The organism is Leisingera sp. SA215 (genome assembly GCF_055902035.1).
This window is the reverse complement of record NZ_JBVVXU010000013.1, coordinates 56,963-113,280: the sequence shown is the minus strand read 5'-3', so window position 1 is coordinate 113,280 and position 56,318 is coordinate 56,963. Positions and strand designations below refer to the sequence as shown.

General features: G+C 62.1%; 50 protein-coding genes, 1 tRNA gene and 5 pseudogenes (2 of these 56 running past the window's edge). 32 read left to right on the top strand and 24 right to left on the bottom strand.

Annotation, left to right across the window (positions count from 1 at the left end):
• The 4 genes from AC0KW6_RS15015 to AC0KW6_RS15000 form a co-directional block, all read right to left on the bottom strand.
• Positions 1-713: the 5' portion of a carbohydrate ABC transporter permease gene (locus AC0KW6_RS15015; RefSeq protein ID WP_323776957.1), read on the bottom strand. The gene continues 118 nt to the left of window position 1, outside the view; 713 of the gene's 831 nt are visible here — the first part of the coding sequence; the start codon lies at positions 711-713; its stop codon lies beyond the left edge, outside the window.
• Between the two features lie 245 nt (positions 714-958).
• Positions 959-2,260 carry an ABC transporter substrate-binding protein gene (locus tag AC0KW6_RS15010; RefSeq protein WP_474035303.1) on the bottom strand — a complete coding sequence of 434 codons (1,302 nt, stop codon included), beginning with the start codon at positions 2,258-2,260 and terminating at the stop codon, positions 959-961.
• 112 nt (positions 2,261-2,372) lie between these two features.
• Positions 2,373-3,404, bottom strand: coding sequence for a LacI family DNA-binding transcriptional regulator (locus AC0KW6_RS15005; RefSeq protein WP_474035302.1), 1,032 nt, complete (start codon positions 3,402-3,404; stop codon positions 2,373-2,375).
• A gap of 608 nt (positions 3,405-4,012) precedes the next feature.
• On the bottom strand, positions 4,013-4,696 hold the full coding sequence (locus AC0KW6_RS15000; RefSeq protein WP_474035301.1) for a GntR family transcriptional regulator: 684 nt from the start codon (positions 4,694-4,696) through the stop codon (positions 4,013-4,015).
• 454 nt (positions 4,697-5,150) lie between these two features.
• Here AC0KW6_RS15000 and rpsA point away from each other — a divergent pair, with 454 nt between their 5' ends.
• Entirely contained in the window at positions 5,151-6,830 is a 1,680-nt protein-coding gene (gene rpsA / locus AC0KW6_RS14995) for a 30S ribosomal protein S1 (RefSeq protein ID WP_323783599.1), read from the top strand.
• 185 nt (positions 6,831-7,015) lie between these two features.
• On the opposite strand, the gene AC0KW6_RS14990 is transcribed toward rpsA, so the two are convergent.
• The 3 genes from AC0KW6_RS14990 to AC0KW6_RS14980 form a co-directional block, all read right to left on the bottom strand.
• A complete protein-coding gene (locus AC0KW6_RS14990) occupies positions 7,016-7,849 on the bottom strand; it encodes a CE1 family esterase (protein ID WP_474035300.1) in 834 nt (277 codons plus the stop codon).
• Between the two features lie 204 nt (positions 7,850-8,053).
• Complete coding sequence (locus tag AC0KW6_RS14985) at positions 8,054-8,251, bottom strand: hypothetical protein (RefSeq protein ID WP_474035299.1); 198 nt, start codon at positions 8,249-8,251, stop codon at positions 8,054-8,056.
• Positions 8,252-8,365: 114 nt separating this feature from the next.
• A complete protein-coding gene (locus tag AC0KW6_RS14980; protein WP_323778053.1) occupies positions 8,366-9,727 on the bottom strand; it encodes an ammonium transporter family protein in 1,362 nt (453 codons plus the stop codon).
• Between the two features lie 636 nt (positions 9,728-10,363).
• On the opposite strand from AC0KW6_RS14980, the gene ihfB reads away from it, so the two are divergent.
• From ihfB to trpB, 4 genes are all read left to right on the top strand, one after another.
• Positions 10,364-10,648 (top strand): integration host factor subunit beta, encoded by a 285-nt coding sequence (ihfB, locus tag AC0KW6_RS14975; RefSeq protein ID WP_024091416.1) that lies wholly within the window; start codon positions 10,364-10,366, stop codon positions 10,646-10,648.
• Complete coding sequence (locus AC0KW6_RS14970; protein ID WP_323778049.1) at positions 10,648-10,998, top strand: LapA family protein; 351 nt, start codon at positions 10,648-10,650, stop codon at positions 10,996-10,998. Before ihfB ends, AC0KW6_RS14970 begins: the two co-directional genes overlap by 1 nt.
• Positions 10,999-11,005: 7 nt before the next feature.
• The gene (locus tag AC0KW6_RS14965; RefSeq protein ID WP_323778048.1) at positions 11,006-11,659 is read left to right on the top strand and encodes a phosphoribosylanthranilate isomerase; all 654 of its coding nucleotides are present in this window, start codon (positions 11,006-11,008) and stop codon (positions 11,657-11,659) included.
• A gap of 497 nt (positions 11,660-12,156) precedes the next feature.
• Positions 12,157-13,416, top strand: coding sequence for a tryptophan synthase subunit beta (trpB, locus tag AC0KW6_RS14960; RefSeq protein ID WP_323778046.1), 1,260 nt, complete (start codon positions 12,157-12,159; stop codon positions 13,414-13,416).
• A 77-nt stretch (positions 13,417-13,493) separates the two neighbouring features.
• On the opposite strand, the gene AC0KW6_RS14955 is transcribed toward trpB, so the two are convergent.
• Both AC0KW6_RS14955 and ychF read right to left on the bottom strand, forming a co-directional pair.
• The gene (locus AC0KW6_RS14955) at positions 13,494-13,871 is read right to left on the bottom strand and encodes a DUF2237 family protein (RefSeq protein WP_323778045.1); all 378 of its coding nucleotides are present in this window, start codon (positions 13,869-13,871) and stop codon (positions 13,494-13,496) included.
• Positions 13,872-14,045: 174 nt separating this feature from the next.
• Positions 14,046-15,143: a redox-regulated ATPase YchF gene (gene ychF, locus AC0KW6_RS14950; protein WP_323778044.1), complete on the bottom strand. Its 1,098-nt coding sequence runs from the start codon at positions 15,141-15,143 to the stop codon at positions 14,046-14,048.
• 205 nt (positions 15,144-15,348) lie between these two features.
• Between ychF and AC0KW6_RS14945 the strand changes: the two genes are divergently transcribed.
• The 7 genes from AC0KW6_RS14945 (at position 15,349) to AC0KW6_RS14915 (ending at position 21,948) form a co-directional block, all read left to right on the top strand.
• Complete coding sequence (locus AC0KW6_RS14945; RefSeq protein ID WP_323778042.1) at positions 15,349-15,846, top strand: acyloxyacyl hydrolase; 498 nt, start codon at positions 15,349-15,351, stop codon at positions 15,844-15,846.
• Positions 15,847-15,939: 93 nt separating this feature from the next.
• Positions 15,940-16,731 (top strand): tryptophan synthase subunit alpha, encoded by a 792-nt coding sequence (trpA, locus tag AC0KW6_RS14940; RefSeq protein ID WP_323778040.1) that lies wholly within the window; start codon positions 15,940-15,942, stop codon positions 16,729-16,731.
• A 216-nt stretch (positions 16,732-16,947) separates the two neighbouring features.
• Positions 16,948-18,114 (top strand): alpha-hydroxy acid oxidase, encoded by a 1,167-nt coding sequence (locus tag AC0KW6_RS14935; RefSeq protein ID WP_323778059.1) that lies wholly within the window; start codon positions 16,948-16,950, stop codon positions 18,112-18,114.
• A gap of 126 nt (positions 18,115-18,240) precedes the next feature.
• Positions 18,241-18,882 (top strand): 50S ribosomal protein L25/general stress protein Ctc, encoded by a 642-nt coding sequence (locus AC0KW6_RS14930; RefSeq protein WP_474035298.1) that lies wholly within the window; start codon positions 18,241-18,243, stop codon positions 18,880-18,882.
• Between the two features lie 134 nt (positions 18,883-19,016).
• Entirely contained in the window at positions 19,017-20,258 is a 1,242-nt protein-coding gene (locus tag AC0KW6_RS14925; RefSeq protein WP_474035297.1) for an NAD(P)/FAD-dependent oxidoreductase, read from the top strand.
• Between the two features lie 75 nt (positions 20,259-20,333).
• Positions 20,334-21,011: an aminoacyl-tRNA hydrolase gene (gene pth, locus AC0KW6_RS14920; RefSeq protein ID WP_323778035.1), complete on the top strand. Its 678-nt coding sequence runs from the start codon at positions 20,334-20,336 to the stop codon at positions 21,009-21,011.
• Between the two features lie 16 nt (positions 21,012-21,027).
• Complete coding sequence (locus tag AC0KW6_RS14915; protein ID WP_323778032.1) at positions 21,028-21,948, top strand: nucleoside hydrolase; 921 nt, start codon at positions 21,028-21,030, stop codon at positions 21,946-21,948.
• Between the two features lie 254 nt (positions 21,949-22,202).
• Here AC0KW6_RS14915 and AC0KW6_RS14910 read toward each other — a convergent pair whose 3' ends face one another.
• Positions 22,203-24,260 carry a putative bifunctional diguanylate cyclase/phosphodiesterase gene (locus AC0KW6_RS14910; RefSeq protein WP_474035296.1) on the bottom strand — a complete coding sequence of 686 codons (2,058 nt, stop codon included), beginning with the start codon at positions 24,258-24,260 and terminating at the stop codon, positions 22,203-22,205.
• 803 nt (positions 24,261-25,063) lie between these two features.
• Between AC0KW6_RS14910 and AC0KW6_RS14905 the strand changes: the two genes are divergently transcribed.
• Positions 25,064-25,153, top strand: a tRNA-Ser gene (locus tag AC0KW6_RS14905).
• Between the two features lie 216 nt (positions 25,154-25,369).
• Here the strand turns inward: AC0KW6_RS14905 and AC0KW6_RS14900 are convergent.
• From AC0KW6_RS14900 to AC0KW6_RS14885, 4 genes are read right to left on the bottom strand one after another with little or no spacing between them, the layout of a single operon-like run.
• On the bottom strand, positions 25,370-26,152 hold the full coding sequence (locus tag AC0KW6_RS14900; protein ID WP_323778028.1) for an arginine deiminase family protein: 783 nt from the start codon (positions 26,150-26,152) through the stop codon (positions 25,370-25,372).
• A gap of 4 nt (positions 26,153-26,156) precedes the next feature.
• Positions 26,157-27,761 (bottom strand): 5-guanidino-2-oxopentanoate decarboxylase, encoded by a 1,605-nt coding sequence (locus tag AC0KW6_RS14895; RefSeq protein WP_474035295.1) that lies wholly within the window; start codon positions 27,759-27,761, stop codon positions 26,157-26,159.
• The gene (locus tag AC0KW6_RS14890; protein ID WP_323778024.1) at positions 27,758-28,942 is read right to left on the bottom strand and encodes a pyridoxal phosphate-dependent aminotransferase; all 1,185 of its coding nucleotides are present in this window, start codon (positions 28,940-28,942) and stop codon (positions 27,758-27,760) included. Before AC0KW6_RS14890 ends, AC0KW6_RS14895 begins: the two co-directional genes overlap by 4 nt.
• Positions 28,939-29,586 (bottom strand): TetR/AcrR family transcriptional regulator, encoded by a 648-nt coding sequence (locus AC0KW6_RS14885; RefSeq protein ID WP_323778022.1) that lies wholly within the window; start codon positions 29,584-29,586, stop codon positions 28,939-28,941. The genes AC0KW6_RS14890 and AC0KW6_RS14885 overlap by 4 nt, the downstream gene beginning before the upstream one ends.
• Positions 29,587-29,682: 96 nt before the next feature.
• Between AC0KW6_RS14885 and AC0KW6_RS14880 the strand changes: the two genes are divergently transcribed.
• The 12 genes and pseudogenes from AC0KW6_RS14880 to AC0KW6_RS14825 all read left to right on the top strand — a co-directional run bounded on the left by AC0KW6_RS14880 (position 29,683) and on the right by AC0KW6_RS14825 (position 36,927).
• On the top strand, positions 29,683-30,480 hold the full coding sequence (locus AC0KW6_RS14880) for an ABC transporter ATP-binding protein (RefSeq protein WP_323778020.1): 798 nt from the start codon (positions 29,683-29,685) through the stop codon (positions 30,478-30,480).
• 38 nt (positions 30,481-30,518) lie between these two features.
• Positions 30,519-31,283, top strand: a complete 765-nt coding sequence (locus AC0KW6_RS14875; protein ID WP_474035294.1) for a transporter substrate-binding domain-containing protein — start codon at positions 30,519-30,521, stop codon at positions 31,281-31,283.
• A gap of 9 nt (positions 31,284-31,292) precedes the next feature.
• On the top strand, positions 31,293-32,039 hold the full coding sequence (locus AC0KW6_RS14870; protein WP_474035293.1) for an ABC transporter permease: 747 nt from the start codon (positions 31,293-31,295) through the stop codon (positions 32,037-32,039).
• Positions 32,036-32,797, top strand: coding sequence for an ABC transporter permease (locus AC0KW6_RS14865; protein ID WP_323782286.1), 762 nt, complete (start codon positions 32,036-32,038; stop codon positions 32,795-32,797). Before AC0KW6_RS14870 ends, AC0KW6_RS14865 begins: the two co-directional genes overlap by 4 nt.
• A 323-nt stretch (positions 32,798-33,120) precedes the next feature.
• Positions 33,121-33,321 (top strand): hypothetical protein, encoded by a 201-nt coding sequence (locus AC0KW6_RS14860; protein ID WP_416361562.1) that lies wholly within the window; start codon positions 33,121-33,123, stop codon positions 33,319-33,321.
• A gap of 41 nt (positions 33,322-33,362) precedes the next feature.
• Positions 33,363-34,016 (top strand): hypothetical protein, encoded by a 654-nt coding sequence (locus AC0KW6_RS14855; protein WP_474035292.1) that lies wholly within the window; start codon positions 33,363-33,365, stop codon positions 34,014-34,016.
• A complete protein-coding gene (locus tag AC0KW6_RS14850) occupies positions 33,980-34,261 on the top strand; it encodes a hypothetical protein (protein ID WP_416361564.1) in 282 nt (93 codons plus the stop codon). Before AC0KW6_RS14855 ends, AC0KW6_RS14850 begins: the two co-directional genes overlap by 37 nt.
• Positions 34,240-35,095: pseudogene (locus AC0KW6_RS14845) on the top strand (hypothetical protein); the annotation flags it as partial. The gene AC0KW6_RS14850 and the pseudogene AC0KW6_RS14845, both read left to right, overlap by 22 nt.
• 2 nt (positions 35,096-35,097) lie before the next feature.
• Positions 35,098-36,366: pseudogene (locus AC0KW6_RS14840) on the top strand (nitrous oxide reductase family maturation protein NosD).
• Positions 36,359-36,490 (top strand): annotated as a pseudogene (locus AC0KW6_RS14835) (ABC transporter ATP-binding protein); the annotation flags it as partial. The pseudogenes AC0KW6_RS14840 and AC0KW6_RS14835, both read left to right, overlap by 8 nt.
• A gap of 34 nt (positions 36,491-36,524) precedes the next feature.
• Positions 36,525-36,701, top strand: a pseudogene (locus tag AC0KW6_RS14830) (ABC transporter permease); the annotation flags it as partial.
• A gap of 10 nt (positions 36,702-36,711) precedes the next feature.
• On the top strand, positions 36,712-36,927 hold the full coding sequence (locus AC0KW6_RS14825; RefSeq protein ID WP_323782293.1) for a nitrous oxide reductase accessory protein NosL: 216 nt from the start codon (positions 36,712-36,714) through the stop codon (positions 36,925-36,927).
• A gap of 21 nt (positions 36,928-36,948) precedes the next feature.
• Here the strand turns inward: AC0KW6_RS14825 and hisD are convergent, their stop codons facing one another.
• Both hisD and AC0KW6_RS14815 read right to left on the bottom strand, forming a co-directional pair.
• Entirely contained in the window at positions 36,949-38,226 is a 1,278-nt protein-coding gene (hisD, locus tag AC0KW6_RS14820; RefSeq protein WP_474035291.1) for a histidinol dehydrogenase, read from the bottom strand.
• A gap of 153 nt (positions 38,227-38,379) precedes the next feature.
• Positions 38,380-39,351 carry a LysR family transcriptional regulator gene (locus AC0KW6_RS14815; RefSeq protein ID WP_323782298.1) on the bottom strand — a complete coding sequence of 324 codons (972 nt, stop codon included), beginning with the start codon at positions 39,349-39,351 and terminating at the stop codon, positions 38,380-38,382.
• Between the two features lie 207 nt (positions 39,352-39,558).
• On the opposite strand from AC0KW6_RS14815, the gene AC0KW6_RS14810 reads away from it, so the two are divergent.
• The 3 genes from AC0KW6_RS14810 (at position 39,559) to AC0KW6_RS14800 (ending at position 42,701) form a co-directional block, all read left to right on the top strand.
• Entirely contained in the window at positions 39,559-40,554 is a 996-nt protein-coding gene (locus AC0KW6_RS14810) for a taurine ABC transporter substrate-binding protein (RefSeq protein WP_323782301.1), read from the top strand.
• Positions 40,555-40,632: 78 nt separating this feature from the next.
• On the top strand, positions 40,633-41,439 hold the full coding sequence (locus tag AC0KW6_RS14805; RefSeq protein WP_474035290.1) for a taurine ABC transporter ATP-binding protein: 807 nt from the start codon (positions 40,633-40,635) through the stop codon (positions 41,437-41,439).
• A complete protein-coding gene (locus AC0KW6_RS14800; RefSeq protein ID WP_323783576.1) occupies positions 41,436-42,701 on the top strand; it encodes an ABC transporter permease subunit in 1,266 nt (421 codons plus the stop codon). The genes AC0KW6_RS14805 and AC0KW6_RS14800 overlap by 4 nt, the downstream gene beginning before the upstream one ends.
• Before the next feature lie 123 nt (positions 42,702-42,824).
• Here AC0KW6_RS14800 and AC0KW6_RS14795 read toward each other — a convergent pair.
• Positions 42,825-43,289 (bottom strand): annotated as a pseudogene (locus AC0KW6_RS14795) (FAD-dependent oxidoreductase); the annotation flags it as partial.
• Positions 43,265-43,552, bottom strand: a complete 288-nt coding sequence (locus AC0KW6_RS14790; RefSeq protein WP_474035317.1) for a LysR family transcriptional regulator — start codon at positions 43,550-43,552, stop codon at positions 43,265-43,267. The gene AC0KW6_RS14790 and the pseudogene AC0KW6_RS14795, both read right to left, overlap by 25 nt.
• Before the next feature lie 488 nt (positions 43,553-44,040).
• Here AC0KW6_RS14790 and AC0KW6_RS14785 point away from each other — a divergent pair, with 488 nt between their 5' ends.
• The 4 genes from AC0KW6_RS14785 to AC0KW6_RS14770 all read left to right on the top strand — a co-directional run bounded on the left by AC0KW6_RS14785 (position 44,041) and on the right by AC0KW6_RS14770 (position 48,672).
• Positions 44,041-45,165 carry an extracellular solute-binding protein gene (locus AC0KW6_RS14785; protein WP_323783574.1) on the top strand — a complete coding sequence of 375 codons (1,125 nt, stop codon included), beginning with the start codon at positions 44,041-44,043 and terminating at the stop codon, positions 45,163-45,165.
• Positions 45,166-45,333: 168 nt separating this feature from the next.
• The gene (locus tag AC0KW6_RS14780; protein ID WP_323783572.1) at positions 45,334-46,446 is read left to right on the top strand and encodes an ABC transporter ATP-binding protein; all 1,113 of its coding nucleotides are present in this window, start codon (positions 45,334-45,336) and stop codon (positions 46,444-46,446) included.
• A gap of 13 nt (positions 46,447-46,459) precedes the next feature.
• Complete coding sequence (locus AC0KW6_RS14775) at positions 46,460-47,380, top strand: ABC transporter permease (RefSeq protein WP_323783570.1); 921 nt, start codon at positions 46,460-46,462, stop codon at positions 47,378-47,380.
• On the top strand, positions 47,377-48,672 hold the full coding sequence (locus AC0KW6_RS14770; protein ID WP_474035289.1) for an ABC transporter permease: 1,296 nt from the start codon (positions 47,377-47,379) through the stop codon (positions 48,670-48,672). Before AC0KW6_RS14775 ends, AC0KW6_RS14770 begins: the two co-directional genes overlap by 4 nt.
• A 64-nt stretch (positions 48,673-48,736) precedes the next feature.
• Here the strand turns inward: AC0KW6_RS14770 and AC0KW6_RS14765 are convergent, their stop codons facing one another.
• The 6 genes from AC0KW6_RS14765 to lipA all read right to left on the bottom strand — a co-directional run.
• Positions 48,737-49,741, bottom strand: coding sequence for a helix-turn-helix domain-containing protein (locus tag AC0KW6_RS14765; protein ID WP_474035288.1), 1,005 nt, complete (start codon positions 49,739-49,741; stop codon positions 48,737-48,739).
• Positions 49,742-49,815: 74 nt separating this feature from the next.
• Entirely contained in the window at positions 49,816-52,674 is a 2,859-nt protein-coding gene (gene gcvP, locus AC0KW6_RS14760; protein ID WP_323777645.1) for an aminomethyl-transferring glycine dehydrogenase, read from the bottom strand.
• Positions 52,675-52,735: 61 nt separating this feature from the next.
• Positions 52,736-53,101: a glycine cleavage system protein GcvH gene (gcvH, locus tag AC0KW6_RS14755; protein WP_024091132.1), complete on the bottom strand. Its 366-nt coding sequence runs from the start codon at positions 53,099-53,101 to the stop codon at positions 52,736-52,738.
• Positions 53,102-53,122: 21 nt separating this feature from the next.
• Entirely contained in the window at positions 53,123-54,220 is a 1,098-nt protein-coding gene (gene gcvT / locus AC0KW6_RS14750; RefSeq protein ID WP_474035287.1) for a glycine cleavage system aminomethyltransferase GcvT, read from the bottom strand.
• Positions 54,221-54,289: 69 nt separating this feature from the next.
• Positions 54,290-55,660 carry an alanine/glycine:cation symporter family protein gene (locus tag AC0KW6_RS14745; protein WP_323777649.1) on the bottom strand — a complete coding sequence of 457 codons (1,371 nt, stop codon included), beginning with the start codon at positions 55,658-55,660 and terminating at the stop codon, positions 54,290-54,292.
• Between the two features lie 19 nt (positions 55,661-55,679).
• On the bottom strand, positions 55,680-56,318 hold the 3' portion of the coding sequence (gene lipA, locus AC0KW6_RS14740; protein ID WP_474035286.1) for a lipoyl synthase. The gene runs 312 nt beyond the window's last position; only the last 639 of its 951 coding nucleotides appear in the window; the start codon falls outside the window, past its right edge — the gene reads right to left on this strand; the stop codon is at positions 55,680-55,682.

The window sequence follows — 56,318 nt, the reverse complement described above, 5'->3', positions numbered from 1 at the left end:
CGCTGGAAGATCAGATAGGTCAGGGTCTTGGTGCCAAAAGCGCCCTGGGTGGTGACAAAGATTTCAGCAAATATCGACAGCAGGAAGATCGTTTGAATCAGCACCACCACGGTGATGGCCCGCGACAGATGCGGCAGGGTGATATAGGCAAAGCGTTTCACCGGCGGCGCGCCGTCCATTTCCGCGGCTTCCAGCTGTTCACGGTCCAAAGACTGGATGGCTGTCAGCAGGATCAGCGTCGCAAAAGGCAGCCATTGCCAACTGACAATCAGGATGATGGACTGGGTCGAGGCCTCGGTCAGCCAGACCAGAGGCTCGGCGCCAAAGGCCCGCCACACATGGGCCAGCAAGCCGTTCACAGGGTCCATGAACATGTTCTTCCAGACCAGCGCGGACACGGTGGGCATGACGAAGAAGGGCGCGATCACCAGGATGCGGACTATGCCCCGGCCCCACATTGGCTGGTTGAGCAGGATTGCGAGCATCACCCCCAGCACCACGGTGATCAGCAGGACGCCGCCAACAATCACCAATGTCGCCTGCACACTGGGCCAGAAGGCGCTGGAGGACACGAAACGGACATAGTTGTCGAAACCGGCCCAGCCCAGATCGCCGCCCCGCAGCGGCAGGAATTTTTTGAACGAGAAGTAGAGCGTCATCGTCAGCGGCACCAGCATCCAGCCCAGCAGCAGGATGACGGCGGGTGCCATCATCAGGCGGGCTGCGGTGCGGGCGTGTTTGGTGCCGCCCTGGTGCCCCTCTGCGGCTGGCTCGCCTGCCGAGGTGGGCGCGGCTTTGGCCATTGCCAGACGCTCCGCGGATTGGGGGTGTTGCGTTGCCATTCTGTGTACCTCCTCCGATGACGGCACGCGGGCCGCCTTGGACGATTATGCGCAGTGGGGGACCGCCGGGGTCAGTGGGCGGCAATCGGGCCGCCCTCTGAAGTTCGTACCGAAGATCAGTAGCCTGCGGCTTCCATCTCGTCAGTGGTCAGTGCCTGGGCCTTCTCCAGCGCTTCTTCGACGCTCTGCTGGCCGGCCAGCGCGGCGGCGAATTCCTGGCCGACCTGACCTGCAATTCCGGCAAATTCGGGGATTGCTGCAAATTGCACACCGACATAAGGCACCGGATCCACTGTGGGGTTTGTCGGATCAGCCGACTGGATGCTTTCCAGCGTCATCCGGGCAAAGGGAACCTCCTGGTAGTTGGGGTTCTCATAGAGCGAGGTACGCGCACCCGGCGGCACATTGGCCCAGCCATCTTTTTCGGCAACCAGTTCGATGTATTCCTTGGAGGTGGCCCATTGAATGAACTCCTTGGCGGCGTCTGCTTTCTGGGTGCCGGCGGGAATTCCCAGCGCCCAGGCCCAAAGCCAGTTGCCGCGCTTGCCCTTGCCGGTATCGGGTGCCAGCGCAAAGCCCACCTTGTCAGCCACGGTGGAATCGTCCGGGCTGGTCACGAAGGACGCCGCCACAGTGGCGTCGATCCACATGCCGCATTTGCCCTGCTGGAACAGCGACAGGTTCTCGTTGAAGCCATTGTTCGACGCGCCCGGAGGGCCGGCGTCGTTCATCAGGTTCACATAGAACTCCAGGGTCTCCTTCCACTCTGGCTGATCGAACTGCGGCTGCCAGTTTTCATCGAACCAGCGCGCGCCAAAGGCATTGGCTGTCGCGGTCAAAAAGGCCATGTTTTCGCCCCAGCCGGCCTTGCCGCGCAGGCAGATGCCATAGATGCCGGCGTCCTTGTCTGTCATGGCGCGGGCAGCTTCGGCGACAAAATCCCATGTCGGCGCATCGGGCATCTCAAGCCCCGCCTGCTCCATCAGGTCGGTCCGGTACATGATCATCGAGCTTTCGCCATAGAATGGCGCCGCATACAGCGTGCCATCCACGCTAAGACCGCCGCGCATGGCGGGCAGGATGTCATCGGCGTCATATTCGGGCGGCAGATCATCCAGCGGCACCAGCCAGCCGTTGCTGCCCCAAATCGGGGTTTCGTACATGCCGATGGTCATGATGTCGAACTGGCCGCCCTTGGTGGTGATGTCAGTTGTCACCCGCTGGCGCAGCACGTTTTCCTCCAGGGTCACCCATTCGACCTCATGGCCGGTCTTGGCGGTGAAATCGTCTGTCAGACCCTGCATGCGGATCATGTCGCCGTTGTTCACAGTTGCAATGGTGATGGTCTCGGCAGAAGCACTGCCCGCTGCGAGCAGTGAAATGGCTGTTGCCGTACCAATGGCGTACTTAGCAAACATCTTCTACCTCCCTGATTAGATGTCGCCTCCAAGATTAACGGCGCCGCCGCTGCGCTGTCAATTTTAACTTTACGCGCGTAAAGTTTGGGCGGTCTGCCGGAAAATCAGCAGGTTATGCGGACCCGCGCATGACCAGCCGGCCATCAAACAGAATCTCTTGCCGCGAATCAGGCGGGTTTTCCGCCTCGATAAGGTCCATCAGGGACGCTGCGCTTTGCCTGGCGATGGCCTCGTAATCCTGTGAAACCGTCGTCAAAGTCGGGCAGGTATAGCGGGAGAAGGGATGATCATCATGCCCGGCGACCCGCATCCCGCAGTCAGCACCCAGACCAATCCGAATCCCGGCCTCATAGGCGGCCGACATCAAGCCGATCGCCAGACGGTCATTGCTGCACAGGATCGTATTGGTCGGCAGGTTGCGGTCGCGCACCACCCGGGTGCCCTCCCGGAAGCCGATCTCCTCAAACTCCCAGCCTTCCCCTTCAGCTTGGATCAGATGCGGGTTGTGTCCTAGCCGCTCCATAGCCGCGAGATAAGCATTGCGCCGTTTATGGGCGTTCGGGTTTGCCGGATTCTTCATTTCGAAAAAGGCCGGAGGCTCCCCTGTCCGGCAAAGGTAGTCGGCAATAAGTCCGATGCTTTGATAGTTGTTTGAGCCAATGAACGCCTGTCCTGCAGCGCCGATGCTGGCATCAAACATCACCGTTGGAACCTCGTCGCAGAAGGCGGCGATGCGTGCCTGATGCGACGCCCGCCCCAAGGGGGCCAGCAGAACCCCGGCAGGTTTAAGCAGCCGCAGGTTTTCAAGGTTTTCGATCTCCTGATCAGGGTTGCCGTGGGAACCCAGCAGAACCGGGCGGTATCCGGTTCTCAGAATATGCTCTTCGATTTTGCGGGCAATTTCGGCAAAGAAAGGGTCGGCCAGATAGGGCACCACGATTCCGATATTCTTGGTCAGCCGGCGGTTCTGATTGATCGCATAGAGATTGGGCCGGTAGTCATAATGGTCCAGCACATCTTCGATCCGCTTCCGGGTTGATGCCCTGACGCTGGATGGGTCGTTGAAGTATTTCGACAGCGTCGGGCGTGAAAGGCCGCTGACTGCTGCGAATTCCTCCATGTTCCTGATCTTTTTGTCACCCATGAAGGTTCTCACTTTGTCTGCAGTGGTAGGACAAGGCCAATGTGACCGTGCCTGAAGGTTCCGGCCATAATAATTGACGCGCGAAAATTTTACACCCTGCTTAGTGCATCGCATCACCGGCATTCGGCACCGCTAACCTTGCAGCTTCCAGAACCGGTGCGGCTGCCGCTGACAACATGGAGGGCACCACCGGCGGCGGCACGATCGCAGCCGGCGATGGCACCACCGGCGCGGACACCCTGACCGGCGGCCCCGTCCCGGATCACAACCACCGACCAGAGCGTCCCTGCAGGCATCCCCTGTTTCACTCGGGGTGTTCTTCTCGCCACCAGGCGCTGCGCAGTGCCCGCGGGCCGGATCCGGTTCGGAGACATGCTGTAAACCGCCGGCAACGGGTTTCAGCCGGTGATTTGGGTTTCTAAACGCACTCTGGGCCCGGCAGAGCTGGCATTGCGCCCGCCCTGGCAGCCTGCTGTCTCCGAAGCGGCTGATGCTGCTGTCGCCCAAGCACCGCCTGTTGGCCGACCCTGCCTCAGCGCAATGTCATCGCCTGCCGGGCAGGGAAACCGCCGGCCCGGCGCCAGCATCGCGGCGAGCCAAGGCTCAACTCACAGATGCGTTGTCATTTTATAACCGGGAGCGAAAAACAGCTTTGCCAGCGTTACGGGCTTGTTGCGCAGCCAGGTAATCCGTTCCGCAGTGAACACCGGGTCGCCCAAAGGGGCGTCCAGAAACTCTGACACTGTCTGATCGGCCTTTGTCGCCATGAAGCTCAGTTCAAGATTTGTGAAGGGGACTTTTTGCACCAGCCAGTCATTCGGCCCGGATTCAGTGAAATCCGCGTCCAGAACCTCGGGTATGCTCTCAGTTACAACCCAGCGCACTTCGTATTGGAACGGCGAATTGTCGGCATAATGCATGCATCTGAGGTGCAGAACCTCCTGCTTGGGAAGGATGTCAAGCCGGGATGACAGCCACGCCGGGGCCAGCATGATACGGCTCTCAACCAAGGAATACCGGTAAGCGGCGCCGGTCTCGGCGATTTCATCCCGCACCAGGGGGATTGAAAACTGGGCTTTGCGAACTGGTGAATTCAAAACCCGTGTCCCGGCTTTCCGCTTGCGTTCCAGATAGCCTTCTTCAGCCAGTTCCCGCAGCGCCCGGTTCACGGTGGTGCGCGTGCTCGAGAATTCAACAGCCAGTTCAGTTTCACTGGGCAGCAGGCTGTCCGGTGCCCAGATCCGGTTCTGGATCCGGTCCAGAACGACCTGCTTGATATCCCTGTAGCTCATGTTCGCGCGGGGGGCTGGCATCCGGATTCCCAACTCAATTAAAGAATTTTAATGGCTATATATATACACATAATATCCGGGCGGGAAAGCGCTATAACCCGTGCAGCCGGTACGGCCGGATCCGCTGCCTCACGCCACAGGTCGGAGGCCAATGGGTCTTGAGCCTGGATCTTCCCGGCGGGCTGCCCGGTTTTGGCTGACGGCCTCATGCAGGCCGCCAAGCTCCGCAGGCCTTCCCCCTTGCACGTAACCGGGAATCCGCCTATACGCGCGCTGTCGGTACAAGGGCGGTCAACGTCCGGATGACACATCTGAGCAGGGCTGAGGCACACCTCGGCCCTTTGTGTTTGTTTGATCAGATGTGATCCGGGCCACGTCCAGTGCGGCTGAACCAAGACCGGCGGAGACAACCGCATGGCCAGAAAAACCATATGAAAAGGAAATCTGAGACCTCATGGCTCAAAACGTATCAATGGAGGACTTCGAAGCCCTCCTGAACGAAAGCTTCGAAATGGACACGCCGGACGAGGGTTCGGTTGTCAAAGGCAAAGTACTGGCAATCGAAGCCGGTCAGGCCATCATCGACGTCGGCTACAAAATGGAAGGCCGCGTTGATCTGAAAGAATTCGCAAATCCCGGCGAAGCTGCTGAAATCGCTGTCGGCGACGAAGTCGAAGTCTTCCTGCGCTCGGCTGAAAATGCCCGCGGCGAAGCCGTCATCTCGCGTGAGATGGCCCGCCGTGAAGAAGCCTGGGACCGCCTGGAAAAAGCATATGCCGACGACCAGCGCGTCGAAGGCGCTATCTTCGGCCGCGTCAAGGGCGGCTTCACCGTCGATCTGGGCGGCGCTGTTGCGTTCCTGCCCGGTTCGCAGGTTGACGTGCGCCCGGTGCGCGACGCCGGCCCGCTGATGGGTCTGAAGCAGCCGTTCCAGATCCTGAAAATGGACCGCCGCCGCGGCAACATCGTTGTCTCGCGCCGTGCCATCCTGGAAGAATCGCGTGCCGAACAGCGTGCCGAAGTCATCGGCAACCTGACCGAAGGCCAAGCGGTAGACGGTGTGGTCAAGAACATCACCGAATACGGTGCGTTTGTTGACCTCGGCGGCGTTGACGGCCTGCTGCACGTCACCGACATGGCATGGCGCCGTGTGAACCACCCCTCCGAGATCCTGTCGATCGGCGAAACCGTCAAGGTTCAGGTCATCAAGATCAACAAAGAGACCCACCGTATCTCCCTCGGCATGAAGCAGCTGCAGGAAGACCCGTGGGATCTGGTTGGCGCCAAGTACCCGCTGTCCTCGGTCCACAAGGGCCGCGTCACCAACATCACCGATTACGGTGCATTTGTTGAGCTGGAGCCGGGCGTCGAAGGTCTGGTCCACGTCTCCGAGATGTCCTGGACCAAGAAAAACGTCCACCCGGGCAAGATCGTCTCCACTTCGCAGGAAGTCGACGTCATGGTTCTGGAAATCGACGGTGCCAAGCGCCGCGTTTCCCTGGGCCTCAAGCAGACCATGCGCAACCCGTGGGAAGTCTTCTCCGAAGCCAACCCGGAAGGCACCGAGGTCGAAGGCGAAGTCAAGAACATCACCGAGTTCGGTCTGTTCATCGGCCTCGACGGCGACATCGATGGCATGGTTCACCTCTCCGACCTGTCCTGGGACGAGCGCGGCGAAGATGCGATCCAGAACTACCGCAAGGGCGACATGGTTTCGGCCGTTGTTTCCGAAGTGGACGTCGACAAAGAGCGTATCTCGCTGTCGATCAAAGCTCTGGGCGGCGACAAGTTCGCAGAAGCGGTTGGCGGCGTGAAGCGCGGCTCGATCGTGACCGTGAACGTGACTGCGATCGAAGACGGCGGCATCGAAGTGGAATACGAGGGCATGAAGTCCTTCATCCGCCGCTCCGACCTGGCCCGCGACCGTGCCGATCAGCGCCCCGAGCGTTTCTCGGTTGGCGACAAGGTCGACGTGCGCGTCACCAACGTCGACTCCAAGACCCGCCGTCTGGGCCTGTCGATCAAGGCACGCGAGATCGCGGAAGAAAAAGAAGCTGTGGAACAGTATGGCTCCTCGGACTCCGGCGCTTCGCTGGGCGACATCCTGGGTGCAGCGCTGAAGTCGGGCGACTAATCGTCTCCGGCCTCACGGCGAAAAAAATGGAAAGCCCCGCAGATTTCTGCGGGGCTTTTTTTGGGGGGGGAAGGACGGATCTTGACCCGCACCCGGCATTTCCCCCTCAAACCCGTTCTTGAATCTGCTCGCTTGTCTGCCGTAGAAAGCAGCCCTCCATTCGCGACAGCAAAACCGCGGTATGTTCAGTGGTTCAGGCCATCAAACCAGTCGAGAACAGTGGCCGTCCATCCCGGGGGCAATCCGTGCTTTCCCTTGTGCAGGATAAGTTCGAGAGCAGCCTTTTCGCATGCCCAGCGTTTACGCCAGAGACCGTCGGAGATTTCATGTTCTGCAGCGTTTCTTGGGCATTGGTTCTCTTGCCGCCAGAGTCTCAAGCCTTCCCAGATATCGGCTTGGTTGAGCGTAAATTGATACTCGTCATTGCGCCACGTCCGGCCTTCCATAGGCACCACCGGATCGGCAAATCCATGGATGTGCAGAATATTCGCGGGACCTCTGCATTCACTGGGCATCGGCTGCCAGAATCCACCTGCCGCCGGTGAATATGCAAGTGCAAAGTCAGGAGCATGGCAGGCCATGTCCCAAACCATCGAGCCGCCGCGGGAAAAACCGGTCAGCATCAAACGGTTTGGATCTACGCTCGCCCGTTCTGCGGCATCTTCCAGCACCTCTCTCAGAAATAGCGTATCGCGCCGGGGATATATCTGCCACCCGTCACGCACCGCCCAGTCGTTTGGTTTGCCCTCGCCCCAGGGCAATGCCGTGGGCGCAATCAAAGCGTATCCGCGTTCTGTGAAACCCTTCACGAAACCATCCCTGCCGATGATTTTGGCGCCGCTGCTGCCGTAACCGTGAAGATGCATGACTGCCGGTCCGCCTTGCCACCCATCAGGAACAGCAATGTGGTATTCTCCGGATTCTGTCCTGCAGGGCTGGCGCTTGCCGCCGCAGTCAAGAGCCAGCGCCTGACCGGCTGTCGAAAGCAGCGTGAAGATCAGTAAAAGCCGCGAAACCATCTTTTGCCCCCTTTGCAGTGCAAGCCTAGACGAGCGCATGCTGCGTTTTTCAGGATATCACAAAGCCGGGCATTTGGCTGATTTGGCCGAATAGTTCTACTTGTAGCCCAGGCGGAACCAGGTTCGAATACTGGTCCGCGCGGATGTCCGTCCCGCCCGCACAAAGGACTGGGGCAGCCACCGCTTCTGCCACCGAGGCCGCCCCTAGTGCGGCCGCACCGCCACCTGCACGACGCCTAGCTCCTTTTCCAGCTCTTGTAGTTTCTTCAGCTGGTCTTCGGGCAGGGCAGCGGTATTTGCCTCAACGCCGGCCAGCGCCACCACCGGGCTGCCGATGTCTTTTTCGAGGTTCTTGAGCGCCCTCAGTTTCTCAGCCTCAAGCGTGGCAAGCGGGTACAGCATGCTGGTCTCCGCTCTGTTGATGCGGCCGAGTATAGCAGATTCCGCCATCTTCAGGACCGCCAACGGAAAAGGCCCCGGCAGCTGCCGGGGCCCCTTCATGTAATTCAGGCGGGATCAGACGCGCTGCGCGCTGTCCGCGTGGGTGACGACATCCGGTTCCAGATCCCACAGCTTGCCGTCCAGCCCGTCGATCTGGTCGTCCTCTGAGACCCGCAGCCCCACAGTCCGCTCCAGAATGAAGGACAGCACCAGTGCGGTGACAACCCCTGTGCCGATGCAGACAGCCGTGCCCGCCAGTTGCATCACCAGCGAGATTTCCCCGTGCTGGAACGCATAGGCGCCGTCCTCAATCCCGAAATAGCCGCCGCGCGGGGTGCCGGCCTTGAACAGACCCAGCATGACCAGGCCGAGGATGCCGGAGCCCAGGAACAGCGGGAACAGCTTGTGCTCGTCGATGCCGCGCTTCAGCGTGAACTCATAGACCGCATAAGCGGCAAAGGGTGCCACCAGCCCGACGATAAAGGCCTGCCAGGGCAGGTAGACGTCAAAGCCAGATGCCCCGGCGACATAGCCGGCCAGCGGGCCAAGCAGGGTATAGGCGTATTTCCCTGTTGCATAGGCGATCAACAAGCCGGTGACCGCACCGCCTGCCCAGACCAGGGCGTAGTTGTTGATCGCGACGCCGACACTGGTATCGGCCATGGTGATGCTGACGGCCAGCGCTTCAGGGTCAAAGAAGAACAGGCAGGACAGGATCACCATCGGCAGACCTGCAAAGATCAGCAGCAGGCCGGGGGCGCACAGGCCGATGCTGGGGGCGAGATAGGCCGAGATCCGCGGATGCGGCGCCATCATGCCGGGGCGCGCACCCAGTTTCGGGGTGAACACCAGCGCCATGCCTGCGGGGAAAAGATAAACAAAGCCGACTCCGAAGAAGTCATGGAATCCGGCGTTGGTCAGCGGTCCGACCGACCCCCAGGTGGCCCAGCTCAAGGCCGAAGACACCACTGTCGCGACAATGCAGGTGATGAAATAGGCCGAGGCCTTCATCCGCTCCGACACCGCGAAATGCAGCAGGATGTTGATGATCCCGGCAAACACCGCCAGGAAGAAGATGAAGATCTGGAAGGTGTTCAGCCCCGGGAAGGTTCCTGGATCCGTATGATGCGCCATCGCATTGGTCAGGGCGCCGCCAAGCCACCAATCCTTGATGGAATCCATCATGGTTGCGCCTTCCATGATGTAATATTGCCCGGCCCACAGGCCAAATCCGATGATGTAGTAGGTGGCAAACCCCAGAAAGAACCCGAGCGTCTTTTCAATCGTCGAGTTGAAAAGATTTCTGCGCCGTGCAGTGCCTGCGTCGATCAGCAGCAGGCCCACAACGACCAGGATGGCGCCGACGACCCCGGAAGCGTACAGAATATTCTGTACCAGGGAATTCAGTGTAACTTGCTGTGCGTGTATCGTGCTCACGTCCAATAGCATTATTAGTTTTCTCCATGTTGGTTTGTCTTCCTGCCGGTTGTTTGCCACCAGCTTTGACAGGCCGGCTTTTGCTGCCGCCAAAGGGCAGAGCATGCCGGTTCGAATCGCACCAGACCGGCCGGTTTTTCGCTCGTGCCTGGTTCCAGGAAATGATGGCGGATACGAAGCGCTTTACAATAAAAAAATTTCACCTCGTGGAAATAAAGTTTCATATGCGGCATATGGGGCGGCCAGATGCCGCATCCCGCGTTGCCGGGCGGGTGAACGGCGTGGTTTCCTGTCGGCCTGGGGGGGTGGAATCGACCGGTCCCGGCAGGGGCCGCGGCGCAGGAAAGGCCGCACCGAAACGGCTTTCGCGCTGCTTGGTGCGGCCCGGCTGCCTGTGCGCTCCGGCGGCTGTCTACCGGCCCGAATCAAATTGGCGCGGCGCGACTGGCAGCGGACAATGCTGCGCCGCGGCGGCTGCCAGCTGCCCCGAAATGGCGGCCTCAAAGAGGAAATTCCGGTGAACTCCTGCCGATTTACCCGTCATGCGCGCGGCATTTTGTTCCCCCTTGCAAGAATTTTTCCTATACTCTCAGAATAATAGCCAGAACAGACCGGCAGCCTGGGAGGAAAAAGAACATGATCCGCTCTGAGTTGATTCAGATGATTGCAGACGAAAACCCGCACCTGTATCAGCGGGATGTGGAGAGGATCGTGAACACGGTGTTCGAGGAAGTGACCGATGCGATGTCGCGCGGCGACCGGGTTGAACTGCGCGGCTTCGGCGCCTTTTCGGTCAAAAAGCGGGATTCGCGGACCGGCCGCAATCCCCGCACCGGTGAAACGGTCCATGTCGAAGAAAAACATGTGCCGTTCTTCAAGACTGGCAAGCTCTTGAGGGACCGCCTGAACGGGAAAGCCTGATGCGTTACATTCGCTACGCGGTTCTGGGGGCTCTGGCCATCGTGCTGGTGTCGGTTGCCGTCGCAAACCGCTCTTTTGTCGAGCTGAAGCTGATGCCCGCGGCACTGGCTGAGCTTTTCGGGTTTAACTACACCATTGCGCTGCCGCTGTTTGCGGTGGTGCTGGGCGGGGTTGTCGCCGGGCTGGTGATCGGCTTCCTGTGGGAATGGCTGCGCGAGCACAAGCACCGCAGCGAAGCGGCGCAGAAGGCGCGCGAGGCGCGCAGGCTGAACCGCGAAGTGAGCAGGCTGAAAAAGCAGAAGAACGAAGGCAAAGACGAAGTCCTGGCGCTTCTGGAAGACGCAGGCTGACACCGCCATGACAGACATCCGGGTCAAGATCTGCGGGCTCAGCGCAGCGCAGGATATTGCTGCCGTGGCCGGGGCAGGGGCGGCTTATGCCGGTTTTGTGTTTTTTCCCAAGTCGCCGCGCAATGTCAGCATCGAACAGGCCGCAGCCCTGGCATTGGAGGCCCCGCCCGGCCTGTGCAAGGTGGCGCTGACCGTGAATGCTTCGGATGCCGAGCTTGATGCGGTCACAGCTGCGGTGCCGCTTGATATGCTGCAGCTCCACGGCAAGGAAAGCCCGCAACGGGTGGCAGAAGTGCGGGCGCGCTACGGTCTGCCGGTGATGAAGGCGGTTGGCATCGCCGATGCCGCCGACATTCCGCAGATTGCGCTTTATGAACAGGTGGCCGATCAGCTGCTGATCGACGCCAAGCCCCCCAGGGAGGCGGCGCTGCCGGGCGGCAATGGCCTGGCGTTTGACTGGCGCCTGCTGGCGGGGCGCAAATACTGGCAGAAACCCTGGATGCTGGCCGGCGGGCTCACCCCGGACAACGTCGCCGAAGCGATCCGCATGACCGGCGCCCGCCAGGTAGATGTCTCCTCCGGCGTCGAAACTGCGCCAGGGCAGAAAGACGCGGCGCTGATCGGCAGCTTCACCCGCGCCGCGCGCGCCGCCCGCGGCTGAGATCTGCGCGCCGCCGCCGCCGCCTGTGTGCCGGACGGCGGGATTTGAGTATTTTTGAAAAGATGAAGATGCACAGGCCTGCGCTTCATCTTTTCACAAGTACTCACTGCGCAGCGGTGGCCCCCGGATGCCTCATCAGGGGTGTTGCGCCGCTTGCGCACGCTGCCCTCATCCCATCTTAAACAGCCTCTGCCATAGTCTCCCCGATCGCGGTCACCGCCGGGCCTGACACCCCCGGCATCCAGGAACAGGGCCCCAATCCTTGGGGCGTGCAGAGACATTGTTTAGCACCCGGGCGGATGCGCCCGCCCGCCTCCGCCTATTGGCGGCGCCGCCAACTTTATCCTCCTGATGGTCAGGACCGGCAGCAAGCAGCAGCAATCAGAAATTCCGGCAGGGCAGCGGCCTTCGCCGGATGAACCTGCTTGCCAAAGTCCTCTTTACCCGGCCTGCGGCGCGCTATAGTCATTGCGGGCGCTGCGAGAGAGGGAAGAACCATGGCCGACGATCTTTTCAACAGCTTCATGAACGGTCCGGATGAACAGGGGCGTTTTGGCATCTTTGGCGGGCGTTTCGTCTCGGAGACCCTGATGCCGCTGATCCTGAGCCTGGAAGAGGAATACAACCGGGCCAAGGATGATCCGGCCTTCTGGGCAGAGATGAAGGATCTGTGGACGCATTACGTCGGCCGCCCCAGCCCGCTGTACCACGCCGAGCGCCTCAGCTGCGAGCTGGGCGGCGCCAAGATCTATATGAAGCGCGATGAGCTGAACCACACCGGCGCCCACAAGGTGAACAACGTGCTGGGCCAGATCCTGCTGGCGCGGCGCATGGGCAAGACCCGGATCATTGCCGAAACCGGCGCCGGTCAGCATGGCGTGGCCACCGCCACCGTCTGTGCCAAGTTCGGCCTCAAATGCATCGTCTACATGGGCGCCCATGACGTGAAGCGGCAGGCGCCGAACGTGTTCCGCATGCGTCTCTTGGGCGCTGAAGTGATCCCGGTCACCTCAGGCCGCGGCACCCTGAAGGATGCGATGAACGACGCGCTGCGCGACTGGGTGACCAATGTGCGCGACACCTTCTATTGCATCGGCACTGCCGCCGGCCCGCACCCGTACCCGGCGATGGTGCGCGATTTCCAGTCGATCATCGGCAAGGAGGTCCGCTGGCAGCTGGCCGAGCAGGAAGGCGAAGGCCGCCTGCCGGACACCGTGATCGCCGCGATCGGCGGCGGCTCCAACGCCATCGGCCTGTTTCACCCCTTCCTGGATGACCCCTCGGTGAACATCATCGGGGTCGAGGCCGGCGGCAAAGGTGTGGATGACCGGATCCAGCACTGCGCGTCGCTGACCGGCGGCCGTCCGGGCGTCCTGCACGGCAACCGCACCTATCTGCTGCAGGACGACGACGGCCAGATCCAGGAAGGCTATTCGATCTCCGCGGGCCTCGATTATCCCGGCATCGGCCCGGAGCATTCCTGGCTGCATGAATCGGGGCGCGCCGAATATGTCTCGATCACCGACAAGGAAGCGCTGGAGGCCTTCCAGGTCAGCTGCCGCACCGAGGGTATCATCCCGGCGCTGGAGCCGTCGCACGCGCTGGCCCATGTGATGAAGATCGCGCCCAAGCTGCCCAAAGACCACATCATCGTGATGAACATGTGCGGCCGCGGCGACAAGGATGTGTTCACCGTCGCCAAGCACCTTGGGTTCGATATGTCCGATACCGAAGAAGGCCGCAGCTTCGAGGAATAACGGCGGCATCCCCGAGATACGAAAGGCGCCCTGCGGGGCGCCTTTCTTGTTGGCGGCCTTCACCTTCAGCGCGCCGCTCAGGCCGGGTCGGCGGCGTAGCTTTGCAGAACGCTCAGCGGCACAATCTCCAGCGCCCGCTGATGGGTCGCTTCCAGATGCACCTTGGGGGCGCAGCCCTCATCGGCCGCCTGCAGGAACCGCGCCGCGCACAGGCACCAGCGGTCGCCGGGCTGCAGGCCGGCAAAGCCGAACTCGGCCCGCGGGGTGGAGAGGTCGTTGCCGACATATTTCGAGAACGCCAGAAACTCTGCGGTGGTCACAACGCACACCGTGTGGCTGCCGTGATCCTCGGTGCAGGTGTTGCAATGCCCATCACGGAAGAAGCCGGTCACCGGCGCGGTGGAGCAGGGCGCCAGCGGGCCGCCCAGAACATTGATGCTGTTATCTTTTTCCATGCTGCACCTTGTCCATATCGCATGCGGGTTAATGGTAGCGCGATTGCGCTGCCAGTCCCGGTAATTCCGGCGTGAAGTGTCCGGCGCGCACAGGATTGCCCCGGCAGGCCGCAAAATGCAATCCGCCCGCCAGATGACCTGACGGGCGGATGAAAATCAGGCTGGCAACCCGGCTCAGGTGTTGAACAGGAAGTGCAGCACGTCGCCGTCTTTGACGACATAGCTTTTGCCTTCGGCGCGCATCTTGCCGGCTTCCTTGGCGCCTTGTTCGCCGTTGCAGGCGATGAAGTCGTCATAAGCGATGGTTTCGGCGCGGATGAAACCCTTTTCGAAATCGCCATGGATCACCCCGGCCGCCTGCGGCGCCGCGGTGCCGGTGCGGATGGTCCAGGCGCGGGCCTCTTTCGGGCCGACGGTGAAATAGGTCTCCAGATGCAGCAGTTCATAACCGGCACGGATCAGCCGGTCCAAACCTGCCTCTGCCAGCCCCATCTCCTCCAGGAACATCTGGGCTTCTTCCGCTTCCAACTGGCTGATCTCTTCCTCGATCTGGGCCGAGATGATCACATGGGAATTGCCCTGCGCCGCGGCCATTTCGGCCACTTTGGCGGACTGCGCATTGCCTTCGACCGATTCGGATTCGCCCACGTTGCAGACATAAAGCACCGGCTTGGTGGTCAGCAGCTGCAGCATCTTCCAGGCCTTGGCGTCCTCGGCGTCCACCTCGACCAGGCGGGCGGGCTTGCCGTCCTCCAGCATCGCCTGGGCGGCGGCCAGCAGGCGGTCCTGCTGCTGGGCTTCCTTGTCGTTGCCCTTCAGCTTGCGCACCAGATTGGCGCGGCGTTTTTCGATGCTTTCCAGGTCCGACAGCATCAGCTCGGTCTCGATCACCTCGGCGTCCGCGACCGGGTCGACACGGCCGTCCACATGGGTCACGTCGCCATCTTCGAAACAGCGCAGCACATGGGCAATCGCGTCGGTTTCACGGATGTTGGCCAGGAATTGGTTGCCCAGGCCCTCGCCCTGCGACGCGCCTTTGACCAGGCCGGCGATGTCGACAAATGTCATCCGGGTCGGAATGATCTGTTTGGAGCCGGCAATTGCTGCCAGCTTGTCCAGACGCGCGTCCGGCACACCCACTTCGCCCACATTGGGCTCAATCGTGCAGAACGGAAAATTGGCCGCCTGCGCCGAGGCGGTTTTGGTGAGCGCATTGAACAGCGTCGATTTGCCAACATTCGGCAGGCCGACGATTCCCATCTTAAAGCCCATACCGGCCTCCTGATACCACTTGGGAGCCGCTTCTAGGCAGCATTGGGCTTGCGCGCAAGGCAAGGATGGCTGACAGAGGTGCCGCAATCGCCCTCTGTGCGCTGCCGCACAGGGAGCCTTCCAGTTGCTTTTTCGTGAGGTGGCTAGGAAAATCAGCTAGTAAAAATATCTTAGGTAAAGAAAATAAAATTGCGAGGGGCAAGAAATGAAACAGACAGCTTTGCTGGCAGCAGCGTTCTGTGCTGCCACTGCCATGCCTGCCGCAGCCCAGGAAGTGACGCTGGGGCTGGGCCATTCCAATTATTCCCGTGCGGGGTCCGAGGACAGCGCGCTGTTCGCGGTCGAGTATCTGCACGCGCCGTTCCACGAGGGGCGGCTGCTGTCGGCGCGGTTCGGGGCCGCGCTGGAGGTGCAGGAGGCCGGCGATGTATTCGCCGGTGTCGGCATCAGCGGCGTGATCGGCCTGAACAACGACTGGTTCATCGAGACCAGCGTGATGCCCGGGGCCTATCACGAAAGCTCGCAGGGCAATGATCTGGGCTCCGGCTTTGAAATCCGCAGCCTGCTGGCGCTGGGTAAACGGTTTCACAATGGCAAGGCGGTGTCGCTGGCGCTCAGCCATAAATCCAACGCCTCGACCGCAGATCAGAACCCGGGCGTGAATTCGCTGTCGCTGCGCTGGCACATTCCGCTGGGCCGCTGAGCGGTGCATTCCCGGGCCTGCACGCGGCCCGGGATTGATTTCCCGCGCAATATTCGGCACATCATGGCGGAAACCTGAATAAAAGGCCCGCCCATGACCCGCATTGATGCCAAATTCGCCGACCTGAAAGCCGCCGGAAAGAAAGCTTTTGTCACTTATGTGATGGCGGGCGACCCGGACTATGAAACCTCACTTGAGGTGGTGAAGGGATTGCCGGCCGCGGGTGTGGACATCATCGAGCTGGGGCTGCCGTTTACCGATCCGATGGCAGACGGGCCAACCATTCAGCTGGCCGGGCAGCGGGCGCTGGACGGCGGTATGACGCTGGAGCGGACGCTGCAGCTGGCCGCCGATTTCCGCAAAGGCGATGACACCACGCCGATTGTGCTGATGGGCTATTACAACCCGATCTACAACCGCGGCGTGGACAAGTTCCTGGAGGATGCCAAGGCCGCGGGCATCGACGGGCTGATCGTGGTCGACCTGCCGCCGGAAGAGGATGGCGAGCTGTGCATCCCGGCGCAGAAAGCGGGGCTGAACTTCATCCGGCTGGCCACCCCGACAACCGACGATGCGCGCCTGCCCAAGGTGCTGCAGAACACCTCGGGCTTTGTCTATTACGTGTCGATCACCGGCATCACCGGCGCGGCCGAGGCCGAGGCCGGCGACGTCGGCCCCGAGGTGGCCCGCATCAAGGCGGCCACCGATCTGCCGGTCATCGTCGGCTTTGGCATCAACACGCCGGAGAAGGCGGAGAAGATCGCCTCGGTCGCGGATGGCGCCGTGGTGGGCAGCGCGATTGTCAGCCAGATTGCCGCGGAAAAATCCCCGACAGAGGTGCTGGCCTTTGTGAAATCGCTGGCGGACGGCGCGCATCGGGGCTGAGCCTTCTCCAAGCAGAGCATAGGGCAGCGTCCGACCCTGGGTGGGTGCTGCCCGGAGTGCCGCCGGGCGGACCCTCGTCGGCACCGCAAATCGAACTTTACAAACCGCGCCTCCGGGCGCGGTTTTTGCGTTTCAAGCCTGCGGCAACGGCGTCGTTGCCTTTTCTGGGGCTGATTGGTAAAGAAACTTTACCAAATGAAAGCGGGAGAGACTCCGGTGCCGGTGATCACCAATATCGACGACCTGAAGCGCATCTACGAACGCCGCGTGCCGCGGATGTTTTACGATTATGCCGAAAGCGGCAGCTGGACCGAGCAGACCTTCCGCGAGAATACCTCGGATTTCGAGCAGATCCGCCTGCGCCAGCGGGTGGCGGTGGACATGGCGGGGCGGACGACCGCCAGCCGGATGATCGGTCAGGACGTGGCGATGCCGGTGGCGCTGGCGCCGGTGGGGCTGACGGGCATGCAGCACGCCGACGGCGAGATCAAGGCGGCGCGGGCGGCCGAGGAGTTCGGTGTGCCTTTCACGCTGTCGACCATGTCGATCAACTCGATCGAGGAAGTGGCGGAGGCGACCTCCAAACCGTTCTGGTTCCAGCTTTATACCATGAAGGACGAGGATTATATCCGCCGCCTGATCCAGCGGGCCAAGGATGCGAAATGCGCGGCGCTGGTGATCACGCTGGACCTGCAGATCCTGGGTCAGCGCCACAAGGATCTGAAGAACGGCCTGTCCGCGCCGCCGAAGCTGACCCCGAAAACCATTGCCAACCTGATGACCAAATGGACCTGGGGCCTGCAGATGCTGGGCGCCAAGCGGCGCAATTTCGGCAATATCGTCGGCCATGTGCAGGGCGTCTCGGATACCTCGCAGCTGGGCGTCTGGACGGCCGAGCAGTTCGACCCGTCGCTGGACTGGGGCAAGATTGAAAAGCTGATGGAGATGTGGGGCGGCAAGGTGATCCTGAAGGGCATCCTGGACGCCGAGGATGCCCGCATGGCCGCCAAGCTTGGCGCCGACGCCATCGTCGTGTCGAACCACGGCGGGCGGCAGCTGGACGGGGCACTGAGCTCGATCCGGATGCTGCCGGAGATCATGGATGCGGTGGGGGGAGACGTCGAGGTGCATCTGGACAGCGGCATCCGCTCCGGCCAGGACGTGCTGAAGGCGCTGGCGCTGGGCGCCACGGGCACCATGATCGGGCGCGCCTTTGTCTATGGGCTGGGCGCGAGGGGCCAGAAAGGCGTCACCGAGGCGCTGGAGGTGATTCGCAAGGAGCTGGACACCACCATGGCACTGTGCGGTGAACGCTCGGTCGGGGCGCTGGGGCGCCATAATCTGCTGGTGCCGCAGGATTTCGGCGGCTGCTGGCAGGAATAACGCGGCCCCGCCGCCGGGCAGGGGGCTTTGCCCCTTCCCATATTCCGGTTTCCGGTCTATAGGCACGGCTTCACGCGGGGTGACAGCCTTGGAGGCACCCCGCCCTAGATATATTGGAGAATAGACATGGCAAAAGAGATTCCTGATCTCGTCGCCGAAGTACGTGCGGGGACGGGCAAGGGCGCCGCTCGCGCTGCGCGCCGCGCAGGCATGGTACCGGGCGTTGTTTACGGTGGCGACACGGATCCGGTTGCGATCCAGATCCCGTTCAACGTGCTGCTGAAAAAGCTGAAAGCGGGCCAGTTCAAGTCCACCCTGTGGAACCTGAAGGTTGACGGCCAGGAAGACGTGCGGGTGATCTGCCGCGACGTTCAGCGCGATGTGGTGAAGGACCTGCCGACCCACCTCGACCTGATGCGTCTGCGCCGCACCTCGAAAGTCAACCTGTTCATCCCGGTTGAGTTCATCAACGAGGAAGACGCCCCCGGCATCAAGAAGGGCGGCATGCTGAACGTGACCCGCCCCGAGGTCGAGCTGGTTGTGACCGCCGGCGACATCCCCGAGAAGCTGGTTGTCGATCTGGCAGGCCTGAACATCGGTGACGTTGTCACCATTTCGTCGATCGAGCTGCCGGCCGGCGCCAAGCCGACCATCGACCGCGACTTCGTGATCGCCAACATCGCCTCCCCGGGCGGCCTGACCGCGTCTGATGACGAAGACGGCGAAGGCGAAGAAGCCGAAGCCGAAGCAGTGGCTGCCGAAGAATAAGAACCTCACCCATCCGGGTAAGGTTGGCGGGCTCCCATCGCGGGGGCCCGTTTGCGTTTGAACGGCGCAGCAAACGCGATTGACTTTCCGCCGTGCCAGTGTCCCATTCCGGTCAAGAGGCAGGAGGGAGACAGATGGCGGATTATGATATTGCCGTTGCGGGCGCGGGCGCCGTGGGCGTTTGCACCGCGCTGTGGGCGCAGATGCGCGGGCATCGGGTGCTGCTGGCGGATCCGAACCCGCCGGGATCCGGCACCAGTTACGGCAACGCCTGCACCTTGGCGACCTATGCCTGCCTGCCGGTGAATGACCCGTCGGTGCTGACCTCCCTGCCGCAGCTGATGTTCTCCAGGGACAGCCCGCTGTCGCTGTCTTTTTCCCACGCGCTGTGCAATCCGCGCTGGATGCTGTCCTTTCTTGCCAATTGCCGCGCAGCACCCTCGCGCCGGATTGCTGCCCATCTGGCCGATCTGCTGTCGCATGCCGACGCCGGGATCAATCCGCTGATCGAGGCCGCAGGCGCCCAGGATCTGGTGGTGGAGCGCGGCCAGCTGTCGGTCTGGTCCACCGCAGCAGCGGCCGAGGCTGCCACCGCGGGGCTGGAGCACCGCCGCAGCCTGGGCGTGCCCTGGCGCGAGGTGGCGCCGGATGACGCGCTGGAAATGGAGCCGGGCCTGCGGCTGCCGGTCAAACGCGCGGTGCATTTCCATGCCGCCCGGCATCTGCGCGATCCGCTGGACTTCATCACCCGGATGCACCAGGCCTTCACGGCGCTGGGCGGTACAACGCTGACAGCGGCGGTTGTGGCGGTAAAGGCCTCTGCCACCGGGGTGGAGCTGCAGGCGGAGGGCCAAAGCCTGACCGCGAACCATGCGGTGATTGCCAGCGGTGCCTTTTCCGGGCGGATCAAGGGGGCGGGGACGGAGCAGCTCCCGTTGGGGACCGAGCGCGGCTATCACCTGATGTACAGGGATCAGGCGCAGCGGGTGACCCGGCCGGTGGGCTGGTCCGAGGCCGGGTTTTACGCGGTGCCGCACGCGCAGGGGCTGCGGCTGACCGGGACGGTCGAACTTGCAGCGCTGGACGCGCCGGCAAATCCGCGGCAGCTGGCCTATATCGCCCGAAAGGGGGCAGAGATGCTGGGGGCGCTGCCGGAACCGGACAGCAAATGGCTGGGGTTCCGCCCGACAATGCCGGATTCGCTGCCGGTGATCGGGCGCAGCCCGCAGTCGGACCGGGTGATCCATGCCTTTGGCCATCAGCATATCGGCCTGACCCTGGGCGGCATCACCGGGCGGCTGGTCGCGGATCTGGCGGAAGGGCGGCAGCCCAACATTGATCTGGCGCCATTTGCAGCGGACCGGGCCTATGGCTGAGCGGGCAGGCACCTCTGGATTCCGGGCGCCGGATAGGGCATTACCCGGGTTTACAGCAACGCAGACGGGCATGTTATGAAACTCTTTGTGGGGCTGGGGAATCCCGGTCCGAAATACGAGCGCAACCGCCACAACATCGGCTTTATGGCGCTGGACCGGATCGCCGCGGACCACGGGTTCAGCCCTTGGAAGGTCAAGTTTCAGGCAATGATCTGCGAAGGAAGCCTCGGCGGTGAGAAGGTGCTGCTGCTGAAGCCGCAGACCTTCATGAACCTGTCCGGCCAGTCGGTGGGCGAGGCGATGCGGTTTTACAAGCTGACACCGGCCGATGTGGTGGTGCTGCATGACGAACTGGACCTGGCTCCGGGCAAGGCGCGCATGAAGCAGGGCGGCGGCCATGCCGGCCACAACGGTCTGCGCTCGATTCATTCGCATATCGGCGCCGACTATGCGCGGGTGCGGCTGGGGATCGGCCATCCGGGCCACAAGGACGCGGTGGCGGGCTATGTGCTGCGCGATTTTCCCAAGGCGGATGAGGGCTGGCTGGACGATGTGATGCGCGGCATTTCAGACGGGGCTGCGGAATTGGCCAAGGGCGATGGCGGCAAGTTCATGAATGCGGTTGCGCTGCGCGTCGCGCCGCCGCGCAGCTCTGCCGCCAAGCCGAAGGCGGAAGCGAAGAAACCGGTCCAAGACGAGCCGGCGCCCGACACCCGTTCCGCGATGGAAAAGCTGATGGACAAGTTCAGATAACCCGGGAGACAGGCTGATGGTGAAACTGATTATCGACACCGATCCGGGCATCGACGATGCGATGGCGATCTTCTATGCCGCTGCGGCGCCGGATATTGAGCTGCTGGGGCTGACCACGATCTTCGGCAATGTGACCACCGCCACCGCTACCCGCAATGCGCTGCGGCTGCTGGAGGCCGCCGGGCTTGATGTGCCGGTCGCTGCAGGTGCCGCAGCGCCGCTGGTGCTGCCGCCGTTCACCCCCTCGGCGCATGTGCATGGCGCGGAAGGCTTTGGCGATATCCCGGCGGCAGCGCCCAAGGGTGCGCCGCTGGACGAGGACGCCGCGGAATTCCTGTGCCGCATGGCGCGTGAGCACAAGGGCGAGCTGGTGGTCTGTCCGATCGGCCCGCTGACCAATATCGCGCTGGCAATGCAGAGCGACCCGGAGTTCATCGGGAACGTCAAATCCATCGTGGTGATGGGCGGCTCGCTGGAAGAGGGCGGCAATATCACCGGCCATGCCGAGGCTAATATCTATCATGACCCGCATGCTGCGGACGTGGTCTGCCAGGGCGGGGACAAGGTGGTGTTCGTCGGGCTGGACGTTACCCACCGGATCCTGTGCCGGCCGGAGGATTTTGCCGCCATCGCCGCCAAATCGCCGCAACTGGGCGGCATGCTGCAGCAGATGTCGCATTTCTACCTCAAGTTCTATCTGGAGGTCGCGGGCAAGACCGGCTGTTCGCTGCATGACCCGGCGGCGGTGATCGCCTGCACCCACCCGGAGCTGTTCGGGATGCGCAATGTGCCGCTTGCGGTGTCCTGCGAGGGCGAAACCTCAGGTGCGACCCTGGCTGCAGCGGACAGCGGCCGGGCGCCGGTCAAGGTCTGCATGGCGGTGGAGGCGGACGAGGTGAAATCGCTGTTTCTGCGGCGCTTGGCCTTGTTGCCGTAAACCGGGCGCGGACTTGCGGCCGCAGCCCGGGTGTTTCTCTTTGCGGATCCTGCCGGAACCAGCCTGATGCTGTGATCAGGGGCAACCGTAAAAACAAGGTGCGCTGCTCCGCGGTCGGGGGCAAGCTTGCGTTCGCAGCTGGCGGCCTCACGGTCTGGTGCGATCGGGAAATGGTCCGGGTGCCGCTGCCGGCCGGCAAGCGCGGCCGGCAGCCGGGAGACAGGCCGGTATCGCCTGTCAGCCCTGGGCCGGCATCATGCCCGCTTGGGCTGGGTGGCGTCGAGGTTCTGCCACGCGATCAGCCGCATTTCGCTTTGGCTCATGGGGCGGCCAAAGTAAAACCCCTGCACCGATGTGCATTTCTCTTCCTGCAAGAAAATCAGCTCGTCTTCTTCCTCCACACCTTCGGCAAGGACGGGTATCTTCAAGGCCGCCCCCAGCAGCAGTGTCGAGCGGACGATTGCGGCGCTCTGCTCATTCTTATGGACGCCGCGCACGAAACTGCGGTCGATCTTGATCTTGTCAAAGGGGAAGGTCTGCAGGGTGGCAAGCGATGAATAGCCGGTGCCAAAGTCGTCCATCGCGATCCGGACGCCGTAGCTTTTCAGCTGATGCATCACCTTCAGGGTATGGGCCTGGTCGTCGATAATGCTGGATTCGGTGATTTCCAGCTCCAGCCGTTCGGGCGACAGGCCGGTCTCCAGCAGAATATCCATGACATCTTCGACAAATGAGGGCTGCACGAGCTGCTGCGGGGCGACGTTCACAGCCACCTGGTAGGGATGCGGCCAGCTTGCTGCCTCGGTGCAGGCGGCTCTCAGTACCCAATGCCCGATTTCCCGGATCAGGCCGGTCTCCTCGGCAATCGGGATGAATTCGGCCGGTGACACGCGGCCACGCGTCGGATGGTTCCAGCGCAACAGGACCTCGAAACCGAGCGGATCCAGCGTGTTCAAGTCGTTCTGCAGCTGATAGGCCAGTTCAAACTGGCCGCCAGCGCCGGCTTGGCGCAGATCATGAACAAGCTGCAGCTTGTCACGGCTCTGACGGTCCATTTCCTCGCTGAACCGGCAGATACTGGCGCCGGGCTCGGATTTGGCCCGGTACATCGCCAGATCGGACTTATGCAGCAGGTCCCGCGGATCGCGGCCGTCCGTCAGGCTGGTGGCAACGCCGATAGCTGCGCCAACCCGCACCGAAATATGATCGAGGTCGATCGGGTCGATAATGGACGCGTGGAGGCGCTCGGCAAAGGCCAGCACCTGTTCAATCCGCCGGAAGCCCTGCTTGACCGCCACGAATTCGTCACCGCCAACCCGCGCGATGTGCTCGTTCGGACCCTGCTGGCTGGTCAACCGTCCGGCGACGGCCTGCAGCACCTTGTCCCCGACGGCGTGCCCATGCAGGTCGTTAACCTCCTTGAACAGGTTCAGGTCGATGGTGAGAATCGCGGCGCGCTCGGTCTTGTCGGCCTGCAGGCGCTGGTGCAGGCCGGTCAGATACTGGGTTAGCCACATGCGGTTCGGCATCGATGTGAGCGGGTCATGCAATGCGGCGTGTGCCAACTGGTCGCGTGCCTCGCTTTCAAGGTTGGTCTCGATGCTCGCGGACGCAAAGCCGACCAGCAGGATGAGCCCCATGACGCCGAAAATCAGCATGCCCATGGTGGTGTCGGAGATGACTTTCTGCGGTACCTGGATCAAGGGGCTGAGACGGACTTCGATCGCGCTCATGCCGGTGAAATGCATCGCACAGATAGCACAGACCAGCAGGGCCGAAGCAATGATCCAGTTCCGCCGGTTGCGGTTACTGCGAACGATGAAGCGGTAGCCGCAAGCTGCCAGGCCGGTGCCGGCCAAGACCGACGCGGCCAGATATTCCGGCGCCCATTCAATGGCGCCGGGAAGCAGATAGGCTTGCATCCCGGTGTAATGCATGGCGGACACCGCGAGGCCAAACGCCGCGCCGGCGGCAGATGCGGTATACCCTCTCTGTCCAAAGGCAAGAATGGAGTTTGCGATCAGCACGCCGAGCACGGCAATCAGCAGTGAAACCCCGGTGACCAGCGGCTCGTAGCCAGTTTCAAAGCCAGGCTCATAGGCCAGCATGGCGATGAAATGGGTGGACCAGATCGTTGCGCCGGCAATCATGCTGGACAACCCCAATTGAACCAGCCGCCGCCGCCCGCTGGTGCCATTCAGCCGGCTGGTCAAGCGCACGGAAAGACTCGCCCCGACAACGCAGACGAGAGCTGCCACCGCAACCAGCCCATAGTTGTGCTGCAGCGTGATACAGTCCAAAATTCGGTACATCAGAAGCCTCAAAAAAAAATGTCATTTAAGGCTCAGTCATTTCATCGAAAGCTTAACGAAAAACAAACCGGATCCAGTGCTGAACGCCGATAAATAACTGCATTTTCTTAGTTTTTTTGATTGTCAGTTGGATTGGATGCAGCGGAAAACGGCTCAGAACCATGCCCGGCGGTTGGCGGCCATGCAGCCGGTGTCAAGTCCTGCAGTTACGCCAGGGCCAGGTGGGCCGTAAGCGCCTCGACGATGCCCTCCCGCCGCCCTGACGCAGGCTGTGCAGGTCCTGCTGTTGAAGGAGGCAGGACAGGACGGCAAAATGGACCTCGCCTTGGGCCGCTCAACAGAGGGCAGGGCGGGCAGAACCGGGTTTTTGGTAGGGCGGTCAGGCCGGCGTTTCCGAAGCCGGCGCGGACTTCACCCAGCCCGAAACGCCGCAGCGGCGCCGGGAAAGCGAAAGCTCTGCAAGCGCCGCAGTTCCGGAAAATCCGGCACCGGCCAGCCGTGCCCGCCAGGGTAAGGATCCGCTGCTGTCATGGCGGGAGCTCCTTCTGGCGGGGAAACCGCCTCGTCCTTCGCGTCACGGAAATCTGAAAAAAGGGCGTGCTGAAGCGCGGGAACCGCGCTCGCGACGCTGGGACCGGCGTGGCCCCAAGGCGCGAAGCCGCGTGAGGAAATTGACAGAATCCTTCCCGCGACCGGTGCTTTCGGGGGGCCGATTTGGTGGTCAGCAGGCTTTCGAGTCGGATCTCAAAAAAGTTCGTTTTTCGCCTTGTAAGCCCTGAGCTTATGCGGATATACGGGTCAGCGGAGACGTGGCCGAGTGGTCGAAGGCGCTCCCCTGCTAAGGGAGTAGGCCCGGAAGGGTCTCGAGGGTTCGAATCCCTTCGTCTCCGCCAGAAACCTTGTTTCTGGTCCCTGACCGTGCGAGATGCCCATAGAAAGCCCGGCATCTGGTTCGAAACCACCCACAAGATTTGCAGGGCAAAATGCGGGGTGAAGTGTGGATGGCTCGTCGTCAGATCATAGTGCGTGGTAAGCAGTCCGCCCCAGGGGGCCGCGCAGCCTGGCTGGCCGCCGCTGCGCGGAAGACGGACGGGCCGCCGACGCCGGGATCAGAAGCGCAGGGAGAGGCAGGACATGCCGCCGTCCAGTTTGGCGCAGTCGGTGTTGTCGATCTCGACGACCTCGTAACCTGCCTTGTCGAGCATTTCGGCGGTGCGCGGGAACCCTGCTGCCATCAGCACCAGATTGTTGAACCGGATGGCATTGGCGGCCGCTTCCTCGCCCTCGGCGACATGCAGCACCCGGTAGCCTTCGAAGCAGCCTGAAGCCTCCAGGCGTTTGGTGGACAGGATCGTCTCGGCGTCCATCAGCGAGCAGTCGGTCTTGAAGTGCAGCACGCCTTCGGGGGTGAAAACTTCGCGCAGGCAGTGGCCCCATTCGGCGGCAATCGCGGCCAGTTCGGCGACGCCTGCGGCATCAGTGCGGTCGGACCGTCCGACCAGGATTTCGCTGCCGGTCACCAGGATGTCGCCGCCTTCGATATGGCCGGGGCCTTTGATTTCGCGGACATTTTCGTAGCAATCGCGCAGTGTCGGTGCCATTTCAGCCACTTCGCCCAGCCGCGATGGCGCGCCGGGGCGCATCAGGATGGCGCCCTGGGGCAGGCACAGGGCGGTGTCCTCAACGAACTGGGCGTCGGGGAAGGCGACCAGCGGCGCCAGCTCGATCACCTCGGCGCCGGTACTGCGCAGGGCGGCGACATAGGCTGCGTGGGCGGCGAGCATGCTGTCCAGATCCGGGTTGCCGATGTCCTCGGCCCGCAGGCCGTTGGCAATGGTAGAGGCAGGGCGGCGGGTGATGGCCCGGCTGAACTCAAAAGAGGGGTTCTGCATGAGGTTACTCCTGACCCGGAACAGGTCCGGTGATGTCGATTTCAAGAATGGACGGGGTGCCGCTGCTGTTGGCTGCGGTAAGGGCGGCAGCGATGGCCTGCGGGTCCATCGGCGCACGGGAGCAAGGGATGCCGAAAGAGTGCGCGGCGGCAGCAAAGTCCGGCGGGGAGGGGTTGCAGCCGACGATGGGAACGTTCACCGCCTCCATCGAAGTTGCGATCTCGCCATAGCCGCGGTTGTTCCAGATAACGAAGGTGACGGGCAGGTTTTCGTCCGCGGCGGCCATGATCTCGGGCAGCGAGAACTGGGCGCCGCCGTCGCCGGCGATGCAGATGACCGGGATGCCGGGGGCTGCGATGGCGGCTCCGATGGCGGCGGGAATGCCATAGCCAAGCGCGCCGTAGCCGGTGGCGGCATTGAACCAGCCGCCGGGGCGGTCGTGGTCGTAGTAGAGGTTGCCGGCATAGATCGGCTGGGTGGAATCGCCTACCATAAGCGCGCCCGGCACCGCTGCGCGCATGGCGTTCAGCACTGCGACCTGGGCGCGGTAGTCGGGGCCGATTTCCTCAAATGCGGCGGCGCGGGTGTGTTCGGCACGTTCGGGGCCCTTGGCTTGCTTCGGCGCGCCGGTGAGCATGGTCAGCAGCGCGGCGGCGGCCTCGGCGGCGGATCCCGGAACTGCCAGTTCCGTATCATGCCGGGCCAGCTGATCCGGGCAGATGTCCACGCGGATCAGCCCGGCCATCCGGGGCAGGCTGCCGGTTGCGTACATGTCGTAGTCGGTTGGGCCCAGCTCGGTTCCCAGCGCCAGCACGCAATCCGCCTCTTCGATCAGACCGCGGACGGCCTGCAGGCTGGGGCTGGCCGGAACTGTCAGCGGATGGCCGTGCATCAGGCCGCGGGCGTTAACCGTCTGCACCACCGGCGCGTCAAGGTGTTCGGCCAGGGCCTGGAGCTCTGCGCCTGCCGTTTTCGCGCCGCCGCCGGCCAGGATCACAACTTTGGCGGCTGCCGAAAGCCTGTTTGCCGCCTGCGCGATCAAAACGGGGTCCAGCCGCGGCCGGGCGGCGCGCGATGCGGCCGCGCTGTCCTCAGAGGCGGTGCCGGCCACGTCCAGCGGGATCTGGATATGGGTGGGGCCGGGGCGGCCTGCGGCGAAAGGGGCAAAGACGCGGTCCAGCGCTGCGTCCAGGTCTGCGGGGGCGGCAACATGTTCCGAGGTCAGCGCCACGGTTTCCGCCAGCGCGTGCTGGTCCGGCAGCTCGTGCAGGTGGCCGTGGCCCTTGCCGAGCGTTGTGCCGGCATTGACGCCGGAGACCACCAGCATCGGCACCGAATCCGCTCGCGCCTGGGCCATCGGGGTCAGCGTGTTGGTAAGGCCAGGGCCGGTGATCACAAAGGCGACGCCGGGCTGGCCGGAGACCCGGGCATAGCCGTCGGCCATGAAGCCTGCGCCTTGTTCGTGGCGCGGGGTGACGTGACGGATGCCGGACCCGGCAAGCCCGCGGTACAGCTCCACCGTATGCACGCCAGGGATGCCGAACACGCAGGTGACGCCGCGTTCCTTCAGACCCGCCACCAGGGCCTCGCCTACTGTTGTCTTGGTCATGCGACGCTCCTGGTCTTGCGGTTTGCGTGGGCGGTGATCCGGTCCAGCGCAGTGGCAAAGCTGCCGTCGTCGATGGTGAGGGCAACACGCACCCAGTTTGTGAGGCTGTCGCCGAAGGCGGAGCCGGGCATGACGGCGACGCCGCTGTCCAGCAGATCCCAGGCATAGGCATCACCGTCCATGCCGGTGGCGGAGACGTCGATCAGAGCAAACATGCCGGCCTTGGGACGGTGGACACGCAGTTCGGTTTCGCCGTGCAGCCGCTGTAGCAGCAAATCGGTGCGGGCGGCAAAACGGGCAGCCATGCCGGGTGCCACCGGGGAGCCATCGCGCACGGCCTTTTCGGTCATGTCGGCGATGAAGGGCTGGTTGCCGAACAGCATGGTTTCCGACACCGGCAGCAGCGCGGTGCAGAACTCGGCCGGTCCGGCGCACCAGCCGCTGCGGAACCCCGGTGCGGCGTGGGATTTGGAGATCGAGGAGACTGCGATTACCCGGTCTGCGAGCGCCGGATCAGAGAGCGGCGAGACAAACTCCGCCCCCTCGAACACCAGATGCTCGTAAACCTCGTCGGAAAGGATCCAGAGGTCATGCTTGAGGGCCAGTTCACCGATTTCGCGCAGGTCTTCGGCGGTCAGGATGGCGCCCGTGGGGTTGTGCGGGGTGGTCAGCAGGATGGCACGGCTGCGCGGCGTGATGCGCGCGGCCAGGTCGCTGGCCTGCATCCGGAAACCGGCCTCAGGCCGCAGCGGCACCGGCACCATCTCCGCACCCGAGGCGCGGATGACGCCCTCGTACGTGGCATACATCGGGTCGCCCACCAGCACCTCGGTGCCGGGTTCCGCAACGCCCTGCAGCACCGCATAAAGCGCAGTCTGGGTGCCGGGGAAGCAGAGGATGTTCTCCGGCCCGAAATGACGCCCGCGGCTGGCGGAATAGGCGTCGGCCAGTGCGGCGCGCAGGCGGGTCTCGCCGCGGCCGTCGGAATAGCCGGTGCGGCCTGCCTGCATCGCCCGCGCGGCGCTTTCTATCAGGTCCGGCGGGGTGGGCACATCCGGCTCGCCGATGGTCATCTCGACCAAATCGGCCCCCGCTTCGGCCAGCTGCCGTGCTTTCAGGTGGACTTCCCATTTGCCGCCGCCCAATCCGGCCAGCCGTTCGGTAATTGCTGTCAGCCTCATGACGTTTCAGCCCCTTGTTCCAAATTCAATCCTGTCATTGCGGCAACCGATTGCCGTCCGATCTCTTCCAGTTCCCCCGGTGCGAAAGCGTCGGGCAAAGCGCCGCCTTCCAGCCACAGCCCGTCGATCAGCGCGTTGCAGGCAATCGCCAGCTGGCGCAGCCGCGCGGGCGGGGCGGGGCGGCCCGCTTCTTCCAGTGCGGCGGTGATCAGCGCCTGCAGCTGGTCGCGGAAATAGGCATAGGTGCGTTCGTGTGTTGCCTTCATCTGCGGATCCTGCTGCACCTTGTTGAGGAAGCTGGCCCAAAGCGCGATGGCGCGCGGATCCACCACCGGCGGCGTCAGCGAGGCCGTCACAAAGGCCGTGAGCCGGGCCAGTGCCGACCCCTGAACACCCGATGCCGGAGCAAATGTCTGATCGCTCATGAAGGTCATGTGGTGTTCATAAGCGGCGGTGATCAGCTCTTCCTTGGAGCTGAAGTAATGCCGGATCAGACCCTGGGTCACGTCTGCGCGTTCGGCAATTCCCCGCACCGTTGCCCCGCGCACGCCGTTTTCCGCCACCAATTCCAGTGTGGCCAGAATCAGCGCTTCCTTCCGCGCTTCGGCGGATTCGCGTTTGAATTTGCGGCGCTCGTCGGTCACCTCAGCTCCTGTTTTTGCCTGGCAGAGAAATTATACGCTTGCATAATTACGCGAGTCGCGGCTTACTGCAATCGGAAAATTCGGGAAGACGCAAGAATGGACACAGCCGCTGCTGCCTCATCAGCTTTGGAAACTGACGCGCGCCGCGAGGCGATCCGGGTTGAGGATCTGCACAAGTCGTTTGGCAATCTGGAAGTGCTGAAGGGCGTGTCGCTGACCGCCCATCAGGGCGATGTGGTGGCGATCATCGGCGGCTCCGGTTCGGGCAAATCGACCATGCTGCGCTGCATCAACTTTCTGGAAACGCCGAGTTCGGGCAAGATCGTGATCGGCGGCGAGGACGTGGTGATGCGCAGCGATGGCACCCCTGCCAATCAGAGGCAAATCGAACGCATCCGGACCAAGCTGGCGATGGTGTTTCAGCAGTTCAACCTGTGGACCCACCGGACCTTGCTGGAGAATGTGGTCGAGGTTCCGGTGCATGTGCTGAAGGTGCCCAAGGCGGAAGCCATCGCCCGCGCGCATGAGCTGCTGAACCGCGTGGGCCTGGGCGGCAAGGAAGATACCTATCCCGCCTATCTGTCAGGCGGTCAGCAGCAGCGGGCCGCGATCGCCCGGGCGCTGGCGGTGGACCCGTCGGCGATGCTGTTCGACGAGCCGACCTCGGCGCTTGACCCGGAACTGGTGGGCGAGGTGCTGACGGTGATCCGCGATCTGGCTGCCGAGGGGCGCACCATGCTGCTGGTGACACATGAGATGAAATTCGCCCGCGAAGTCGCGAACCACGTTGTCTATCTTTACCAGGGCCGCATCGAAGAGCAGGGGCCGCCTGCCGAGGTCTTTGGCAATCCGCAATCAGAGCGGCTGAAGCAATTTCTGAGTTCGGTCGCCTGATCCACTACCACCAAAATAAAAACAACTGGGAGAAGAAGATGAAACTGAAAGCATTGCTTGCCGCCGGGGTCGCTGCCGCAGCCCTTTCCGCCGGTGCCTCTGCTGCGGAGCAGGTCAAGATCGGTATTGCCGCAGAACCTTACCCGCCGTTTGCCTCGCTCGACAGCTCGGGCAACTGGACCGGTTGGGAGGTCGAGGTAATCGGCGCGGTCTGCGCCGCGGCAGAACTGGACTGCGCGATCACACCGGTGGCTTGGGACGGCATTATCCCGTCGCTGACCGGCCAGCAGATCGACGCCATCATGGCCTCGATGTCGATCACTGAGGAGCGGCTGAAGACCATCGATTTCAGCGACCCCTATTACAACACCCCGGCGGTAATCGTGGCGGATAAGTCGATGGACATCGCACCGACGCCGGAGTCGCTGGCAGGAAAAGTCGTTGGCATCCAAGCCTCGACCATCCACCAGGCCTATGCCCAGGAATACTTCAAAGATGCCGAGCTGAAGGTCTATCAGACCCAGGATGAAGCCAATCAGGATCTGTTTGCGGGCCGTATCGACGCGACCCAGGCGGACAGCATCGCGATGGCGGATTTCGTGAACTCCGACACCGGCAGCTGCTGCGAGATCAAGGGCGCGGTTGCGGATGATCCGGCAATCCTGGGCCGCGGTGTGGGCGCGGGCGTGCGCAAGGGCGACGATGCACTGCGCGAGGCGCTGAACAAGGGCATTGCGGCGATCCTGGCCGACGGCACCCACGAGAAGATCACCGCCAAATACTTCACCACCAGCATCTACTAAGGCGCTGCTGTGACCGGACTGTTCGAATTACTGGGCCTTGGCGCCAGCGCGGAGCTGCTGTCGCTGTCGGGCTGGGGCGGCAATCTGCTGCGCGGGCTTGCCAACTCGCTGCAGATTGCTTTTGGCGCCTTTGGACTGGGGCTGGTGATCGGGCTGTTCGGAGCCTATGGCAAACTTTATGGCGGGAAGGTCACACGCGACCTTCTTGCCATTTACACCACGGTGATCCGGGCGGTGCCGGAATTGGTGCTGATCCTGATCCTCTACTACGTCGGCAGCGATATCATCAACAAGATCTCCGAGGCGGTGGGCGGCGGCCGGGTCGAGATCAACGGCGTCGCGGCCGGCATCTGGGTCTTGGGCGTGGTGCAGGGGGCCTATGCCACCGAAGTGCTGCGCGGCGCCATCAAGGCGGTGCCGGTGGGGCAGATCGAGGCGGCGAAATCCTATGGTATGCCCGCCCTCATGATCATGCGGCGGGTGACGATCCCGGCGATGATGAGCTTTGCGGTGCCGGGGCTGGCCAATCTGTGGCTGATCGCCACCAAGGACACCGCGCTGCTGGCGGTTGTGGGCTTCAACGAGCTGACGCTGGAAACCCGGCAGGCGGCCAGCAGCACACGCGCCTATTTCACATTCTTCCTGGCGGCAGGGTTCCTGTACCTGATGGTGACGCTGTGTTCCGGCGCGGTGTTTGCCCGGGTTGAGAAATGGGCGCGGCGCGGCCAGCCCTCGCTGAAGGGGGGTACGTCATGACCGGCCTGAAGGAGCTGATGCAGCCGCACCGTATCGTGATGATGATGGTCTTTGCAGGCCTTGCCGCCTGGTGTGCGATGTCGCTGCGCTGGGACTGGATCCCGCAATATACGCCGCTGGCGCTGGAGGGGCTGTGGACCACGATCTGGATCCTGGCAGTTTCCACCTTTATGGGCTTCATGCTGGCGGTGCCGCTGGGATTGGCGCAGGCCGTGGGGCCGTGGTACCTGTCTATTCCTGCCCGTACCTTCTGCACCATCATCCGCGGTACGCCGCTGCTGTTGCAGATCTGGCTGCTCTATTACGGGCTGGGTTCGCTGTTTCCGCAGTTTCCCTGGATCCGCTCGTCCGAGCTGTGGCCCTACCTGCGGCAGGCCTGGCCCTATGCGGTGCTGGCGCTGACGCTGTCTTATGCGGGCTATGAGGGTGAGGTCATGCGGGGGGCGTTTTCCAGCGTTGCCAAGGGACAGCTGGAGGCGGCGAAGTCCTTTGGCATGCCGCGCTTTACCATGTTCCGCCGGATCTGGCTGCCGCAGGCGATCCGCAACGTGCTGCCGACCCTGGGCGGCGAGACCATATTGCAGCTGAAGGCGACGCCGCTGGTGGCGACGATCACGGTGGTGGAGATCTATGCGGTGTCCTCGCGGGTGCGCTCTGACACCTTTATTGTCTATGAACCGCTGCTGCTGCTTGCCGTTGTTTATATGGCGATTGCGGGGGTGATTGCCTTTGCCTTCCGGCGGTTTGAAAAGGGCTGAATTGCCAGGCGCCTAGCCCGTTTTGCGCTGGGCTGAGGATTAATGCGGAATTTTCGATTTATCTGGCATACATCAAATTGCGGCACTGAAGTTCGCTCTAGTATCAGCGGCGAATGCAGCAAGAGATTCTTGTACCAGATGCCGTGCACGACTTGCCTATCCACTGCTTGCCGCGCCGGGCTCCTCCTGCGGCTGGCAGGGGTGGCCCGGTGCGCAGCGATGTACCGGTGGCGCCGGTTCTGAAGGCGGGCGAAACCATTGCCTACGCCTTTCTGGCCTCCGATTTTGTGGGCACCACCGGCTAGAGCGGCAAGCCGATCCATGTGGTGGCTGCCACCGGCACCGATGCGGTTCTGGCAGGTGTGAAGCTGGTCAAACACTCCGAACCGATTGTGCTGATCGGCATCCCCAACGCCAAGATGGTCAAGCTGACTGAAAGCTACGCCGAACTGGACTGCGCTGGCGGGCGACGGCTCGATGCGGCGGATGACGCCGGACGTCGGCCTGATCAACGCGGCATTTGAGGTCACTGGTGACAGCCGTGCGATCAAGCGGCCGGAACCGGGTGCGGATGACATATGTCATCGACATGCACATGGCCCTGGTTTCCGTGCTCTTAATCGGCAAATCGCTGCTGGGCGAGGCCGAGTACCAGAACCTGCGGTCCTGGCTGAAGGAGGGCAAGAGCGCGATTCTGGTGCTGCGGCGCGGCAGCTACAGCTTCAAAGGGTCGGGCTATGTGCGCGACGGCATCTTTGACCGCATCCCGCTAATCCAGGGCGATGCCTCGGTGCGGTTTTTTGACAAGCAGCACAAGCGGCTTGGGGGACTGGCGGTGGCGGACAGCCCCATCTTTGGTGAGCTGGATCTGTTCAAGATCCCGGCAGATGCAGAACTTGATCGGGCAGAACCGTTCCGTCTGCAGCTACTGGTGCAGCGGTCGGTGGGCGCGCTGGAGCGGGCATTCCTGACCTTTGATCAGGGTTATAATCTGCCGGAGCAGTATCTGCTGCCTGCCGCACCTGCACCCAGGGTGGTTGCGGATGACACCGGCGAGGCCGCGGCAAAGGCGGCGCTGTGGCAGCGGATCTGGAAGGACAGCACGCTGGAGATCGGTGTGCTGGGGGTGATGCTGCTGGTTCTGACGGGGGTTTTCTTCTTGCAGTCCAGGCTACCGCGAACGTGCATATATTCGACTGGTTCCGCATCGGATACCTGACCGTCACCCTGGTGTTCCTGGGCTGGTACGCCAATGCGCAGCTGAGCGTGGTGAACCTGATGGCGCTGGCGGGTTCCTTGCGGAGCGGGTTTTCCTGGGGTGCTTTCCTGCTGGATCCGCTAGTTTTCATCCAGTGGTTTGCCGTCCCGCCGCGCTGCTGTTCTGGGGCCGTGGCGCCTATTGAGGCTGGCTGTGCCCGCTGGGGGCCGCGCTGGCGATCCCGGCCCGTGTGCGCTGCGACGTGATGAAATGCGACAGGATCATCGAGATCCCCAACGCCAAGGACATCCACGGGTTGCGCCCGCAAAAGTTCCCGCGCCCCGGCTATGTCTTTTTTAAGGGCGAGCACGAGGTGCCGCTGGTCAACCACGGCTAGATTCTGGATGATCCGTCGCAATACGTGAACATCTTCTCGGCCATTGACGGCGGCAGCTTGGAGGTCGCCTGGCAGGTGATCGTCTCAGCCAACCTCGATAACACCGATTGCGATTTCAGGGCAAATACGCCTATTCGACCTCCTGCAACTCGGAAATGGCATGACCCTGGCCGGGATGACCGAGAACGAGCAGCTGATCGGTATTTCCGGCGACAGATGAAGGTGGTCCGCGACGGCCCGACCTTTGCCGAGCCGCATGACTCGATCATCGTGCACCGCTCCAAGGTGAACCCGGTCAATATCTGGGACCGCAATGACCCGATGTGGGCCGAGGCAGGCAAACAGGCCGAGGCGGACGGGGTCGATCTGGACGACTGGCAGGACACCATCGCGCGCGACGGCGATAAGGTGCGGGTCTACATGTCGAGCCAGGCGCCAAACTTCAGTCTGGAGAAGTGCACCGTCAAGCAGGGCGATGAGGTCACCGTTTATGTCACCAATCTGGATGAAATCAGACGATCTGACTCACGGTTTCTGCCTGTCGAACGTCGGCGCCGCGATGAAGGTCGGGCCACAGGCGACTGCATCGGCCACCTTCAAGGCCGAGCGTCCGGGCGTGCATTGGTATTATTGCCAGTGGTTCTGCCACGCGCTGCACATGGAAATGCGCGGCCGGATGCTGGTCGAGCCGCGAAGCGCGTAAACATGAACCGGCTCCTGCCCATATCTTTGGTTGCGGCCATGACCTGCCTGACGTCTGCCTGGGCGGCAGACTGGGACGTGCCCAACCGGGCTGGGGCCATTGCGAAAACCCTGGCGCAGGCGGCGGATGGGGACACCCTCCACCACGCCCCCGGCGAAAATGCCAAAACACTGGTGCTGGACCGGCCGGTCGTTCTGGACGGGCAGGGCCACGCCACTTTGGACGGGCAAGGTTCGGGATCGGTGATAACCGTGACCGGGACCGGTGTGACCGTGCGGAACCTGACCGTTGTGGGCTCCGGCTCCTCGCATCGGGAAATCGACAGCGGCATCAAGCTGACCAAGACGGCCAAGGCGCCGCGGATCCTGAACAATGTGCTCTTGGGCAACCTTTACGGCGTTGATATTCACGGCGCCAAAGATAGGCTGGTCCTAGCCACCCGGACCGTAGGCCGCCTGGATCGCCATATGAATTCCAGCGGCAACGGGGTTTAAGTCTGGAATGCCTCGGTCGCGGTGGTGGACGGCAATGACATCCGCTTTGGCCGCGACGGTATCTTTGTGAACAGCTCCAGAAATAACAGCTTCATAAACAACACGTTCCGCGACCTTTGCTATGCTGTGCATTACATGTACGCCGACAATTTCGAGGTCTCGGGCAATGTCTCGATCGGCAATCACCTGGGCTTTGCGGTGATGTTTTCCAAACGGATCAAGGTAACCGGGAATGTCTCGCTGAATGACCGCGACCACGGGGTGATGCTGAATTATGCCAACCAGGGCGAGGTGCGCGGCAATTATGTGAAGGGCGCCAAGGGCAAATGCACCTTCTTTTAAAACGCGCACAAGAATGATTTGTCCGGCAACTGGTTTGAGGGCTGCGGTATCGGCATCCATTTCACCGCAGGCAGTGCCGGCAACCGGATGGTGGGCAATGCTTTCGCCGAAAACCGGCATCAGGTGAAGTTTGTGTCCACCAAATGGGTGGAGTGGAGCGAAGAGGGCCAGGGCAATAACTGGTCAGACTTCGCCGGTTTTGATGTGGACGGGGATGGCATTGCCGATGCGCCCTACCGTCCGAACGACAGCATGGATCATGTGCTGTGGACACAGCCGGCAGCGAAACTGCTGATGGGGTCGCTCGCGGTGCAGCTGGTGCGCTGGTCGCAGTCGACCTTCCCGGCGCTGCTGCCCGGCGGAGTGATCGACAGCCATCCGCTGATGCGGCCGGAGCGGCCAGAGGCCGCCAGAAAGCTTGAACAGGATGGATAACGCAAACTGCCTGCTGCAGATCCCCGCGCTGGACAAATTCCGCGGCAGGACACAGGTGCTGCGCGGCATCGACCAGGACATCGCGCCGGGCGAGCGGCTGGCGCTCTTGGGTGACAACGGCGCAGGCAAGCCGACGCTGATCAAGGCGGTGCTGGGCAGAGAGCCTGATAGCGCTGGGGCGGCTGGTGCTGACCTCGATCCTGTTGGGCGCGGTGTTCCTGGTGCTGGGCTGTGCGCTGTCGGCGCTGTCCAGCGGTACAACGGCCGCGGCCGGACTGCCGGCGGGTGTATGGCTGGTTTTTTTGGTGCTCTATGACCTGGGCCTGCTGGGGGCACCCCGGGACCATGAACTGGATTGATGCCAGCGATGCGCATTTCGTGGTCGGCCTCAACGTGGCCGGGGGCATGGGGGCGCCGGAAGTCGTGCCTTATGCCTCAGCGGAGTTGGCGGCGCGGTTCGCCTTCCGTCATGGCGGTACTGTTGCCGGGTTTGAGAGCATTCCCGACAACGCAGTGCTGGGGCCGGTGGATTTAGACCAGCATCTGGAGGCGCCGTTCTGAACGCTCCGCCGCCTTGAAGGCTCAGACCGCCTCCGGCTGCAGCCGCATCTCGGCAGCGATGGCGTGGCCTTCCATTCCTTCCATCCGGCTGATGCGGGCGGTGCGCTGGGCCAGTTCGTGCGAAGCGGCTGCGTTGCAGCGCTGCCAGGTCACGGTTTTGGTGAATTTATGCACCGACAGCCCGCCGGTATAGCGCGCCGCACCGCTGGTCGGCAGCACGTGGTTGGGGCCGGAGACCTTGTCGCCGAAAGACACCGTGGTCTCTTTGCCCAGAAACAGCGAGCCATAGGCGGTGAGGCGGTTCAGCCACCAATCCAGGTCCTCGGCCTGCACTTGCAGATGCTCGGGGGCGTAGCGGTCGGCCACCTGCGCGGCCTCCTCGCGGCTATCGCAGAGGACCACCTCGGCGCGCTCGTGCCAGGCGCGGTGGGCGGCGGAACGATTTGGCTCGGGCAGGGTTTCGATCAGCGATTGCGCCCGGGCCATGACGCCGTTGGCGAGGGCTTCGCTGGTGGTAACCAGCCAGACCGGGCTGTCGGCGCCATGCTCTGCCTGGCTGACCAGATCCCAGGCGACTGTTTTGACGTCGGCAGTGTGGTCGGCGATCACCAATGAGTCGGTGGGACCTGCAAACATGTCGATGCCGACCTCGCCGAACAGCATCCGCTTGGCCTCGGCCACGTAGGAGTTGCCGGGACCGACCAGAATGTCGGCGGGCTGAGCGCCGAACAGGCCCTGGGCCATGGAGGCGATGCCCTGTACGCCGCCCAGGTTCAGGATCAGATCGGCGCCGCAGAGATCCATCGCATAGACGATGGCATCGGGAATGCCGGTGCCGGGTCTGGTCGGGGAAACCGCCGTGATATGGGGCACTCCGGCCACCTTGGCAGTGGTGATCGTCATCAGCGCGCTGGCGATATGGCTGTAGCGGCCACCCGGCACATAGCAGCCTGCACTGGAAACCGGGATCTGCTTCTGTCCTGCAATCAGGCCCGGAATGACCTCCACTTCGCATTCGCCCATCGTGGCCTTCTGCGCCTCGGCAAAGCGGCGGATGTTGGCATGCGCGAACTGGATGTCCTCCTTCATCTGCTGCGAAACTCGGCTGCCGGCGGCACGTCGCTGGGCGTCGGTCACCACGATGGGGCCGGTCCAGCCGTCGAGCTGTTCTGCATAACGGCACACCGCGTCTTCACGGTCGCGTGCGATATCGGCCAGCATTGCGGCAACGGTATCGCGGATATCGCTGTTTTCGGCTGCCGGGCGGGGCTGGGCCTGTTTCAGATAAGTGATTGCCATGGGGTCAGCTCATTTTTCAAAAGAGGGCCGCCGGATGTGCTGGATCAGCACGGTGCGGATTGCGCCTAAAACAGCGTCCGGCAGGCCGAACGGTCAAGCGGCGGCCTGCCGGTTTCGAGAAAGACGGATGTTTGTTTCTAATTGCTGGCGGGACTAGGTGTCCTTTGCCGGAAGCGTGCGGAACTCTTCGGCCAGCCAAGGAAAGCACGTGCTGATCGGATCGGTGAAGTGGTGGCGCAGGGATTTTTGCAATGCTTGATGGATCAGTTGCGACGTGGCTGCCGGATAGACGCTGGTGGTGAACAGCGACACTGTGCGCGCAAAGTTCTTGCCGGGAAACCGGACCACCTTGACCCTGTTATGAAAGCGCTGGGCGCGGTGGTAGCTGGCGGCGGTGGTGATGGTCCAGCCGCTGCCTTCGGACACCAGCCCGATGATCGATTGGTTGCATTCCAGTTCAAACCGGTTGGGCAGCGAGATCTTGAGCCGGGTCAGCTGGGTTTCGATTTGTTTGCCAATCGTGTGATCGCGGGAATAGCGCAGGAAGGGCAGAGCCGCATCGGCTTTGGTCAGCTCCTCGACGTTGCCGGAATATCCGACGGGCAGCACCAGGATGAAGGGATCACGCATCAGCGGATATTCGATCAGGTCCGGCAGCAGCCCGGCGGGACGTGTGGCAACACCGGCATCCAGTTTTTGCTCCTGCAGCTTTTCAATGATCTCGTGGCTGGGCCGTGTGTAGTGGCGGAAACTGCAGCGAGGCAGGGCGGTAGACAGAAACTGAAACAATTCCGGGCCGACCTCGTTGTCGAAATCATCGAGTAAGGCCATCCGCAGGTCGGTTGCGTGCTGCCAGCTGCCGGACCGGATTTCCGCCTCGCCGCGCTTTAGCGTCATCAGCCCGTCATAGACATAGCGGGCAAAGACCACGCCTGCGGGGGTCAGCCCCATCGGCCGCCGTGTGTGGTCCACCAGACCCACGCCAAGCGCGCTTTCCAGGCTGCGCAGGTGATTGGATACTGTGCTGATCGACAGGCCGGTTTCTGCGGCGACCTTTTGTATCGATCCCGATTTCGAGATCAGCTGGAACACTTCCAGCCAGCGCAGACTCAGCGTCTTTTGCATATGCCGTCCTCCCTTGCCGCCTGCATATGCGGTTCGCTGATTTGCGTAAAGATATCCGTGAAAAGCGGAACTAAGTTTGGCTTTGGCCGCAAGAGTAATTTTATTCTACAGCGGACTATCTTCCCGGATATGGTTTGCAGTGTAAAAATTTAAGCCTTGAGGCCCGCAACGAACGGGTCCGGCGCATCAACCGGGAGAATCTTTAAAATGATCAAAAAGTACCTGCTTTCAGCAATCTGCGCAGCTGCAGCCTCAATTTCGGCTGTGAATGCCTCTGATTTGGATGAGATCACCGTGGCCTATTTCCTAGAATGGCCGATGCCGTTCCAGTTTGCCAAGGCCAATGGCACCTATGAGGAAGAGTTGGGTGTCAAGATCAACTGGGTCTCCTTCGACACCGGCACCGCAATGTCGGCAGCGATGGCGTCGGGCGATGTGCAGATCGCGGTGAGCCAGGGTGTGCCGCCGTTTGTCGTGGCTACGTCCGCCGGACAGGACATCCAGATCGTAGATGTGGCCGTCAGCTATTCCGACAATGACAATTGTGTGGTGGCTGAGGCTTTGGAAATCGATAAGACCAGCGCCGGTGAACTGGCGGGCAAGAAAGTGGGTGTGCCGATTGGTACTGCCGCGCATTACAACTTCCTGTCGCAGATGTCGCATTTCGGTGTTGATATCAGCTCGATGGAGATCGTCGATATGGCGCCTGCCGATGGCGCCGCCGCCTTTGCCCAGGGTAATCTGGACATGGTCTGCGGCTGGGGCGGCGCACTGCGGCGGATGGTCGAGCATGGCAACGTGCTGCTGACCGGCGCGGAAAAAGAAGAGCTGGGCATTCTGGTGTTTGATGTGACCAGCGCACCGGCAGAGTTCATTGCTTCGGACAGCGAACTGCTGAGCCAATTTCTGAAGGTGACCGCAGATGCCAATGCAATGTGGAACTCCGGCGATCACAAGGACGAGATGCTGCCGGTGATTGCTAAGGATGCCGGTATGGATCTGGCCGATGCGGAAGGCACAATTGCCACCTTCACTTTCCCCTCGGCTGAGGACCAGCTGTCCGAAAAATGGCTGGGCGGCGGTGCTCAAAGCTTCATGAAGGGCGTGGCGGATGTGTTTGTGAAAGCGGGCAGCATGGAAGCGGCGCTGGAGTCCTATGATGGCGCCGTGAACAGCGAACCGCTGGCAGCTGCGCTGAACTGAGCCGCGACAATCCTATGAAGGTGAACGGCCCGTTAACCGGGCCGTTTGCATCCGTGGCTTAAGCAGGAAGGGGGAAAGATGTCAGGACTGGACATCAAAAATGTCTCCATGCGTTTCGATCTGCCCAACGGCAGTTCGGTTCAGGCGCTGAAAGACGTTTCATTGAGTTTGAAGGCAGGTGAGCTGATGTCGGTGCTGGGGCCTTCGGGCTGCGGCAAGACCACGCTCTTGAACATTCTGGCCGGGTTTCTGGCCCCCACGGAAGGCGCGGTTGAGCTGAACGGCCATATCGTGACCGGGCCGGATGCCGAACGCGGCATGGTCTTTCAGAAGGGCGCGCTGTTTGAGTGGATGAACGTGCGTGACAATGTGGAATTCGGGCCGCGCATGAAGGGCATGGCGCGGTCGGAGCGAGAGAAGATCTCGGATCATCTGTTGGAAATCGTCGGTTTGCAGGATTTCAAGGAAAAGGCGGTGTACGAGCTGTCTGGCGGCATGCAGCAGCGTGTGGCGCTGGCCCGCTGCCTGGCGAATGAGCCGGATGTGATCCTGATGGACGAGCCGCTGGGCGCGCTGGACGCGCTGACGAGGGAGAAGATGCAGGGCCTGGTGCTGAAGCTGTGGAAGGAGACCGGCAAGACCATCATCCTGATCACCCACTCGGTCGAAGAAGCGCTGCTGCTGGGCGAGCGGCTGATCGTAATGGCGCCGCGGCCGGGCCGTATTCACCGCGAATACAACCTGCCCTTTGCCGAACGCGGGGTGAATGCCGACCTGCGCGACGTCAAGAAATCCGAAGGTTTTGCCGAGACCCGGGATGAGATCCTTTCAATGATCTGGGAGATGGAAGAGGAAATCATGGGCCGGACGGAGCAAGTGGCATGACAGTCCTCATTTTCTATATCGCGCTGTTTTCCGGAGCCTTTTTCCTGGTGCAGCTCATCCGCAGGGGCATGCAGTCGCGGCAGGATTTCACCAGCCTGAAAACCGTGACCTTTGGCGACGAAAGCGCTGTTACACCGGACCGGGCAGCGTCGATCATTTCGGTTCTGGCGATCTTTGTAATCTGGGCCGCCTTTACCGGCTCCAAGCTGTTTCCCCTTCACGTGCCTGGCCCGTTTACCGGTGAAACCCGATTTACCTATACGCTGGAGACTGCGGATGGAGCCACTGATGACGCCAATATCACTGTCCGGGTGGCCGGGTTTGGCGAGGAAAGCGCGAATTTCGAAGTGGATCCCGGAGACGGTTTTGCCAAGGATGATGCTATGGCGGCACAGGCCGGGCGCTCCACCATCCTGATCTTTGACAAAAATGACGAGGCCAAACGCAGGCAAGGCGCCAGGATCGTTGCCATCAATGGTGAACCGATTGCGGCTGGCACAGCGGTGGATACGGGTGATGGCAAGGTGACGCTGACCGGCAAGGGGGCGATCAGCTTTACTCCGCATGGCGGGATGCAGATGAACCCGATCTGGCTGCCTGCTCCGGAAACGGTGGTGGCGCGGTTCTTTGAGATTGCCTCGGTGGGCTATCAGAACTTCTCGCTGTGGCAGCATTTGGGCTGGTCGCTGACACGGGTGATCGTGGGGTTTGTCACCGGGGCGATTGTCGGTATTCCCCTGGGCTATGCCATGGGTCTGTCGGGCTGGTTTCGCGGCTGGTTCGACCCGATTGTCGAATTCATGCGGCCAGTGCCGCCCTTGGCGCTGATCCCGCTGGTGATCATCTGGTTCGGCATCTGGGAGACCGGCAAGATCGTGCTGCTGTTCCTGGCGGCGCTGTGGATCATGACGATTGCGGCGCGGGCCGGGGTTTCGGGGGTCAATATCTCGAAAATCCACGCGGCCTATTCGCTGGGCGCCTCCAAGTGGCAGATCATGCGCCACGTGATCGTGCCGAACTCTCTGCCGGAGATATTCACCGGTGCGCGGGTGGCAATGGGCGTCTGCTGGGGCACGGTTGTGGCGGCGGAACTGGTTGCTGCACAAAAAGGGGCTGGCATGATGATCATCGCCGCTTCGAAGTTCCAGCTGACCGATATCGTGATCATGGGCATCGTGCTGATCGGCATCATCGGCTATGGCATCGACATTCTGATGCGCAAGGCCGAGAATTGGCTGGTGCCCTGGAAAGGCCGCAGCTGATCCGAGGACCAGTTACCGAAATGAAAACGCCCGGGGATTATCCCGGGCGTTTTGCTGTTTGGCAGAGGCTCAGCCCCGGATGCGTTCGAAGCCCGGGTGATAATGTGAGCGGGCTATGGCCGTGGCCGCAGTTGCCTCGTCCTTGGTCATGCCGTGATGGTTCAGCAGGCAGCCAAGGCCAACCTCGCCAAAGCGCCAGGCCCCGGCGCCGCAGAACATCCGCTTTAGGAAGCTGTGGCGGTCCGTGCTGGTGATTTCAATCCGGTTGAAGCCGTTGACCTCGGCCAGGCCCACGTTTTCCTGCATGTTCTTCACTGCTGCGGCGATTATATCGAAAGCCTCGTCAATGTTAAAGCTGAGCGCGGGGTGAGCGTCCGCTGAGGGCTTAATGTAACCGACCCGTTCCCCCCGTCCCCCCCGGTTCACGACAGTGAATTCGGCACCTTCCTCAGCCATCACCGGCGTTAGCGGCGTGGTTTTTGCCGGGCGCCCGGCGGGGCGGAGATCGTGCGGGAAATGGAGGCGGAATTCGTTCTGGAGGTCCTCGATTGCCCTCAGCGCGATCAGCTCCACATTGGTTTGGGTGGTGATAGGAATACGGCGAGCTCATGTATGATGTCGCTTTCGAAGCCCTCAATCGTGGCAAGCCGAAGATAACTTGCCCCGGAAATGTTTCCGGCCGAAGCTTCGGGCTTGGCCTTGCGGATCACGTGCAGCACATCACCGATAGTGGCCAAGAACACCTGCCCCTTGGGTGTCAGCACCATCGGGCGGCGGCTATGATTGAACAGCTCCGCACCCAAGTGATCCTCAAGATTGCGAAGGTAGTGCGAGAGGGTACTGACCGACAGACCGGTCTCATCGGGCGCATCCTGCAGTCACCCGTTGCGGGCGGATTGGCCAGGCATCGGATATGTCTCCCGCAATACCGCAGCTGCGTCATGAGGAGCTTCATCGTTTCCGGCCCATTGGTGGCAAGAGGCTGAAACCCAAGGCCTGGCAGGATGTGCCTGGGCTGTCGCACAGGCAATCCGCTCCTTGCGCAGTTGCTTTACGGGCCCGCGGGGCAAATGCTGCCGCATTGTAAGGGTTTAAGAACATTGACGCCTCGCGCCGGCGGGCGCACACTACAGCCTCAGCGAAGGTTTTTAGAAGCCGAGCATTGCTGTGGAGGATATTCAACTGCGCCGAAACCGGCAGTGTGCAAAGCCGGACTGAAACAGTTCTGGCCTTATGGGGTTTGCAAACTGTCACTTTAAGAGGCGCGAACGGCACCGCAAGAATTTACAGTTGAAACAACAAAAACAACAAACAACAGTCCAAAGGGAGATTACTGGATATGTCAGCAAAGACTTCACTAAACCGCCGCACGGTGCTGAAAAGCGCAGGCGCCGCGGCACTGGCGGCGCCTCTTTATTCAAAAAGCGCATTGGCGTCTTCGGGCGAAATCAACATCCTGATGTGGTCGGACTACCTGCCGCCGGAATTCATTCAGGGCTTCGAGGCCAAGACCGGCATCAAGGTGAACTACACCGGAATCGGCTCGAACGAGGAAATCATCAACAAGATGAAGGCCACCAAGGGCCAAGGCTTTGACATCGTTTCGCCGACCAACAACCGCTCGCTGCAGTGGGGTCCTCTGGAACTGCTGAAGCCGTTCGACATGAGCAAGGTCAATGTTGACGCAGTGAACCCGGCGATGGCCAAGATCGGCACCGATGCCTGGAACTTTGGCGGTTCGGGCGTGCATTGGCTGCCGCATATCTGGGGCACCGAAGGCATCGCTTACCGCACCGACAAATGGCTGCCTGCGGGTGACGCTCCGTCTTATGGCGATGTCTGGTCGGAAGAAAATGCCGGCAAGACCATGGGCCGGGCGCATTCGATGATGCTGGGTGCGGGTCTTTTCATGGAAGCTTCGGGCGAAATGGAGCCTGGCTCGATCTGGGCCGCTTACGAGGACGAGGAAACCATGCGCAAGGTCTGGGGCCAGGTCACCGATTGGTGCGTGGCGCGCAAGGACCGGATCAAGCTGATCTGGAACGACGCCGACACCCAGAAGAACGGTCTGCTGAACGAGGGCGTGGTGGTTGGCCAGACCTGGGACGGCCCGCCGCTGGCGCTGAAATCCGCTGGCGAGCCGGTGCATTACCAGGCGCCGGTAGAAGGCGCGATGGCTTGGGTCGACGGCATTTCGATGCCGGTCGGGGCCAAGAATGAGGAACAGGTTTACGCCTTTGTCTCCTATGCTTACGAGCAGGAACCGGCAGGCAAGGCTATCGACAGCCATGGCTACAATTCGCCGGTTCTGGGTGCTGACAACCATTCGGGCGATGTTTACAAGAAAAACTTTGCCGAAGCCTATCCGGGCAATTCGCTGGCCAATTTGAACCCCTGGCCGGCCGAGGCGCCGTGGTATGCGGACGTGCGGACCGAGTTCGTCAACAAGTTCAAGAGCGCCTAAGCGAAGCGCCTGATCACGCGGCCCCCCGGGAGTTTTCTTCCGGGGGCCGGTTCCGTTCCGCCGGCAGACAGCCGGAGCGGTGCCTTCAACAAGAATAAAAGGGAAGCAGGTTCTGCGAGGCCGGTGGAGTTCCACCGGAAGGGGATCTGTACCCTGGGGAGAAATCAAATGGGTTCTGGGGTCGGTGTTGATCTCGAAAATCTTTGGATCCGTTTCGGTGACTTTGTTGCCGTGCGTGATGCCAATGTGAACATCAATGGAGGAGATTTTTTCTCTTTCCTGGGCCCCTCGGGCTGCGGCAAGACCACAATCCTGCGGGCGGTTTCGGGATTTCTGGAACCAAGTGACGGCCGGGTGCTGATCGGCGGCAATGACATGAAGGGGATTGGCCCCAACAAGAGACCCACCGCGCTGATCTTCCAGAATCTGGCGCTGTTTCCGCTGATGAAAGTTTGGGAAAACATCACCTTTTCGATGGAAATCAAGGGCGCATCAACCCGCGAGCGACGCAAGCGCGCGGATGAGCTTTTGGACATGATCGCGCTGCCGGGGCAGGGCGACAAGCTGCCCAGCGAGCTGTCGGGCGGCCAGCGTCAGCGGGTGGCGATTGCGCGCGCCCTTTGTGCAGAGCCGGACGTTCTGCTGCTGGATGAACCCCTGTCAGCGCTGGATCTGAAACTGCGCCAGCACATGCGCACCGAGCTGCGCGAAATCCAGCAACGCGTCGGCATTACTTTCATCTACATCACCCATGATCAGGGAGAGGCGCTGACCATGTCCGACAATATCGCGGTGATGAAGGCGGGGGTGATCGACCAGATCGCCGATGGCAAGACCATCTACAATGACCCCGCCACCGCCTTTGCCGCGTCGTTCGTCGGCGAAAACAACGTGTTTCGCGGCAAGGTCAAGCGGGTGATGGGAAATGAGGCACTGATCGCAACCAATCGTTCGGGCGACCTTCTGGCGCGGATTTCGACCGCCAATCAGGGCCGCATGAGCGAAGGCGACGAGGCGATGATGTTCATCCGCCCCGAGGCCTTTGCGCTGGCAGGCGACGGTGCTGCAGGCCGCAATCTGGTCTCGGCGAGGGTCAACCACGAGGAGTTCGAGGGCAATGCCTTCAACATCTTCATGGAGGGCGACGGTGGCAAGGAGCTGAAGGTCTCGATCCCCAATGTGGGGCAGTCCTTTGACGATCACACCGGTCAGAACATCACCCTGCAGTACGCCACGGAAAACGCAGTTGCCGTACCCGCAGGTGAGCTGGCCGCGGAATGAGGGGGCGCACGCCATGCCAGTCTTCCTGAAGGAATTCTTCAAGCGCAACGGCACCGGCATGGGCAGCCTGATGCTGGGCCTGGTCCTGTTCTGGACCATCGGCCTGATCATCCTGCCGCAGCTGTCGATGCTCGACTTTTCGTTCCGGACCAACCTGCCGCCGCCAGAGATCGGCGGCCCCAGGGATGTCTATACGTTTGAAAACTACAAATATCTTGTGTTCGGTCCGGAAGGCGGCGGCCAGACCTACAATGCCGTCGATCTCAATGTTTTCTTCCGCACCCTGGTGGCGGCGGTCTGCGTCACCATCTTCAACCTCATCCTGTGCTACCCGATCGCTTATTACCTGGCCCAGACCAAGGGCAATCACATCCGCATCTTTGCGCTGATGCTGATCATCCCCTACTGGATCAACGAGATCCTGCGGGCGTTCGCCCTGCGTATCATCTTCGGAGAGACCGGGGTTTTGAACAATGCACTGGTGGGGCTGGGAATTTTCGACACGCCGTTTGATTTCATCCGCAATGACATCGCGCTTTATGCCGGTTTGGGCTACGCATACATCCTGCTGATGATCTTTCCGATCTACAACGTGATCGAGAGCCTGGACCGCAACCAGATCGAGGCGGCACGCGATATGGGCGCCAGCTGGGCCAAGATCCACCAGCGGGTGGTTATCCCTTATGCCAAGCCGGGCATCTCCTCGGGCTGCACCATGGTGTTCATGCTGTCGGCGGGCGCGCTGGCGGCACCGCAGATCCTTGGCGGGCCGTCGAGCCTGTGGTTCACGCAGCTGATCTATCAGCAGTTCAATGACAATTCCGACTGGCCGCAGGGCGCGGCCTATGCGGTGGTGCTGCTGGTGACCTGTATCCTGTTGGTGCTGGCGATCATGCGGCTGTTCAAGGTGAACATGGGGGATATCGGCAAATGAAGAACCTGTCTTTCATGCGCCTGAGCCTCTGGGTCTATCTGGGAATCTTCTTTGCCTATCTTCTGGGCCCGCTGGTGATCATGTCGGCCACCGCCTTCAACTCGCCGTCTTTCCCGCGGATGACCCCGTGGGAGTGCCTGACGTTCGAGTGGTTTTCGGCGCTGTTTCAGGACGAACGCATCCTGAACGGGATCTGGAATTCGATCCTGGTGGGTGCGGGCACAGTTGTGCTGTCGGTGGCGATGGGGCTCGCAGGCGCGCTGATGCTGACGCAGATCTGGCCTAAGTTGCGCGCGACCTATTACACGATCATCATCGCGCCGATCCTGATCCCCGGCGTGGTCATTGGCATCTCGACCCTGGTGTTCTGGGACCGGATCAATCGGATGCTGGGGCTGGGGGCGGACAGCTGGCTGTCGAACGGTCTGTTCCTGACCATCATCGGCCAGTCGACCTTCATCGCCAGCTACTGCATGCTGGTGCTGGTGGCGCGGCTGCAGCGCTATGACGTTGCACTGACCGAGGCCGCGCTGGATCTGGGCGCCACCCATGCCCAGGCCTTCCGCAAGGTGCTTTTGCCGTTTATGCGGCCGGCGATTGCGAGCGCTGCGGTGCTGGCGTTTCTCGCGAGCTTTGAGAACTACAACACCACCACTTTCACCTTTGGCGAATACCCGACGCTGACCATCGAACTGGCACAGAAGGTGCGGTACGGCATCACCCCGGCGATTTCGGCGCTGGCCTTTATCATCGTGGTGCTGACCGTGTTTGCGGCGCTGGCGAACGAGGCCGGCATCCGGCGCAAGGAATTGGTGGCGGCGGCGCGCAGGAAGGCCACAGTAGCGGAGCTGGAAAGCGGCAGGCTGCAGCTGCCCGGGTTCTTGAGCTCCAATGTTGCAGCAATGGTGCTGGTGGTTGTGGCCTGTGCGACGGTGGCAGTGGTGGGCACTGCAACCGTCTACAGCCCGCAGCAATGCATTGCGGAAGTGCAGGAGCAAAAGCGCCTGGAGACAGAAGAACGCATCCAGGAGCTGCGCCGTCAGCGCGAGTTGCGCCGCCAGCAGCAGGAAGCAGAGCAGGGCAGCACCGCGCCAGCCCGGCCTGCACCCTCCACCGGCACCGGCAACAACTCCGGCTTTGGCGGTGTCTTTGCACCAGGCAGCCTGTCAGGGGATGAGGAGGATGGAGCCGAGACGGTGGAGGAACCGCAGAACCAAAACTCCGGTTTTGGTAATGTCTTTGACCCCGGCGCCCTTTCGAATGAGGGTGCGGAAAGCGGTTCAGGTAACTGAACCGGGCTCAAACAAACAAAAGGCGGCCTTGCGGCCGCCTTTTCATGATTGATCCCGCTTATTTTCAGGCGGCAGAACCTGCCGGGTGTCTGTCCGCGTAGTATTGTTTGCGGAAAGCCAGCGGGCTGGTTTTGTATTCCCGCTTGAACCAGTCGGTGAGGCTGCTGCGCGAGCCAAAGCCGGTGGCGGCAGCGATCTCGGCCAGCGGCAGGGTAGTGTGCAGCAACAACTGGCGGGCCTTCTCAATCCGCAGCTTGCGATACGCCGCCAGCGGGCTGGTTCTGGTCTTTTGCTGAAAGCGGCGTTCCAGCTTGCGCGGAGAGACGCCGGCCTTCTGGGCAATGTCGCGGATCAAAAGCGGCTCTTCGAGGTTTTGTTGCATCAGGTCGAGGATCTTGACGATCAGGGTGTCGCCCCCGGCGGCCTGACGCAGTTGCAGCGATATTTTGGATTGCTCCGATGCCGGGCCAAAAGCCAGGCCGAGGTAGTCGCAGACTGCATCGGCGATGAACGGTCCGCGGTCGGCGCGCAGGAAGCCGGCCAGCAGGCGCAGCGCGGCAAAGCTGCTGACGGCGGTGCTGATGCGGCCGGCGGCAGTGGTCAGGGTGCCCGCCGGGGCGCAGGTCAGCTGCTCTTCCTCTGCGGCGGCAGCAAAATTTGAATGAACGGCGGTCTCGGAGACCGCCTGCAGCCCGGACTCGGCCAGCAGGAAGATGGCGCTGCCGGAAAACAGGCAGCGCTGGGCCTGGCGGCAGATCCGTTGCAGGCTGGCCTTTTCACCGGAATTGAGCGGCCATCGGCTGGAAATGCCGCCCAGGAAAATGACCGTCTGCGGTTTCCAGCCCTCGGGCACGGCACGCATTTGCGAGCAGAAATTGCGCACGGCGGTGCGGTAGCCGCTGTCTGGGAATAAGTCGTTGGCAGCGCGGAAGACTTCGCAGATCATCTGCGCCGCGGCGGGCGGCTCTGCCTGCGGCAGAATGATCTCGATATCGTGAAAGCGGGCCTGCGGCGCGCTGTCTGCGGAGGGCCGGGGAGCTGGCACGGTCAGCGGTTCGAGACGGGACATCATTCTCTCCTCTGAGCGGGTCATGCGGGGATGCCCTGCCGGGCTGGGCCGGCAGGGCGCGGAGCCTGAATAGATCAGGCTTCGTTTTCTTCGTAGTCCGACATCGGCGGGCAGGTGCAGATCAAGTGGCGGTCGCCATAGGCGTTGTCCACCCGGTTCACTGCCGGCCAGTATTTGTCGACACCGAGGTTGCCGGGAGGGAAGCAGGCCTGTTCGCGGCTGTAGGGACGGTCCCATTCCCCCACAAGGTCGCGCACCGTGTGCGGCGCGTGCTTGAGCGGGTTGTTCTCGGGGTCAATCTTGCCATCGATGATGTCCTGCGCCTCCGAGCGGATCGACAGCATCGCCTCGCAGAAGCGGTCCAGCTCGTCCTTGGGCTCGGATTCGGTCGGTTCCACCATCAACGTCCCCGCCACCGGCCAGGACATGGTTGGGGCGTGGAAGCCCGAGTCGACCAGACGCTTGGCGACGTCGTCCACGGTGACGCCGCCGTCATCCGCCAGCGGACGGGTGTCCAGGATGCATTCATGCGCCACACGACCCGTTTCCGAGGTGTAGAGGATCTTGTAGGCATCCTTGAGGCGCGCGGCGATGTAGTTGGCGTTGAGGATCGCCACTCTGGTCGCCTGGGTGAGGCCTGCACCGCCCATCAGCAGGCAGTAGGCCCAACTGACCGGCAGGATCGACGGCGAGCCGAACGGAGCCGCCGAGACCGGACCCACGGCAGTGCCGTATTCCGGGTGGCCCGGCAGGTGCTCGGTCAAATGCGCCTTGACGCCGATCGGACCCATGCCGGGGCCGCCGCCGCCATGCGGAATGCAGAAGGTCTTGTGAAGATTCAGGTGGCTGACGTCGCCGCCGATGTCGCCGGGGCGCGACAGACCCACCATGGCGTTCATGTTGGCGCCGTCGATATAGACCTGGCCGCCGTGATCATGGGTGATCTGGCAGACTTCCTGCACGGTGGTTTCAAATACACCATGGGTCGACGGGTAGGTGATCATGCAGGCCGCAAGATTATCGCTGTGCTGCTCGGCTTTGGCACGGAAGTCGGCGGTGTCGATGTTGCCTTTGTCGTCTGCCTTCACCGGGATCACCTTGTAGCCCACCATCTGTGCCGACGCCGGGTTGGTGCCGTGCGCCGAGGTCGGGATCAAGCAGATGTTGCGATGCGCTTCGCCCCGGGCCGCATGGTAGTTGCGGATGGTCAGAAGCCCTGCGTATTCGCCCTGCGCACCGGAGTTCGGCTGCTGGGAGATTGCGTCATAGCCGGTGATCTGGCACAGCTTGACATTCAGATCGTTAATCATCTGGTGATAGCCCTGCGCCTGGTCTTCCGGGCAGAAGGGGTGCAGGTTGCCGAATTCCGGCCAGGTGACCGGGATCATCTCGATGGTGGCGTTCAGCTTCATGGTGCAGGAGCCCAGCGGGATCATCGCCCGGTCCAGCGCCAGGTCGCGGTCGGCCAAGCGGCGCATATAGCGGGTGATCTCTGCCTCGGCCCGGTTCTTGTGGAAAATCGGGTGGGTCAGATACTCGCTTTCACGCAGCGCGTAGTCGGGCAGGCGGTAGGCGCGGTTCTTGACGCTGTCGTCTTTCTTGGCAATGCCGAAGGCACCCCAGACGGCTTCGATGGTCTCAGCCCGGGTCTGTTCGTCCAGCGAAACACCGATACGGTCTTCACCCACTTTGCGCAGGTTCACACCGCGGGCAACGGCTGCTTCCATCACGGTTTTCTGCAGCGGGCCGACCTCGACAGTAATGGTGTCGAAGAAGACTTCCGGTTCCACCTTGAAGCCGTGCTCTTCCAGGCCGGCAGCCAGGCGCGAGGTTTTACGGTGCACCGACTGGGCAATCGCCTTGATGCCGTCGGGGCCGTGGTAGACCGCATACATCGACGCGATCACCGCCAGCAGCGCCTGTGCGGTACAGACGTTGGAGTTTGCTTTTTCGCGGCGGATGTGCTGTTCGCGGGTCTGCAGCGCCAGACGGTAGGCCTTGTTGCCGCGGGCATCGACCGAGACGCCGATGATGCGGCCGGGCATGGCGCGTTTCAGTTTGTCGGTGGTCGCCATATAGGCCGCGTGCGGGCCGCCATAGCCCATCGGAACGCCAAAGCGCTGGGTTGAGCCGATGGCGATGTCGGCGCCCATTTCACCGGGCGACTTCAGCAGCGCCAGCGACAGGATGTCGGCGGCGACAACAGCAATGCCCTTATGCTCATGAATGGCTTCGATTTCCGATGTGAAATCGCGCACATGGCCGTGAGTGCCCGGATACTGGAAGATCGCGCCAAAGACTGCGCCCGGGTCCAGGTCATCGGGATCGGCAACTACCACGTCGATGCCCAGCGGCTCGGCGCGGGTCTGGATCACAGCGACGGTCTGCGGGTGGCAGTTCTTGTCGACAAAGAAGGCGGCATTGTTCGCCTTGGAGCGCGAACCGCGGTGCGCCATCGCCATAGCTTCGGCGGCGGCGGTGGCTTCGTCCAGCAGCGACGCGTTGGCAATGTCCAGGCCGGTAAGGTCGCTGACCATGGTCTGGAAGTTCAGCAGTGCCTCAAGACGGCCTTGGGAAATTTCCGGCTGATAAGGAGTATAGGCGGTGTACCAGGCCGGGTTTTCCAGGATGTTGCGCAGGATCGGCGCCGGGGTGGTGGTGCCATAGTAGCCCTGGCCGATCAGCGAGGTCAGCACCTTGTTCTTGGAGGCGACTTCTTTCATGTGGAACAGCGCGTCGCGCTCGGTCATCGCCGGACCCCAGTCCAGCGCCTCTTTCTGGCGGATGGCGGGCGGCACGGTGGCGTCGATCAGCTCGTCCAGGGTTTTGAAGCCGATCACCTGCAGCATGTCGGCCATCTCGCGCGGAGAGGGGCCGATGTGGCGCCGGTTGGCGAAGTCGTAGGCTTCGTAATCGGTGAGTTTAAAGGCCATGTCTATGGGTCCTTGTCTGGGGCAATGGACCCCGCCAGGCGGTCCCGGCGGGGAAGAGTGCTTAACCGATCAGGGCTTTGTAGCCGTCCAGATCCATCAGATCGTCCAGCTGGGAGGCGTCGGACAGTTTGATCTTGTAGATCCAGGCGTCGCCTTCCGGGCTTTCGTTCAGGGCGCCGGGGTTGTCGGCCAGGGCTTCGTTCACCTCGACCACTTCGCCGTCCAGCGGGGCGTAGATTTCGGAAGCCGCTTTCACGGACTCGATCACCCCGATCTCGCCGCCTTTTTCGAACTCGTCACCGGTTTCGCGCTGTTCGACAAAGACAACTTCGCCCAGCTGGTCGGCGGCGTGCTGGGTGATGCCCAAGGTTGCCACATCGCCTTCAACGGTGATCCATTCATGGTCTTCGGAATAATAGGTGGCCATTTTGACTCTCCTGATGATGTCTTAGCGTTTGTAGTTGTGTGCGATGAAGGGCAGGGCAACGATTTCAGCCGGCTGCGCCTTGCCTCGGATGATGAGGTTCACCTTGGTGCCTGCCGCGCTGTAATCTGCCGCAACATAGCCCATGGCGACCGGACCGCCGACGGTGGGGCCGAAGCTGCCCGAGGTGATGGCGCCGAGGGTGTCGCCGCTTTCACTTTGAACTTCCACACCCTGGCGGGCGGGAGCGCGGCCTTCGGGCTTGATGCCAACCAGCTTTTTGGCGGTGCCTTCGGCCAGTTCCTTCTGGATGCGGGCGGCGCCGGGGAAGCTGCCGTCTTCTTTGCGGCGCTTCTGGATCGCCCAGGAAAGCGATGCTTCGATCGGTGAGGTCGATTGGTCGATGTCGTTGCCATAGAGGCAGAGACCGGCCTCAAGGCGCAAGCTGTCGCGGGCGCCGAGGCCTGCGGGTTCGCAGTCGTCATGCGCCAGGAACAGTTTGGAGACGCGGATGGCGTCGGCTTCCGGGATCGAGATCTCGTAGCCGTCCTCGCCGGTGTAGCCAAGGCGCGAGACGCGGCATTCAACGCCACCGATGTCCGCCACGGTTGTTTCCATGAACTTCAGATCACGGGCGGCAGGGCAAAGTGCGCCCACCACGTCTTCAGCCTTGGGGCCTTGCACGGCCACCAGCGCGCGGTCGAAGATCTCGGTCACTTCGACACCTTCCAGGTTGGCCTGCATGTGCGGGATGTCCTGATGGCGCAGCGCCGCGTTCACCACGACGAAATAATGGTCGCCGGCGTTGGAGACGATCAGATCGTCCATGATGCCGCCGTCGTTATTGGTGAAAAAACCGTAGCGCGCCTTGCCTTCTTTCAGAGTGGCAAAAGCCTGCGGGCAGAGCGTTTCCAGCTTCTCGCCCACGTTTTCGCCGCGCAGGATCACCTGGCCCATGTGGGAGACGTCGAACAGCGCAGCCTTTTCGCGGCACTGCTTGTGCTCGCCCATGATGCCCATGGGGTACTGCACCGGCATTTCCCAGCCGGCGAAATCGACCATCTTGCCGCCAAGATCTACGTGCAGGTCATAAAGCGGGGTGCGTTGTGGGGCGTCGGTCATCCTGTGCAGCCTTTGAATTATTCTGGTTTCGGGGTGGGGGAGGGCACGGCGGGCGCCCTCCCGGAGAGCTTATTCGGCAGCGTGGCCGGCTTCTTCCGACTTGCCACCGGTGGCAAAGAACTGTTTCGTCACCTTGAAGACGATCGGGCTCAGCAGCGCCAAGGCGATCAGGTTCGGGATGGCCATCATTGCGTTCAGCGTATCCGCCAGCAGCCAGATAAAGCCGAGGTCAGCGGTGGCTCCGAAGTAGATCGCGATGATCCACAGGATGCGGTAGGGCAGCATGACCTTCACGCCGAACAGGAATTCCATGCACTTCTCGCCATAGTAGGACCAGCCCAGGATGGTGGTGAAGGCAAAGATCGACAGGGCGATGGCGATCAGGTAGCCGCCGAAGCCGGGCAGCGAGGTCTCAAACGCCAGCGAGGTCAGCGCGGCCCCGGATTCGCCTGAGGTCCAGGCGCCGGAGGCGATAATCGCCAGGCCGGTGATCGAGCAGACGATGATGGTGTCGATGAAGGTGCCCAGCATCGCGATCAGGCCCTGGTTGACCGGGCCTTTGGTATTCGCTGCCGCGTGGGCGATCGGGGCAGAGCCGAGGCCTGCCTCGTTGGAGAAAACGCCGCGCGCCACGCCAAAGCGGATCGCCGCCCAGACTGCCGCACCGGCAAAGCCGCCTTCGGCTGCGGAGGGGGTGAAAGCATGGGTGAACACCAGTCCGAAGGCAGCACCGATGGCGTCTGCATTGATGACCAGCACGATCAGGCCGGCGGCGATGTAGCTGACCGCCATGAACGGCACCAGCTTGCCGGCCACCGCGCCGATGCGGGTGATGCCGCCCAGGATCACGGCGCCGGTCAGCACCATCAGCACGATACCGGTGATCGAGGGGTTGAAGCCGAAGTTGGTCTCCAGCACCTGCGCCACACCATTGGCCTGCACGCCGTTTCCGATGCCGAAGGCTGCGATGGAGCCGAACACGGCAAAGGCAACGCCCAGCCAGGCCCATTTCGCGCCGAGGCCGTTCTTGATGTAATACATCGGGCCGCCGACATAGTTTCCTTCTTCGTCGCGTTCGCGGAATTTCACGGCGCAGACGGCTTCGGAATATTTGGTGGCCATGCCGACCAGCGCGGTCATCCACATCCAAAACAGCGCACCGGGGCCGCCGAGGAACACGGCGGTGGCAACACCGGCGATGTTGCCGGTGCCGATGGTGGCCGACAGGGCGGTCATCAGCGCGTTGAACGGGGTGATCTGGCCTTCGCCAGTGCCTTCACGGCCCTTGAACATCAGGCCAAAGCCCATGCCCAGTTTCCGTATCGGCATGAACTTCAAGCCGACCTGAAGGAAGAAGCCAACGCCCAGAATGAGGACCAGCATCAGCGGCCCCCATACTACGCCATTGATGGCTCCTACGATTGAATTTAACGCTTCCATGGGTCTCCTCCCGCTTGCGTTAAGGTTGAATGCCCTTCGCCAAGGCCATCTGACGGGCCTCTTTCAGGGCGGCAAAATCTTCATCCGCGTGGAACGAGGAACGGGTCAGCGGGGTGGCTGACACGTGAAGAAAGCCCTTGGACCGGGCGATCTGTTCCAGCTGCGCGAATTCTTCCGGCGACCAGAAACGGTCGATCCGGTGGTGCTTGGGTGTGGGCTGCAGATACTGACCCACAGTCAGGAAGTCTACCTGTGCCGCCCGCAGATCATCCATCACCTGGCGCACATCGTCCAGAGTTTCGCCCAGGCCGACCATGATGCCGGATTTGGTGAACAGCTGCGGGTTGGCGCGTTTGGCGTCGTCCAGCAGCCGCAGCGAAGTATAGTAGCGCGCACCGGGACGGACGCGCGGGTAAAGGCGCGGCACAGTTTCCAGGTTGTGGTTGAAGACATCCGGGGCCGCCTCAAACACGGCCTGCGCGGCGTCGCCCTTGCCCAGGAAATCCGGGGTCAGAACCTCGATTGTGGTGCCGGAGTTCTGGTGGCGGGTGGCGCGGATGGTCTGGGCAATATGCTCTGCGCCGCCGTCCGCCAGATCGTCGCGGTCGACGGAGGTGATCACCACATGGCGCAGGCCCAGCTTTTTCACCGCAGCCGC

Excerpts from the sequence above, each read along its gene's own strand:
- AC0KW6_RS15010 (WP_474035303.1), bottom strand. The coding sequence starts at position 2,260 with ATGTTTGCTAAGTACGCCATTGGTACGGCAACAGCCATTTCACTGCTC.
- AC0KW6_RS15005 (WP_474035302.1), bottom strand. The coding sequence starts at position 3,404 with ATGGGTGACAAAAAGATCAGGAACATGGAGGAATTCGCAGCAGTCAGC.
- AC0KW6_RS15000 (WP_474035301.1), bottom strand. The coding sequence starts at position 4,696 with ATGAGCTACAGGGATATCAAGCAGGTCGTTCTGGACCGGATCCAGAAC.
- rpsA (WP_323783599.1), top strand. The coding sequence starts at position 5,151 with ATGGCTCAAAACGTATCAATGGAGGACTTCGAAGCCCTCCTGAACGAA.
- AC0KW6_RS14990 (WP_474035300.1), bottom strand. The coding sequence starts at position 7,849 with ATGGTTTCGCGGCTTTTACTGATCTTCACGCTGCTTTCGACAGCCGGT.
- AC0KW6_RS14985 (WP_474035299.1), bottom strand. The coding sequence starts at position 8,251 with ATGCTGTACCCGCTTGCCACGCTTGAGGCTGAGAAACTGAGGGCGCTC.
- ihfB (WP_024091416.1), top strand. The coding sequence starts at position 10,364 with ATGATCCGCTCTGAGTTGATTCAGATGATTGCAGACGAAAACCCGCAC.
- AC0KW6_RS14970 (WP_323778049.1), top strand. The coding sequence starts at position 10,648 with ATGCGTTACATTCGCTACGCGGTTCTGGGGGCTCTGGCCATCGTGCTG.
- AC0KW6_RS14965 (WP_323778048.1), top strand. The coding sequence starts at position 11,006 with ATGACAGACATCCGGGTCAAGATCTGCGGGCTCAGCGCAGCGCAGGAT.
- trpB (WP_323778046.1), top strand. The coding sequence starts at position 12,157 with ATGGCCGACGATCTTTTCAACAGCTTCATGAACGGTCCGGATGAACAG.
- AC0KW6_RS14955 (WP_323778045.1), bottom strand. The coding sequence starts at position 13,871 with ATGGAAAAAGATAACAGCATCAATGTTCTGGGCGGCCCGCTGGCGCCC.
- ychF (WP_323778044.1), bottom strand. The coding sequence starts at position 15,143 with ATGGGCTTTAAGATGGGAATCGTCGGCCTGCCGAATGTTGGCAAATCG.
- AC0KW6_RS14945 (WP_323778042.1), top strand. The coding sequence starts at position 15,349 with ATGAAACAGACAGCTTTGCTGGCAGCAGCGTTCTGTGCTGCCACTGCC.
- trpA (WP_323778040.1), top strand. The coding sequence starts at position 15,940 with ATGACCCGCATTGATGCCAAATTCGCCGACCTGAAAGCCGCCGGAAAG.
- AC0KW6_RS14930 (WP_474035298.1), top strand. The coding sequence starts at position 18,241 with ATGGCAAAAGAGATTCCTGATCTCGTCGCCGAAGTACGTGCGGGGACG.
- AC0KW6_RS14925 (WP_474035297.1), top strand. The coding sequence starts at position 19,017 with ATGGCGGATTATGATATTGCCGTTGCGGGCGCGGGCGCCGTGGGCGTT.
- pth (WP_323778035.1), top strand. The coding sequence starts at position 20,334 with ATGAAACTCTTTGTGGGGCTGGGGAATCCCGGTCCGAAATACGAGCGC.
- AC0KW6_RS14915 (WP_323778032.1), top strand. The coding sequence starts at position 21,028 with ATGGTGAAACTGATTATCGACACCGATCCGGGCATCGACGATGCGATG.
- AC0KW6_RS14910 (WP_474035296.1), bottom strand. The coding sequence starts at position 24,260 with ATGTACCGAATTTTGGACTGTATCACGCTGCAGCACAACTATGGGCTG.
- AC0KW6_RS14900 (WP_323778028.1), bottom strand. The coding sequence starts at position 26,152 with ATGCAGAACCCCTCTTTTGAGTTCAGCCGGGCCATCACCCGCCGCCCT.
- AC0KW6_RS14895 (WP_474035295.1), bottom strand. The coding sequence starts at position 27,761 with ATGACCAAGACAACAGTAGGCGAGGCCCTGGTGGCGGGTCTGAAGGAA.
- AC0KW6_RS14890 (WP_323778024.1), bottom strand. The coding sequence starts at position 28,942 with ATGAGGCTGACAGCAATTACCGAACGGCTGGCCGGATTGGGCGGCGGC.
- AC0KW6_RS14880 (WP_323778020.1), top strand. The coding sequence starts at position 29,683 with ATGGACACAGCCGCTGCTGCCTCATCAGCTTTGGAAACTGACGCGCGC.
- AC0KW6_RS14875 (WP_474035294.1), top strand. The coding sequence starts at position 30,519 with ATGAAACTGAAAGCATTGCTTGCCGCCGGGGTCGCTGCCGCAGCCCTT.
- AC0KW6_RS14865 (WP_323782286.1), top strand. The coding sequence starts at position 32,036 with ATGACCGGCCTGAAGGAGCTGATGCAGCCGCACCGTATCGTGATGATG.
- AC0KW6_RS14825 (WP_323782293.1), top strand. The coding sequence starts at position 36,712 with ATGAACTGGATTGATGCCAGCGATGCGCATTTCGTGGTCGGCCTCAAC.
- hisD (WP_474035291.1), bottom strand. The coding sequence starts at position 38,226 with ATGGCAATCACTTATCTGAAACAGGCCCAGCCCCGCCCGGCAGCCGAA.
- AC0KW6_RS14815 (WP_323782298.1), bottom strand. The coding sequence starts at position 39,351 with ATGCAAAAGACGCTGAGTCTGCGCTGGCTGGAAGTGTTCCAGCTGATC.
- AC0KW6_RS14810 (WP_323782301.1), top strand. The coding sequence starts at position 39,559 with ATGATCAAAAAGTACCTGCTTTCAGCAATCTGCGCAGCTGCAGCCTCA.
- AC0KW6_RS14805 (WP_474035290.1), top strand. The coding sequence starts at position 40,633 with ATGTCAGGACTGGACATCAAAAATGTCTCCATGCGTTTCGATCTGCCC.
- AC0KW6_RS14800 (WP_323783576.1), top strand. The coding sequence starts at position 41,436 with ATGACAGTCCTCATTTTCTATATCGCGCTGTTTTCCGGAGCCTTTTTC.
- AC0KW6_RS14785 (WP_323783574.1), top strand. The coding sequence starts at position 44,041 with ATGTCAGCAAAGACTTCACTAAACCGCCGCACGGTGCTGAAAAGCGCA.
- AC0KW6_RS14780 (WP_323783572.1), top strand. The coding sequence starts at position 45,334 with ATGGGTTCTGGGGTCGGTGTTGATCTCGAAAATCTTTGGATCCGTTTC.
- AC0KW6_RS14775 (WP_323783570.1), top strand. The coding sequence starts at position 46,460 with ATGCCAGTCTTCCTGAAGGAATTCTTCAAGCGCAACGGCACCGGCATG.
- AC0KW6_RS14770 (WP_474035289.1), top strand. The coding sequence starts at position 47,377 with ATGAAGAACCTGTCTTTCATGCGCCTGAGCCTCTGGGTCTATCTGGGA.
- AC0KW6_RS14765 (WP_474035288.1), bottom strand. The coding sequence starts at position 49,741 with ATGTCCCGTCTCGAACCGCTGACCGTGCCAGCTCCCCGGCCCTCCGCA.
- gcvP (WP_323777645.1), bottom strand. The coding sequence starts at position 52,674 with ATGGCCTTTAAACTCACCGATTACGAAGCCTACGACTTCGCCAACCGG.
- gcvH (WP_024091132.1), bottom strand. The coding sequence starts at position 53,101 with ATGGCCACCTATTATTCCGAAGACCATGAATGGATCACCGTTGAAGGC.
- gcvT (WP_474035287.1), bottom strand. The coding sequence starts at position 54,220 with ATGACCGACGCCCCACAACGCACCCCGCTTTATGACCTGCACGTAGAT.
- AC0KW6_RS14745 (WP_323777649.1), bottom strand. The coding sequence starts at position 55,660 with ATGGAAGCGTTAAATTCAATCGTAGGAGCCATCAATGGCGTAGTATGG.